Raw genomic sequence first — 45,853 nt, 5'->3', positions numbered from 1 at the left:
GCAGAAGAAGAAGGCGGGACTGCTCAGCGGGAGCGTCTCTCCCGCGAAGTGAGACCTGGAGTCGATGCGCAGGGAGGGGGTCAGTTTTACTGTCGTTAGGGGGTCAGAAGTTACTGTCGCTTGACAGCACGTGCTGCGAAAGGAAGTTCAGGCCGCCTCGCCCGTTCTTCCAGCGGAAGTGGAGCCCCTCGGCATCGACCCAGGCGGCAAGGTCATCGTGCCCGGAAAGCGCCTCGCCCGCGTTCCACAGCGTGTGGCGCAGCATGCGGACCTCGAAGGCTCGTCCGCCGTGAAACGCGATGAACTTGTGCCCCACATCCGCAAGAATGGCACCGAATAGAATGCTCGGGTCGAGATGCGCCCGCCCCTCGTGCCACACGGCGGTGCGAGCAAGGTGCTCGGCGGCTGAGCCGGCGATCTGAGCCGCCCGCTCCGCGCGCCTTGCTTCCTGCGCTTCTGCTCGCCTGTGAAGCAGGGCCTCGAGCTGCGGCCCCACTTCACGGTCGGGTTTGCCGACGAGCTGCTCGAGAGCCTCGCGCTCGACCCCGAGGAGAACGGCCACATGCTCGGACGTCTCCTCGAGGTATCGGCTGAGGCTCTTTGTATTCGGCTCCGCGATCCTGAGCGCGCACCGCAGCTCTTCGAGGCTGCTACGCTGCGGCATGCAGCGGCTCGTGCGGCTCCGGCAGCACGGGCTCGGGCCGATCGAAGTCCGGCGACGGCCCCGGCGCCTGGTCAGGCGCCCGCTTCGCCTGCGTGACGAGGCTCTTGAAGAGCTCCATGTCGGGCGTGTTGTTTTTGGCCGCCCGAGCGATTCGCCGAGCGACCGTGTACGGGTTCATGGAACGCGGCACACGCAGCTCCGTGATGCCGAGCGAGAGGAACATGCGCCGCTCGGCGAGCGTGGAGTAGCGAAGCGTGCGGCCATTGACGCGCATGGGAATCTCCTTTCCGGAAAACAGAAGGGCGCCCCGGAGCACGTCACTACGTGCCAGCGGGACACCCTGGTCGACGGACGATGAACGCTTTCAGCGATCCCACAACCTGCTGGGCCTCCAGGCCGGCGGCGGCTCCTCCTCGTCTCCGTCGAAGAGGTGGCGCTGATGGGGAGGCGGGTACTGGTTGGGGTATTGGGGCGGACCGTATCGAGGCGCCTGCCGCGTCGGCGCATGCCGGAACGCCAGCATGGCCACGGGCCGGTTTCGCTCGACGAACACGACACCGGTGAACATGGCCCCGTCCTCGCTGACGAGCTCGACGCCCGGTGGCGGACGTGCCGCTTCACGGAGCCATTCGAGCGTCTCATCGGCGACGGGGGCGATGTCCTTGAGGCGGCGCCGCAGCTCGTCGAACAGCGCCTCGCCGAGGATGTCCGCTACGAGTTGGAGGGCCAGATGGCCTCGGTCACGACCGCGAGCACGACGCCGGCCACGAGGGCGGCGGCGCCTTTCTTCGCCGAATCATTGGCCATGACGCGCTTGATGAACGAGGCGCCGGGGTTCTCGGGGTTCGTCGGGGCGGCGTTGGGCGTGGTGGGCATGGTTTCTCCTGTATACCTTTCGGGATCAACTGGGACGAGGTGGCTCCTCAGCCCAGGCAGATGGTGATGATCTGCGCGGCCATCATGATGACCGCGGCTGCGATGCGGAGCGCCTTGCTGACCGCCTTGGGGTCGCGGAGGAAGCTTGCGAGACGAGACATCACGGTGACCTCCTGGGCTGTGAGGGGGTTCCTCATGATCCTTATCTCCGCAATTTAGCGGTTATTGCGAGCCCGATTGACTCGTCCATTGGTTCGCGACGAACGAACAGAATCGTCCGGATGCAACCACGATGACGTGGTCGACGAGCGGCATGCCGAGCAGGTCTGCGGATTCCTGCACGCGCCGGGTGAGAGCGATGTCCTCGGGCGAGGGGTCCGGATTCCCGCTCGGGTGGTTGTGGACCAGGACGAACCCGGACGCGGCGAGCTCGAGGCCGGCTCGAAGGATGTCGGAAGGCCGAACGGCGAGCGCGTGGAGGCCGCCTCGTGCGATGAGGCGAGCTCCGCGGAGGGCGCCCTGACCGCTGAGCGCGAGGAGGTGCATCTCCTCGTGCACGAGGTGGCCAAGCCGCGGGTGGGCCCAAGCGACGACCTCCTGACAGGAGAGAATGCGGGGGGCGTCTGTACCTTCGATGAGTCGGCGGTGGCCGAGCTCGAAGGCGGCGAGGATGCGGGTGGCTTCGTCGGGGGTGAGGGCGAAGCGCTCGGTCAGCGCTTCGGGGGAGAGGCGGGCGAGCGCGGCGAGGTTGCCGAGAGATTCGAGGAGATGGGCTGCGACGCCGGGGCGTCCGAGCACGTGATCGAGGAGGGTTTCGCTGCGGGCGTGTTGGATGTCCGAAGGGAACCGTGAAGAATTGGCTGTCATGGGTTGGCGCTACGGAGGCAATCGTTCACCTCGAACCGTGAGGCGATGTGCCCATGACTTTTATCTCCGCGTATCTGTGGTTTTTCCGGGGCGCGCCTTCACCAGTGCTGCACCGTCTGTCCTCGCCAGGTCCCCCTTGACGCCGCCGAACGCTCCGCCTAGCGTGCACCCCCACACGACCTTCCGCGACGGAGCGCACCAGTCTGCAACCTGCACGTTCGAGCAGTGCGATGTCGTTCACCCTGGAGGGAGTCACCTACTACACAGCCGCCGACGTCGCTCGTGACGTCGGAGTGTCCAGGCAAACGCTGTGGAGGTGGCGTCAGGATCACAAAATTCCTCTGGGTCGACGCTACCGGGATCGGCAGGTAGTGTTCACCGCGGAGGAGCTGAGAGCCGTGCGCGCGTTTGCGCATCGTCTCGAGCCGATCGATGGTCCGAGCCCCGATCAGCTCAAGCTGTTCGGAGGACGACGCACATGATGGGAGATGGGACCATGAATGACAAACCCAAGGCAGTCGTGCTTCTCAGCGGAGGGCTCGATTCCACGACGGCACTCGCAATCGCTTTGAGCGAGGGCTTCGACGCCCATGCGCTCACGTTCCGCTATGGCCAGCGCCACGAGCACGAACTCGATGCGGCCAAACGCGTCGCCGAGCGTTTCGGCCTCAAGCAGCATGTCATCGCTCACCTTGACTTGCGCCTCTTTGGTGGCTCGGCGCTGACGGACGACATCGACGTCCCGAAGGGGCGTTCTTTGGAAGAGATGGGCGACGGCATTCCCGTGACTTATGTGCCCGCGCGCAATACGATCTTTCTGTCCTATGCTCTCGCTTGGGCCGAGGTGCTGGGCTCGAGTGATGTATTCATTGGCGTCAATGCGCTCGACTATTCAGGGTATCCCGATTGCCGACCGGAGTACATTCAGGCGTACCAGACCATGGCAAACCTCGCCACCAAGGCCGGCGTCGAGGGTCGCCAGCGGCTTCACATCCACACGCCTCTCATTGACCTCACCAAGGCGCAGATCATCCAGCGTGGACTAGCGCTCGGGGTGGAGTACGGCTTGACGCTCACTTGCTACGACCCCTCTCCCGAGGGTGAGGCGTGTGGCCTCTGCGATGCTTGTCTCCTTCGCCTCAAGGGGTTCGCGGAGAGCGGTCTTTCCGATCCGGCACGGTACCGCGTGCGGCCAGCAGCGATCGCATGACGTACGCTGTAAAGGAGATCTTCTACACCCTTCAAGGTGAAGGCGCCCGTGCGGGGCGTCCTGCGGTCTTTTGTCGCTTCACCGGCTGTAACCTCTGGACGGGACGCGAGGAGGATCGCGCGAGCGCCGTCTGTCGTTTCTGCGACACGGACTTCGTGGGGATGAATGGTCCTGGGGGCGGACGCTTCGAGACACCCCGAGACCTTGCGCAGGCGGTCGCTAGAAAATGGCCGACCCACACCTCACGTCACGCCAAGCCGTATGTCGTTTGTACGGGGGGCGAACCGCTGCTACAGCTCGACGAGCCACTCATCGAGGCTCTTCATGCCGAGGGCTTCGAGATCGCAGTCGAGACGAACGGCACACGTCCCAGCCCGGTCGGCATCGACTGGGTTTGCGTGAGCCCGAAGGCAGGATCCGATCTCATCCTCAAACACGGGGACGAGTTGAAGCTGGTGTACCCGCAGGAAGGCGCATCTCCCCATCTCTACGAGCCTTTTTCGTTCGCCCATTTCTACTTACAACCGATGGATGGGATTCTGAGGCAGCGGAACACCGAACTTGTCACACGCTATTGTCTCGAGCACCCACAGTGGCGCCTCAGCTTGCAGACCCACAAGTTGATTGGTATCCCGTAAGACGAGGATTCATGGAAATCTACAAGGAATTTACATTCGAGGCGGCGCATCGCCTTCCGAACGTTCCGCCCGGGCACAAGTGCGAGAGGCTCCACGGCCATTCCTTCCGCTGCGAAATTCGCGTGCGCGGCGAGGTGGATCCGCACCGGGGATGGCTCATCGACTTCGCTGACATCGCAAAGGCCTTCGAGCCTATCCGTGCGCGCCTCGATCACTACTACCTGAACGAGGTCGAGGGTCTCTCGAACCCGACGAGCGAGAACATCGCTCGCTGGATCTGGCAGCAACTCGCGCCCACGCTACCGAACCTGTCCGCGGTCGTCCTCCGTGAGACCTGCACCTGTGGCGCGATCTACCGGGGCGAGAAGGACTGAGAAGACGTACGCCAGAGCGTCGGGCAGAAGTGCGGTACTTTCCGCGGACAAACGCCGCCGCAGTTTCTTCTTCTTGGACCCCGCGCAGTTTTGTTGTACGGGGAGCGGCCGGTGTTCCGGACGCACGAGCAGGGGCTCCCCAGGTGAAGCGGATCGTACACATCATCGCGAGCTGCACCGACCGCAAGCGGCTTCCCGTCCCCGAGAAGCTCGCCATGCGGAACGTGCGCGCGGACAGCGGCGAGCGCTTCGAGCAGTGGTGGCGTGCTCTTGCTCAGGATCGGTCCCCGACCCTACCGGCGGTCGAGCTGTACGTGGGCGATCACTGGTCGGTCGTCCGAGAACTTCCAGCCGTGGCGAAGGCGTCGGGCCTCCAGGCCCACCTGTGGGTCGCTTCGGCGGGGTACGGCCTCGTGCCTGCGGAGGCATCGCTGCACGCGTACGCAGCGACGTTCTCGTCCGGCCATGCCGACTCCGTCCTCGTCGGCGGCAGCGACACGCGCTCCACGGCTGCGCGTGCATGGTGGAAGCGACTCGCAGAAGCGCCCGCGCCGCCCGGCAGCGGACCACGCACCCTTGCTGCCCTTGCGCGCTCCGCGCCGAACGCGATGCTTCTAGTGGTCGCATCGCCGCGGTACCTCGCTGCGCTGGAGGACGATCTCATCGAGGCGCAAGCTCATCTGCGAGCGCCGGATGACCTGTTGATCGTCTCCGGCTCCCCAGGCCCGACGTCCGACGCCTTGAAGCCGTGCTGGCTCCCTTCCACCGCGGCCCTCCAAGCCGAGCTCGGCGGTGCCCTTGGCTCCCTGCATGCTCGTGTTGCGCGGCGCATCCTGCAGGAAGCCGCGGACCATGGGCTCAAGACTTCTGAGGTCCGCCGTCGGCTCGCCGAACTCGAACGCCAGCAGGCTCCCGCGGCCCGGCCTGACCGCGAGCCGATGACAGACGACCAGGTCGTGTCGTTCATCCAGGAGCAGCTGGCGAAAGACGCCGGGGCGACGCACACACGGCTCTTACGCTCTCTACGCGACGGCGGCCGTGCCTGCGAGCAGAGCCGCTTCCGCCGGCTTTTTCTCCAGACGCGAGGGAGCTGATGGTAATCATCCGCAGAAACGCCATCCGGCGCCGCGCCCTGCGTATCTTTCAGGACAAGGACCGGCCCGTCTACATGTTTACATTGCGGGCCGATGAGCTCTTGAAGGTGGCCGATATTTCCCGCGTGGCACGCGACAACACGGGGGACCTCATTGGCTACCAGCGGCCCGAAGTTCGCAAGCACGTCCAAAACATTCTCGACTACCTCGATCAAGATGGTGGTCAGGTTCTTCTGCCCAATGCGATCATCCTGTCGCTCTCGTCGACAGCGGTATTCCAGCAAGTGCGAGGCCCGAAAGTGGACGATGGCCTATGCGAGGCTGGTACACTTCTGATTCCGCTTCCGAAAGCGGGATACCCGAAGCCTGCGTGGATCGTCGACGGGCAACAGCGAGCGATGGCCTTGTCTCGCTGCAAGCGGCAGGATTACCCGATTCCTGTCTGCGCCTTCATCGCGGACGACGTGGACACGCAGCGCGAGCAGTTCCTCCGGATCAACAGCACCAAGCCACTGCCCAGGGGCCTTATTACTGAGCTCTTGCCCAAGGTGGACACCCTGCTGCCCGCAAACCTCGCGGCACGCAGAGCTCCGGCTGCCATGTGCGAGCTCCTTAGCAGCGATCCAGAATCTCCGTTCCATGGGCTTATCCGGCGTTCGTCTGCGAAGCGGGCGCCGAAGACCAGCGTCGTCGCGGATACGGTCGTGATCCAGGTGCTCCAGGAGAGTTTCGGAAACCCGTCGGGGTGCCTGTTCTCCTACCGGAACATCGCGACCGGGGAAACGGATTTCGAAAGTATCCGCAAGCTCCTGTTCATGTACTGGCAAGCGGTAAAAGACGCGTTTCCGCACGCGTGGGGAGTTCCAGCCACGCAAAGCCGGTTGATGCACGGGGCCGGCTTGCGTGCCATGGGCAAGCTGATGGATCGTGTCATGGCCTCGGTGAACGTGGACGCCCACAACACGCCCCAAGTCGTACGGCGCGAACTCGCGCGTATAGCCCCGATCTGCAGATGGACTTCCGGCACATGGGAAGACCTGGGGGGCTTGAAGTGGAACGAGCTTCAAACCGTTCCCAACCACATTCGCATGCTCTCCAACTACCTCGTCCGGGCCTACCTCGACGGCCGTCGGGAGGTTCGATGAAGTACTTCCTTCCGGATAGCCAGGATCTCGTCGATCCGAGCTTCGATTTCGACCGTGAGCGGCGCTCGACGACGCGTCTCCGCCAGCGGGACGACTTGTACGCGCACGAGATCTTCAAGGATGGCGTGTGTGATGGACTTCTGGTCTCGAAAGGGATCGTCGACGGCTTTGGCGCCACGGGAGGACGGTACACCCTCGCGCAGCGGCAAAGGCTCCTGCGCACGGGAGCCCCAGACTTCTTCCGCATCGAGAACGCCCCTGGAGCCAAGCTCCCCATCATGGGCGATTGCGGGGCGTTCACCTATGTCAACGAGGAAGTCCCACCCTATAGCGTCGACGAAGTAACCGAGTTTTATCTCGATTGTCGATTCGATTTCGGCATTTCGGTCGATCACGTCATCCTCGCGTACCGACCAGAGTTCGATGAGCCGGGCGCCAGCATCCCGGAGGAGCTCCGGAAGCGACAGGACGTCACCCTGGAACTCGCTCGGCAGTTCCTCGCGAAGCAGCAAGGCGAACGTCTGCCCTTCACCCCTCTCGGCGTCGCGCAGGGCTGGAGTCCCAAGTCCTACGCACACTCGACGCGCGAACTGCAGAAGATGGGGTACCGGTACATCGCTGTCGGCGGGATGGTTCCCCTCAAGACGCCCGACATTCTTGCGAGCTTGGAGGCCATCGACAGCATCCGCGGGAAGGACACGCGGCTCCACCTCCTGGGCGTCACACGGACCGAGCAGCTTGGGGCCTTCGCACGGATGGGCGTGGCGAGCTTCGACAGCACCTCGCCGCTCCGGCAAGCCTTCAAGGACGACAAGGACAACTACTACACGCCGACGCGCACCTACACGGCCATCCGCATCCCGCAGGTCGAGGGCAACCCCAAGCTCCAGAAGCGCATCATGGCGGGCAAGGTCTCGCAGGAGAAAGCGCGCGAGCTCGAGAAGGGCTGCATGGTGGCCATGCGCCGGTTCGATGCGGGAGAGGTCGACCTCGAGAGTACGCTCGACGTGCTGCAACGGTACGACGAGCTCTGCGACGTCGCCGAACGCCGAGAAGTGTACCGGGAGGTGCTCGCGGATCGGCCCTGGAAGAGCTGTCCGTGCGACGTGTGCCGAACCATCGGCCACCATGTGATCTTGTTCCGCGGCGCGGAGCGCAACCGCCGCCGGGGCTTCCACAACACCTGGGTCTTCTACAAAGAGCTTCAACGAGATGTCGAAGCCGCGGCCATCGCTGCGCCGCGCGGAGCATCATCGCGCAACGCGCGCACGCGTCTTCCGGAGGTTGGAACATGAAGTACGAGCTGCGTCTACCGGCTGTCGAGGTGCGCCAGTCGGACAACCGAGTCCTCTACACGTTCGCGGTCGATGCCAAGCTCGTGCCGTCGTTCGCCGCTGTCTCACGCATCCGTCGCGACGAAGGGAGCCTGCAAGGCTACCAGCGCCCTGAGGTGCTCTCGCACATCGAAGAGATCAAGACGTACGTCGAGAGCGAGTCTCCGATGATCCCGAACGCGATCGTGCTCGCATTCGACTCGCGCGTGCGCTTCGAGCCGGCCGCGGGGACGAGCGTGGGCTACGCGCGTCCCGGGACGATCATCATCCCGGTCGACGATGAAGCGCCGCCGGAGACGCGCCCCGGCTTCATCGTGGACGGGCAGCAGCGCCTCGCCGCGATTCGAGACGCAGAGGTGCCGTCCTTCCCGATGTGCGTGAGTGCGTTCGTTACCGACGACGTTCGCGAGCAGACCGAGCAGTTCATCCTCGTGAACTCGACGAAGCCCCTGCCGAAGGGGCTGATCTACGAGCTGTTGCCGAACACGGAGGCATCGCTGCCGTCGATGCTCATGCGTCGGCGTCTTCCGTCGCTCCTGCTCACGAGGTTGAACCAGGACGAGGGCTCGCCCCTGCGCGGCATGATTCACACGCCCACGAACCCGACGGGTCTCATCAAGGACAACTCGATCCTGAAGATGCTCGAGAACAGTCTGAACGAGGGCGTGCTCTACCGGCTGCGCGAGGGCACGGGCGATGTGGATCTGGAGCCGATGCTCGGGGTGTTGTTCTCCTTCTGGAGAGCCGTGAGCGAGGTGTTCGGCGAGGCGTGGAAACGGAAGCCAAAGCAGTCCCGGTTGATGCACGGAGCGGGCATCGTGAGCCTGGGGCTGCTGATGGACAGGATCGCGGACCGTCACCGGAGCAAGGGGCTTCCGACAAAGAGGACATTTGTCAAGGAGCTCGAGCTTCTCAAGCCAGTGTGCAGGTGGACCGAGGGCACGTGGGACTTCGGGCCCGGTCAGCAGAGGAAGTGGAACGAGATCCAGAACACGTCGAAGGACATCCAGTTGCTCACGAACTACCTGATGGTGCAGTACAAGGCGCTCGTGTGGAACAAGGCACCGCAGAGGGCGGGGAGGCAGTTGAGTTGGACCGAGGCGTAAGGGCAGATGCGGTGATTCGGCCAGATAGCTGAACAGCAATGCCCAATCTGGGGCCTACCGCTCACGAGGCCGCTCCAGCTGCAAGCACTGCTGGAGAGGAACACACTCGTGACCCCGCCTATGCCGCCGGCTGACCGAGCGGCGCTCCCGAAACCCTGAAGCGCAAGTCCCCCCGCACGATCCCCCGACCGCGACCTCGTGTGGCAGCGCGATCCGTTCCCCGCGCAGCCCCGCCATGAGGGCTGCCCTCGTCCCGCTTCCGTGGACAACCCCACTCTGACGAACCGCCTCTGCCTCGAACTCCACGCTGAACCACCTTCGCTTCCGCTTCGCCCTCGAACTCTCCTCGTGCATCTTCGCGTCTTTGGCGGTGTCCATCGAAGCGGGGGCTCGGCCCTCGCCGCACTCGCTGACAAGTCGAGACCTTCAGACAAGTCGAGACCTTCAGCTATGTAGGGCGCGGATCCCTATTTATGGACGTCATCCGACGGCCGTTTGGCCAACCAACGACGAACCGCATCCAGGAGCGCGGTGCTGCTCTTGCTGCGCGCGTACTCGGTCGCTTTACCCGCACGCCGGTGCTGCATGATGGCGCCCGTGGCTGCGTGCGTCGCCGACTTCGTGGCGATCACGAAGAGTTCTGCCGTTTTTGCGGCCTCGCGCATGGGCTCCGTGCCCCCTAATTCGCTGAACGTCTTCAGCTTGGCGTTGGGGCAAGCACGCCCGAGTGCGTTGACGACGCGCTGTAGCGCGTCGGTCTCGAGCGAGTAAAAGGCGATGTACCGCCCGGCGAGCGCCGCCCACTCGTTTCCCGCTTCTCCGGGCGGCCGAGCCTCGGTCTGCACCGGGAGCACCTCGGCGACGCCGAGTTCGACACAGAGTTGGCGGACGAGATCTTTATCGACCTCGTCGATGCGCACCCAACGACGCGACGCCATGCTCGCGAGGCGCGTCGCCGCCGCGGTGCGCTCACCCTTCGACGCGCACGGCGTCATGATGAGCATTTCGAGCGTATCTGCGATAGGTCGAACCGTCCCCGGCGTGTCGGCAACGTCGATGGCTCTCGCGATGACGTCGAGGGTTGTGGCGTATTCCGACGGCGTGGTCGAGAGCCTCGCCTGACCCAGCCGGACGAGCGCCGAAATGGCCGAGAGCGTCAGCGCATCATCGGTCGCGAGGACGTCGAAAAGCGACGTGAAGATCGGTGACAAGCGGGGGTCCGGTGGGTCGCGGAGAAAGGCCTCGAGCACGTATGGAAGTGCTTGACGGAGCGCTTCGGCGGCCCATTTCTCGAGAGTGCCTTCGATTACCCCGATGATGATCGCGATGGCATCGGGGTTGCCTGCGATCGCCTCGACGTCCCACGCGGCGACACCCTTTTCGGCGCGCGACACTGCCCCCGGCCAGTCGGCCTTCGAGTGCAAACGCTCGAACCATTCGAGCCACGAGGACGTCGGTTGTGGAGCAGCGGTCAGTTTCCCGACGACCGCCGCGAGATGCCCGAGGTGCGCCTTGCACCAGCCGTATTCGAGAAGCGAGCTTCGCTCGGTTGGCGCGAGCTGCTCCCAGGCGGCGAGCGTCTCAACCACGGCGCTCTCGTCATCGAGGAGACGGGCGCACTGGAGGAGCACCTTCACACGCTGCGGAGACGCCGGCGCTTCGAGCGCGAGCGCAAAGGCGCGGTCGAGATCGCCGCCGCCGAGCGCGCGCTGAGCGAGCTCGAGCACGGACACTGGCGGCGCCGCGTCGACCTCGGGCGAGGCCGCGGCGTCGGCGTCGCGACGACCGACCGTACGTCGAGCGAGCTCCGCTCGAAGCGCATCGGCAAACGCGACGTGTCCGTTCTCAGCGATGCGCGTGAGCGCACCGTCGGTCGCGACGTCACCTTGCCCGCGAACCGCGTCCGCGAGCGTGAAGCAGACATCGACCTCCAGACCTCCGAGGTTCTTTCGCGACGAGAACGCGACGTCGAAATCCGGGAACACGGCTTGGAAGCGCGCGAGCGCCGCGTCGACGGCTCCTGCGCCGACGAATGACGCCAGATCGCGATGATAGATGGCTTCGACGAGGAGCTGGCGCACCCGCCAGGGGAGACTCCGCAGCTCGAGCACGCTCGGCAGCGCCGAATGCGCGAAAATGCCTGCCCAGTCGCGCTTGGCGGCGAGGCGCCGCAGTTCCAGGAACGCGAGGTTGACCTCGTCGAGGTGGCCGCCGCCGCGTAGCACGTTGATCTCCTCGGCGACGGCGGCGTCGTCTCCGACCTGCATCGCGAACTCAAGATCGCGCAGGATACGTCCCACCGGGCGCACCTTGCCGGCGCGCCGGTGCGGGCGCGAAAGCAAGCAGCTCGCGAGCGCCTCGAGCCGCGCGCGCGCCTCTTTACGATGATCGGGGTGGACCGCGACGCGGAACGCTCGCCCTTCGAACTCTTCAGCGAATGCCGCTTCCGCCTCGTCGGCGGGCTCGAGGGGCCGAAGCGGCGCGCTTATCTCGGCGTAAGTGCGCCCCAGGAATGCGGCGAGGAGGTCGGCCGCGAAGCGCGCGTCAGACTCGCTTCGCCATCCGACGTACCAGTCGACACGATCAGGGGACGTACGGACGCGCGGCAGGGCGGCGATCGGCGCGCCTCGTTCGATCAGATCGATGAACCGCTGGAGCGCCTTCCGCGTCGGGCTTCGCGCGTCCGACAGCGCTTTCCACTGAAGCTCGGGAACGTTGTCCTCACCGAAGAAGGTGTCCCATCGCACAATCGACTACCTCCCGTAGGTGCCCGAGAACTCGAGACGCAGCGTCGCGACGAGCTCGGGGTCGGTGACGAATTGCAGCAGTTCGGTGTGCACGTCCACGCCGGCGTACGTGACGTTCATCGAGCCAGTGACGGCCGCTCGGTCACCGAGGAGCCCCTTCGTGTGGAGAGTGTGACTCTCGACGATCGACAGCTGGGCGAGGCAATTGAGCGTCGTTGCGATCCTCGTGAGCTCGTCGCAAACGCCGCCGTCATCGCGTGGTGTCCGAAGGACGACGACGAGCCGCGTCCCCGCGAGGAGGACTGCACGAAGCACGTCCGTGAGCCGGAGGACACGCTTTGGGGTGTCGGGGACCAGCGCAGCGAACGCGCCGGTCGTGCTGTCGAACAGCTCGATGTTTCGAAGCCAAGGCGACACGATCCAGAGACACTTGCTCGGACGGATGAGCTCGGATGCAAAGAAGAACTGCAGCAGCTCTCTTGCTTCGTTCCGAGCCCGATCGCGCGACTTCTGGAGCACGCGTGCGTTCATTGGAGCGCCTCCGGCATCTCGATGGTCAACGCCGCGCCCGCCATGTCGCGCGCGTAGCCCGCGAGGCGCGCGAAAACGTGCAACGCGCCGGTGTCGATGGGATGCGTCGCGAGGTGTCGCACAGCGTCCGCGAGTCGCTCCTTTTGCTCGTGCGTGGCGACGAGCCGGGCGACGCCGTTCCGGTTCAGTGCATCGGTCAGCTCGTCGAACCAGGACGCGGAATCGACGCGGACGATCGGCGAAACGTCGCCGGAGAGCGGGACCATCAGCCGATCGCAGATGGGTGCGTCGATGAACGGATTGCCGAAGTCGAGTGACTCGCGACGGATGCTGCTCGGTCTCCGCCAGAGAAGTCCGAGCAGGGTCGCGTAAGTCCAACGCTGGCGGTCGCCCTCGTCCGTGCTCGGCGAGGTCGTGAGGAACTCGGCGAGCCCCCCGTGGTGCGAGCGAACGAGCGCGAAGGTCCGCGCCTCGACGACGATGCCGGCGTGCTCCTCGAGATCACGCCAGCGAGCCAGCGTCTCCGCCAGATAGACGTCGAGATCCGGCGAACTCCCGGGGCGCAGGACGCGCGCGAAGAGGATGGTCAACGTCGCGTGCTCGACGTAGAGCCCGAGCAATGTCAGCGTCTCTCGCAGTTGCTGGACGGCCTGGAGCGCTTCTGCATGGTTCATTGCATCGCGGACACGGGCGACTGCAGCGACGAGTCGTGCGGATGGAGCCGCGCCCCCGAGCGCGTCGAGGATCTGCTCAATGGAGGCGGCTACACGCTCCGAGTCTGACGGCTCTAGGCAACCGTGCCACAGGCGAGAGAACTGACGCGGATCTTTCGCATACGCCGAGTAAAATGCCTCGAGCGCGCCGGAGCCCCCGATCGCCGACTCCGTCACCCACACGGTATCGTCTTCGCCGGGGTGCACCCCGGGGCCTTCGACGACGAGGTCCTCCTCGTCGACCTGGGGGCAGAGCGCCGTGATCGCGTCGCGGAAGCTTGCTCCGAGGGTGGCCTTGAAGATGCTCTGCAACCACGGGAACCATGTCTCGTCGATCTCGCGCCAGAGCGCCTCGCCGTGCGTTCGAAGGCTCGTGAAGACGATCGGGTTCTCGACGAGCATCTTCAACTCCTTCACACGCCGCGGAACCGTTCCCTCCGACGCGTCATCGTCGTCTCCGTCGCTCACGAGCGCTACGGTTCGAGCGACGCATTCTGGCTCGATCGATTGACTCACGGACGCGAGCGTCGCGCCGGGCGCCGCGTCGAACGCAAGCAGAACCGCCGCAAGAAAGGCGTCGACGAGCGCATCTCGCTGGAATCCGTCGGCGAGCCCATTCAGCGACGCATCGCCGCGGACCAGCGCGCGGAGACACAGCGGCCGGAGCGATCGCACGAGCGCAGGCGATTCCTTCACCCATGAGAGCAGATCGCGAGGCACGGTGAACTTGATCGCGACGGCGTCGACCTCCGAAGCCCAACCTACTGCGGCGTTCGCGCCGTTCTCGTCGACGAGATCGACCCGCCGCTCTGGGCCGCGCTTGCCGTTCCTGTAGGCGGTGACGACGTCGGCGCCGACGACGAAACGTCGGATCTCCACGGGGCTGCCGAGGTGGTGCGTGTGGAAGGTCATCCCGGCGACAAGCGGCGCGAGGAGCGAGCCCTGCGGCAGCTCAACCCAGTGCCCCGGCGTTGGCGCGACGAGCTGAGATCGCCAGCAGGGGCGCGCATTCGACGTCGGAAGGATCGTCTGCGGCGGCGCCGACACCCGGAGCGCGACGGGCCGATACACGTCTACCTCGCTCGTCACGCCTTGCTCCGAATACGAGAAACGCCCCACGGGGATCCGGTCGTCTCGCGTCGAAAACGAGTCGATCGAGAGCGTGGCGCCTTCGCCCGGATCGATCCAGTGACTGACGTCGCCTTCGAGGTCGAACCGCTTCGAAACCCGGCCCGGGGCGAACTCACGAAGTGCCTCGGCGAGGACCATCCCGTGTTCGTCGACCTCCGGCTCGTCGTTCTCGTCGTCGCTTCGGGGGCGCCCGTCACCCTTCGGCACCAGGAGCTTCACCTCCGGGACGAGGAGCTTCGTGAAGAGCGACCGCTGAACAAACTCGGGCAGCGGTGGGCCCCAACGCTCGGTGGGTTCGAGCGAGGTCTCGAACGCGCGCTTCCACGACGTCGCGAGACGCCGCAGGAGCGTCGGGACGGCTTCGAGCATGACGGAGCGGGGTGGCTCCCAGAGCAGCGCCTGGACCTCGTCTTCGGAGATCGCGAGCGCTCCCTGCAAGAACCTCGCGAACGCGTGGCGTGCGTCGTCGCTCTCGAGCAACTGGCGAAGGCACATCTCGTAGAACCGTTGCCGCGCGCGTCGCTCGTCGCCCCGGGATCCGCGTTCGCACGGGCTGGCGAGATCGATCCACGGCTCGGGAGACAAACCGGCCTTTTGGGCTTCGAATCCGAGAAAATCGAAGAGCGCGTAGGTCGCCTGCATGCGCAGGAGCGCGCGGTTGTTTGTCGGCAGGTGGCGCGGCTTCAGCGTCGGCGAGAAGATGTGCTCGTAGTCCTGATACACTACGCGGTCTCTGCCGAAGTCCGACAGCACGACGACAGTCCACGGGCGCATGCTAATGGATGTGCCGTCCGTCCGCTGCGTGCGGAAACGCCCGGCGCGCCCCTTTCGTTGCAAGAACGCGGCGGCGCTCTTCGGCGCCTTGTGTTGAACGACCGCGCCCACGGACGGGTCGTCGTAGCCGACCTCGAGCGACGCGGTCGCGACCACCACGTCCGCGTTCGGATCGACGCCCTTGTCCTGCGCCGTCGTGCGACCGATGATAAGCGAGTTTGCCCTCGTCGGGTTCAACTCGAGCCGGTGACCGAGATCCACCGCGAGATCCCATGCCTGCCCGTCGGCGTAGCGCGCGTCGTGATCGGGCGCGTCGACGCGACGCAGCCCCGCGAGCACCGTTCCCCGCGGGCGCGGATGGTTGGAGTCGGGGTAGCGCCCCTCGGCGTCACGCGCGTTCTCGAGCAGCCGATTGATGCCGTCGAGGCGGTCGGTGAACGCGAAAACGCGGCGGCCAGCGAGGGAGAGCGGCTCTTCGCGGGGCGCGAGCACGCGGCGCATCAACATGAGCGTCTGGATCGTCGTCGAGAGCAGGCTCGTCCCCCAGCTCGGGTCGCCGCGGAGCGCGACTTGGTAGTCGGCGCCTTCCGCTTCGAACTCCGAGGCGAGGGGAGAGACCTCTGCGACGGATCCGGGGCGGAGCCCCGTGAGGTCCGCGAAAAAGCGCGCGGCGTCCTCGAGCGTCGCCGACAGCCCCACGACGTGCGGCCTCGCCTTCGACAAGAATTTCCAGCGGCGGAGGAGGAGCGCGACGTGCGCTCCCGTGGTGCCTTCATAGGTGTGGACCTCGTCGAGAAGCAGGAGCCGCGGCCTCCGTGCTGCCGATAGCCCGATGCCAAAGGGCTTCGCGTAATCGCTCGCCGACATATTCCGGTTGAGCATCTCGGTGGAGACCAGGAGAATGTCCGGCGGGCTTGCGCAGAGCGACGCGCGGGTGAGGCGCACGATCTCCGGCCCTAACGTGACGTCGCAGTCCGGCGAGGAGCACCTCAGCCGCTCGCTCGGATCTCGGCGCCGCCGGTCTTCGTCGGCCCAGAACAGCGGAGCATTGCAATCGGGGCACCGGAGGAACGGGCAGGTGCGGCCCCGCTTGCCTCCGAACGTCTGCTCGGGCCAGCCCCACTTGGGCGCAGCGACGTGGTCGGCGTCGTTCTTCACCTCGCCGAAGAGGGCGCCGAACGTGAGGCCGCGCCGGCCGGATTTGCGGAGCGCCGGGGCGATCCGCCGAGCGGCGGCGATCGCCTCGCGGAGCTGATCCTTGAGTAACTCGTTGCGCGGGTAGATGGCCACGCACTTCGTCCACGCGTCGTCGTCGAGCAGCGGCGCGAGCGTGATGAACGCGGGGAGGTAAAACGCGAGCGTCTTGCCGCTGCCCGTGCCCGAACATACGACCGTGCCAGCATCGGCGCGCTCAGCGAGGATCCGCTCGGTCGCGCGCACTTGAAAGCCGGACAGCTTCCGCTCGCCCCGCGAGCCGGCACTCGTGAACGCGTGCAAGATGGCGCGTTCTAGCGGCGCGCTCTGCATGCGCAGCATCGATTCGGCGGCGGCGACCGTGATGTCGCGCCGAGGGAACGTGCGTGGCGGCGCGAGGAAGCGGTAGTCCGCGACGAGCGGCGGCGCCGAGCGCCACAACCCGCCGACGTCCGCCGGCCGGGTGCTAGGGTAGACGCGGATCTGACGAAGCTTCGAGAGTAGGCGGATCGTTTCCGCTGAGCGCGTTCGGTAGCGCCGCTCGTTCGGGACCCGGAACAGCCATTTGAAGCGCAGGAGCTCTTTGATGAGCTCCGCCGGATCGCCGCCGTTCGCGTTCTTTGCAATGACGGCGCCGGCGTGATCTTCGAGTTCGTGCTTGTCGAATGCGCCGTCGACATAGCCCCAGCAGAGGAGCCTCTGCTCCTCGCGCTCGAGGCGATCGAGCAGCGCCACCGCGAGCGCCGACGGGAGCTGGACCTGGCTCATGCTGGTGCCCAGCTTACCCGGTCGCGAGCCGTCGGTGCCTCGATTTCGGCGTTTACCGGCTGCCTCACCGGAGGACCAGGCGCAGGCGGTCGATGAGTTTGCGGGACGCGAGCTCGGCGCGCAGCGTATTGGTCAATGCGTCGACGTGCGCGCCGTCCTTCCTGGCGAGGGCGAGGAATTTCAGGAGCTCCTCCGAGGCCCCGGTCTCGCGCAGGCGAACGACGTTCTCGCGCAGGGTGGCCGCCTCGTGCAGGGCCGCGCCGAGCTCGGCGCCGGACAGCGCTTCCCAGCGCCTCGCTCGGAGCGACTCGAGGCTCTTCAGCAGGTCCTGCGCGAGGCGCTCCGTCGAGGGATCATCGAGGTAGCTGCGAAGGTCTTCCGGCGAGATCCCCTCGAGTGCGTTCTGCTTCGCTTGCTTGACGTCCTGCGCGACGGCCTCGTCCGCCTTCTTCACGAACTTGCCCAGCAAGAGCACGAACTTCTCCCACTCGTTCTGGCGGTCCGCCTCAATGGTGATGGACGTACCGCCCTTCGGATCGTATGCGTCGAAAGCGGAGATGGGTGGGGCCGGCCACGACGTACGCGCGTGCCCCGCGCCGTCGAGCGACGCTGCACGCTCGCGTGCAGCGTCGAGTTGTTCGAGGAGATGTTCGAGGTTCCTGGTCCTCGCGCGGACCTTCTTCGCGACCTCTTCGCGCTTCTCCTGCTCGCGTCGTTGCTTCGCGCGCGCCGCCAGCGACTGCGTCCGTTCGAGCAGCGTCATAAAGCCTCCTCCGTCGCCGCGGTCGCTGGGGCGACGCCGCCGAGGAGGCGGCGCGCTTCGGCGAGCTGCGTCTCGTGCGTAGCCATGGCTTCGTCCAGTGGATCGATCTTGGTGGATGCGGCGACGTGCCGTTCGTGGTCCCGGAGGAACGCGTCGACCTTGACGAGAATACGCTCGGTGTTGGCCAGCCGGGCGATGTCCGGCTCGTTGCGCCCGAGCGACACGAGGCGCTGCCAGAGGGACGCGTCGTTCGCCACCAGGCGATCAGTCGACTCGAGCGGCTCAACGACGGCCGCTTTCTTGAGTTGCGTCACGACCGTCCTCATCTCGCTCGCGCGCTCCTCGGTCAACACGTCGAGTTGCTTGAGCTCATTGAGGAGCGCGCCGAGCGCCTTGACCAGCGCCTCCTTGTCGAGATCGGGGCCGAGGTACGCGCGCACGCGGGCGGCGAGTTTTCTGCGCTCGTCGAGTTCTGCGCGCGACGCGGTGTCGAGGGCGCGGTCGCGGAGGAGGCTGACGGCAGTCGTGATCGTCTTGGCGTCCGCGTCGGTGGCATGCAGCGGAAATGCCGGGTCGGCGAGCGCCGGCGCGGGTTCGCGCCTCGGGGCAGGCACGAACGGGAGCAGGCGCGCGACGTCGAGGCCATGGACCGTGTCAGCGTCTCCTTGGAAAGCGCCGATCTCCTGCTCGAGGAGCCTTCGCAGCGACGCGCGTGCCTCGCGCAGCGGTTTCAAGCGCTTCTCGGACCAGTCGCCGTCGTGGAACGAGCCGTCGGGTGGATCGGCGAACAGCGCGTCGATGAACTCGTCGGGCGCCGACGATCCGCAGTTGGGCACGCCGAGCATCGCGCCCGTCAGCGTCAGCGCGTCGACGAGAAACGGGAGCACATCCCAGCGGCGAAGGCAGAAAAGGCCGAGCAGATGCCGTTCGACGGCCGGGCGGTGGCGCTCAACGAAGGCGAGGTAGCCCGCGAGCGACTTTTCGATTCCTTCGACGTCCCACGACTTGAGCGTGTGCGCTCCTCGGACCGCCGCCAGTTCGCGCGCGACCGCACCGTTCACGAGCGTGTCGTTACGCGCCTCGTGGCTCACGAGCGTGAGCGGCGCGTGGGCATCGCTCGCGAGGCGAAGACCGGCGACGTCGATCCACTCCTGCCAGCCCTGCCATCGCGTCGCGAAGACCGACTTGCTCAGGCGAGGGCGCCAAGCCCACCCGAGCGCAGGGCGGAGCGAGGCATCGATCGCCTTGCGAATCGTTTGCCTCTCCCCAGGTGCCGCAACATCCTTTCCGCGGCGCCATGCATCGAACTCTTCTCGCTCGGCCGCGAATGGCTCGACGACGGGAGGCGGCACGTCACCGCCAGCGCCACCCGTCCCCTTCTTCTCATCGTTGCCGTCGGCTTCATTCGAACCGCTCGATCCAGGGTCCTCGAAGGTGTCGACGACGTCATCGGGCTCTCCCGTTCCGTTGGAACCGTCGGGCGCGGGGAGCCCGAATACACGCGCGGCGCCCGCGTTCGAGCCCCAGTAGCGAAGGAACCTCTCGAGGCGACCGCGCGTGGCGCCGTCTGTCTTGATGTTTCCGACCCACTTGGCCTGTTCGTCCGTCAGTTGCGCTTGCCGGCTCTGTTGAAAGGCCTTCGGCGGGAACTCACCGCGCTCGAACGCTTCGCGATGATCGAGGACGCGCGGCATCACGTCGCGGATCACATCGCGCGGCACGTACAGCAGGGCCTTGCCAGCGTAGGTGTCGCGCACCAGGCGTTCGACCACGTTGCGGGTGAAAGGAAAGAGCGGCGCGTTGCCCGACTTTCCGAACGCCTCCAAGCGTATCGAATCGGCGTCGCTCAGCTCGGGCGGAGCCGGCATCCACCGCTCGACGTCGCTCGCCTCGCGCAGGGCCTTCTCCAGCGCCGCCGCGCCGAAGCGAGCGGCGTGCAGGTATGCTCCGACCAGACGAACGCTCTGCTCAACGACCTCGTCCTCGCGCAGCTGGTTCGGCACGTAGTAGACGTACTGCGCCCGCGACAGTACCGTATGTTCACTAACAAAACCGTCGGTGAAGGCGAGCACTGTTCGCAGGGTGCAGTAGGTTTTCACCCCGCCGGGCGCACCCGTCTGGATGGCGGCTTGAAGAACCTCGCGCTGGAGCCCGGAAAGATCCGCGAAGTCTTCGACGAGGAGAATGAGCTCCTTGCCCTGGCGAAGGAGCTCCCGGCGGATCGACTTGAAGACTTCCTGGACGACACCTGGATTCAGGTTGAGCAGGATGCGCTTGGCGTCGTCGAGCGCGTCGTTGAGCACGCGCACGGCTTCGCGGCGCTCGTCCGGATCCTCCAGGTGACGGAGGACCTGGCGCGCGCGCTTATCGAGCTCGTCCGGGAGCTCGTCGAACACCAGATCGGCGTCAACGAACTCCTGGTCGGTCCGCGGGGTGAGCGCGCCGGCCTTGGTATGAAGGTGTTCGACGAGCCGTCGCAGCGGCCGACCGTCATCCACCAAGAGCGGTCGCAGCGGGTTGTAGACCAGGAGGTGAGGCAATTGCTGCGGGTCGCCCCACTTCTTCTGGAGGCTCTCCAGCGCAGTGAGGGCGCGCCCCTCCGCTTGCTTTCGTTTCGCATCGCCCGCGCGCGTCTCGCACACGAAGGCCAGCTGCTGGCACAGGCGTGAAGCGGCGTCCTTGGGGTCGACGGGTTCCTGGGCGCGGCTCAGCTGTTGGCGCAGCGCCGCGTGCTCGTCGCCCGCAAGCTCGGGCCGGTCGCAGAGCTGCTTCACGATGTCGCGTAGGCGCGCCCCCTTGCTCACGGGCAGCACGACCGGCGGCGGCTCGTCCTCCCGTGGCTCGCGGCGCGCGCGGCGATCGAGCTGGATCTCCAGCCACCGCACCACGTGAGACTTGCCGGTGCCGGACTTGCCCTCGATGAGCACCACCTGGCACCCGTCTCCGACCGGCTCCTCAAGCTGGCGGAAAATGGCCCACTCGTCGACGGTCTCTGCGCGATCGGTGTCGATGGGCTCGTCGTAGTGGCGCCGGCGGATGCGCATGCGTTGGTGCACGGCCAGGGCGACCGCGGGGCTGTGGGCTTCGGCGTCACCGAGCAGCACCTCGTTGAGCCGACTGAGGGACGGCCACCACCAGGAGAGAGCGTTCATGCCTGCCCTCCTTCGACGTGCGTCGCGACGCCGTGCGCTAGGCGCGGCGTGCCGCGCCGGATGTGGCTCGCGGTTCGGACGACGGCGCGCGCGCGTCCGAGGAGGGAGAGTCGCGTCGCGACGTCACCGGGGCGATCCGAGAGGATGATCACCCCCTCGTGGTCGAGCTGGAGGAGTGCGAGCGCGAGAGCCGGCGAGAGTTGATGGGGCGCGAACGAATGGTTCTTCGCGCGAAACACGTCGTCGAGTCGAACGCGGTAGGCGCCGCCATCGACGACGGGAAGGGCCTTGGCGAGGTCGCTCAGGAAGGTCGTCAAAGGCACGTCTTCTTCGGCGGAGAGCGCGACGAGTGCGTGCCGGCCGGAAAGGACCTCGCGAACGGCGCGCGCGGGGTTCATGACGAGGCCCAAGCGCGTCATCACCCCGAGTCCGACGAAGTAGGCCCACTCCTGAAACGACACCCAGCGGCCATCGCCCTTGAAGAGCGCGATCCCCTGCGCACTCGCCTGCTCCAGCACGCGATCTTGATTCGACGACGCCAGCCGGTAAGGGTCTTGAGCGAGGGCCCAGGTCGCGACGCGCACGAAGTCGCTCGCGCGCGAAATCTCGTCGCTCGTGTCGGAGTCGAGCAGCGTCGGGCTGTTCTCCGGTCTCAGGAGCAGCTCGAGCACAGCGGTACGAAGCGCTTCTGTGTCGACCTGGTCGATTACGTCGAACGGGGACGCGAGGCGGACGTGCTCGTCGTCGCCTTCGAACAGGCCGAGCGCTCTCCAGGTCGCGAAGGTATAACTCATCATCCGCGAGTCGCCGGCGTTGGCCCGCGGTCGGCACAGGGTCTCGAGGCGCGCGCGCGACGTCGGACAGAAGACGCGTGCCGTGCGCCATAGCACCATCATCGACGGCACGTGGCCATTGTTCGCACGGTTGAGCAGAGTCATCGCGGTCGGATCCTCGTGAGGAAGGTCGGCATGTCCATATGGGTGCGCGCGTTGAAGGCGCGGTGCGGGGCGTGCGGATCGCGCAGGCCTTCCGGCACGAGCACGACGTGACGTGGCCGCACGAGCTGGAGCGTTCGTACGAGCTCCGCGGAATCGGGCGCGCGCAGCACGCTCAACCGCGGCACCTTCCACGGCCGGATCGAGGGGTCGTCGCTGTCAGCCGCGAAGACGTAACGTGCCGGAGCCCGCGCGCCGAGCCTCGCCCAGTCCAAGGGGCCGAAGCCGTCGGGCCAGGCGAACTCGACGAAGCCCAGCGCCGCGAGCCGACCCACGAGCTCGTTCAGATCGTCATCGAACGACCAGCTCGATATGGGCTCGTAGCGGACGAGGAGCGGGCCGTGATAGTCGCGCGGCAGCTCGCGAAAAAGCCGGACGACGATCTCGTCGACGTCGTTCACGGCCGCGTCGGCGGGGCGCACGAGGATGGGAAGCCCGTGCTCGTTCCGTCTGCGGCCCTCGCGGCGCGACTTCGGACAGTCGCCCGCGGTCTTCGGGACGGTCACCTTCGCTGCGGGGATCGCGTACGTCTCGCGCAACAGATCATGAACGGACCGTGTGCCCTCGATCAACGCGCGCAACCGTGTGACCTCCTGCTCGTCCGCGGCGACGCGCTGGGCGCGCGCGCGGGAGAAGCGCTCGCTGAAGCGGTCCTTGTCGAGGTGATCCGTGTGGGTGATGGTCACGTGCGCATATGGCATCCTCGCGGCGCCCTGCGCGTCCTCGCGTTCGGCGTCACCGCCGACGCCGGACGAAGGACGGTGCACGGCGTGCGAAAACCGCAGCATCCCTGCGTGGACCATCATCGTCAGCGTGCGGAAGCTCCAGTCTTCGTCGCGAGTCGTGGCGACGTCGTTGCCCTCGGCGAGGGTGTCGAGCGGCACGCTGATCGTGTGGCTCTCATTGGACGCGTTGTCGTTGAGCTCCGCCGGCCGGGGCGCCCTGCGCATCGTGCCCCAGCGAGACCACGCCTTCTCGGGCAAGAGGAGCCGGTCGTACGCCATCCGCTCTGCGGTCTGCTCGTCCTTCGCGTCGGCGACCAGGAGCGCGACGCTCGCGCACCCGTCGCGTCCCGCACGCCCGACCTCCTGGTACCACCGGTCGATGCTCTCGGGCACGCACGCGTGGAGCACCGAACGGACCTCCGATTGATCGACGCCGAGCCCGAACGCCGACGTGGCCACGATGACGTCGATCTCGCCGACGCTCCAGCCGCGCAGGATCTCCTCGCCCCTCGCGTCGGACATGTCGCCACCGCGCACGCAGCGAACGCGTCGAAAGCCGAGATACTGGGTCATCCGCGTGTACAACGCCTCGGCATCTCTCCGGAGCGTCGTGTAGACGATGAGCGGACGCGGCAAGCGATAGAGCGCCTCGTCGATCTTTGCGCACTTCTCGGCCTCGTCGGCGCAGCGCGCAATTAAGTACCCGGGCTCGGGCCGCAACGCGACCTCCGCGACGACGAGCAGGGATCCAAACACGTTCGTGAGGACGTGAAAGCCCTCTTTCGTGAGCGTCGCCGTCAGCAAGACGGTTCGGAACGGGTGGCCTTCGGGGCAGCGCGCGGCGAGGGCGTCGCGGAACCCCGAGATCGCCTGGAAGCGTGGCCGAAATTCCGCCCATTGCGCCACCATATGCGCCTCGTCGACGGCGAACACGGAGAGGAGACCTTTCTCGGCGGCCACAAGGAGCGGCGACTGGAGTGTTCCCAGCAGCGACTCCGGGGACGCGAAGAGGATCGGGAGCTCACCGCTGGCGACGGCGCGGCGCAGAACAATGCGCTCGTCGTCGGAGAGCCCGCTATGAAAAGCGAGCGGAACCCCGGCCGGGAGGTCCTGTCCGCGCTGCCGCACGAGCTCGCGGTAACGCCTCTCTTGGTCTCGGGCGAGCGCGATCGTCGGCACGACCACAACCACCATTCCAGCGCCGGTCGCGTGATTGTGGAGCGCAGCGAACTGAAACACCGCGGATTTGCCTGCACCCGTTGGCAGTACGACGAGCACGTTCGAGCCTGCCGGTGTGAGGTGGACGCTGCGGATCGCGTCGCGCTGGCCGGCGGATCGCGCGTGCTCAAGGCCCATGCGATGCGCGATGAGCGGATCGGCCGCGATGAGCGAGCGCGCCTGCCGACGTTGCGCCGTGATCGCGTCTTCGACGACACGCGCGTCCTGCTCAGAGAGCCACGCGGACTGCCACGGTCGGCATTGCAGGCGCAGTCGATCGGGAGCCACAGTGTCTGCTACGACGCCCGCTCGCTCCCACTGCTCACGGGATGGCCACGGACGCGTCGCGGACACGCGCACCACGGCACAAGCGCGGTTCCCTCGCTCCTCGGCGAGCGCCCAGCGCTCGAGGGCTTGCCGCACGAGGATCACGAGATCGGCCCACCCATCGCCTTCGTTCTCGAGCATGTGCCTGCGCGCGTCGGCGATCCGACGATCGAGGCTCGATGCGCCGTCGGACGCGCCGGTGTCGAGGAGCGTCTGCAGCTGTTCCGGCGTCATCCAAGCGGCCCCGGTGCGAGGATGATGACGCCGGCGTTATCGACGCAAAACTCGGGTTCTCGCACGCCGAGTTGGAATGCCTCCCCGAGCGAAAGCTCGAGCCGGATCGCGGCCTCGATAGCCTGCTTCTCGCGCGCGGGAGCGTGGGCAGCCCGAGAACGCAGGATGCGCACGGCCTGCTGCGTGGCGCGGCGGATCCGCTCTTCCGCGGCCTTGCATAAGCGCTGAAGGTTGGCTTCGGCGCGCACCCGCTCCTCGAGCTCTTCGCGCAGGCTCGCGATCCGCGCGCCCCAGTCCGCGACTGGAAGTTGCTGATTCGCGAGCGCCCAGCGGTCCCGATTCAGGTTCTGGTCGCCGGAGAACCTCGATGTCTCGCTGTCGTACGGGCGTGTGAGCACCTTCAAGATCGCCGCGTCGACGACGGGGCTGCCGTCGAGATCGACCCACGTCCGTCGGTGCTCGACCGGAAGCACCTCGTCCGCGCGCCTGCGTAGAGACGCGAGCGTCTTCCACGTGCGAGCCATCGGGGTGAGCCTCGCGAGGCTCGCCTCGATCGAAAAGTCGAAGCAAACGTAGACCTCGGGGGTGGACGCGCCCGGGTAGCATCGCCAAATTCCCCAACTCCGGCTCCGGTCGTCGACCTTCATGCGGGCGAAGATCGCGTCAAAGAACGGATGCCCGATGGCGAGCAGCGATGCGTACGGCGCGTCGTCGTTGGGATCGAAGGCGAACGGACCGAAGGCCGCGCGCATCGCATCACGCGTCCGCCTCGACATTTCTTTGTTCGACCATCGCAGGAGCGGTTCGTCCGCAGACTGAAGCGGAACGAGGGTGTTCTTGCCCCGCTCCCGCCGCACATGGATGTAGGAGGTGCCTCGCTCCGCGACATTCTCGACCTCGAACTGCATCCTCTCCAGCCAGCCCCCGATGGCGGCACGCGCATCGTCCGACGACGCGGCGCGCGCCTTCGAGACGGCCTCGCAAAAGGCCTGGAGATCGTCGTCCGCCCAGTCAGTCGTGTCGAGCATCTCCTGCCGTCGTAGTTGCTTGAGCGATGCTTCGAGTCCCGTCTTCGGGTCGGCAAACCGCGCACGCGCGGCCTCGAACGCCTCTTCCGCCCCTGCCTCGAGCAACTCGCGACGCAGGCGCTCCAGCGCCTCGGCGAGCACGTACTGCAATCGAGCCACCGACCGGTCGAAGATGGCGACTTGGTCGGCGAGCAGCTGCGTCCAGCCCCCCTCGTACGGACCGATCGGCGTCGCGACAAGGAACTTGAGTTCCCTCATCCCCTCGAGTCGATCGAAGCGTCCGATGCGCTGCTCGATGCGGCCGACGTCGAACGGCAAGTCGTAGAAGATGATGCTCGCCGGCTTTCTCTGTAGATTGAGCCCCTCCTCGGCGTCTCGATCGCACACGAGGATCGCGTTCGATTTCTCCTCGTACTGGGTGAGCACTCCGGATTGTCCGGGGACAAAGCGCAGGACGCGCCGACGCAGCTCGCCGTCGCCTTGCAACTGTTCGACTACGGCATCGGCCGCGTCGGGCGCGTCGACGAAGATCACGGCACGCCGTTTGGCGAGCGGCCCGCGAAGTTGCTCGACAAGCGCCGTCGCGCGGACGTCAACTTCGTCGTCGCGATGGACCTCGCGAGCGACGCTCTGGAGCCACGACGCCTCGCCGTCGAAGTACTCCTTCGCTTCGCCTTCGATGATCTCGGTCGCGCGTCGATCGAACGCCCGCGCAAACTCCCGCGGATGCGACTGCGCGCGAGAGAGGAGATGCCCGAACACGACAGAGCCCCCCCTCGTGTCGTCGAACTGCCCTTCGACGGCGCGCTTCCGCCACCCCTCAAGGGCCTCGAACGCGCGGAGGCGCGCGGAGTCTTCGGCAGGGCCGAAGTAGCGGATACCGCAGCGTTTCGGGAGCAGATGCGCGACGAGTTTCGACTCGCGATGCGTGCGGATGATGCGTCGATGCAGCCGATACCGCTCGAGCAGATAGGAGCGCAGCTCCTCGACGGCGGGCACTGCCGTCGAGGGATCGGACGCGAGCGCCGACGTCACCGCGGCGACTCGGAGGCCGAGTTGATCGTCAAAATCGATCTCGCGCGAGAGCCGTTCGAGTGCTTCGGAGAGGAAATCCGGCTGAAAATCGGGCGTCAACTCGGCTAGCGCGTCGGCCACGACCTTGCGTGCGGCGACGCGCTTACGAAACCCTTTCCGGTCCACCACATCGTACGCGTCCGGTTCGAGCAGGTGTAGCATGGCGAGGAAGCCGTCCTCGTGGTGCAGGACCGGCGTGCCGGACAGGAGCAGGAGCTTCGGGCAGCCGGCGAGCTCTTCGACCGCGCGATAGCGAGGGTCGGCCCCCGGCGAGCTCCGTTCGCTCGACCCGCTCTCGTGCGCGAAGGCCCATAGAGCCATCCGATGAGCCTCGTCGATCACCGCCAGCGTCGGCGCCGACGACGACAGACGCGCGCAGTCGGCGCTCTCGAGCGCCGAGAATGGGACGACGTGGATGCGGGGATCGTCTTTCAGCCCGAAAGACCTTGCGAGTTCCTCCCGCCATTGTTCGACGAGCGCGTCCGGCACGAGGAGAAGCACCGAAGCGCGCTCGCCCTCGTCGATCAGGTGCTGCGCGATGAGCAACCCTGCCTCCATCGTCTTACCAAGCCCGACCTCGTCTGCGAGCAAGTACCGATGCACGGGATCCGACAGCACGCGCCGTACTGCAGCGATCTGGTGCGCATAGAGCTCGATGCGCGCGCTGGCGAGCGCGGTGAGCCCCCGGTAGATCGCGCGCTGTGCGCTGACGAAGCCGGTGAAGCGATGACGCGCCTCCGCGAAATGTGGCGCACTCGTCACCTGCGCGGCGAGGAGCGATGTCGGGTCGTCGGGGAGCCGCGGCGAGCGTACGAAGAGCTCGCTTTTCGAGACGACGACGGGCTCGTTCTCGTTCGGGAACTTAACGGCAAAGTAGCCGTGCCCCTCCTCCGTCACCGTCCGGCCCATCACCCAGTGAGCGCCTCGCTGGTGGTAGACGAGCGTCTGACGTGGAAGATCAAACAGTTCGACCCTGTCGGCAGCGAGGGTTACGGTCTCGAACTCCGGCGTCATCAGCGAGCGAAAGATCTCAAGCGTGACCCCCGCGTCGGTGCGTGCACGGATCTTCCCGATCGTGACGCCGCCGTCCGGATCGACGATTCGACCATAGCCTCCCAGTGCTGGCGTGGTGCTGCGCGCAGCGCTCGCTTGGCGGATCCCCATGGACCTTCGTTCCCCCACGTGCCCGCGACGGGCGGAAGCCATCTGGCGATCCGCTGACGCGCAATATGTCCTCTACGTTTTTGTGGCCAGAAAGTACCTTCCCGGCCTGGGCGAAGCAACGAGTTTCCCCAGTTCCCGCGACCGCCGTACGGTGTCTCTCGACGGGCTGACGTCGCGCTCGCCTTGCCGCCGCAGACGACCCCGGCGATGTGCACCCGCACCGGTGGCAACAACATGCGCCCCCGGGCCAGACTCGCAGTACGCCAGCTTGAGCTCAACCGCAGCCTGTTGCACCGTGCGACATCGCCCGTAGGCAACCGCCTGGGCGACACTACGCCTCCCACGAGCGCCGGTCGATCTCGTCACGCAGCGGCGCGTCCCAGCGCAGCGCACCCATGGTGACGCTCAGCTGGCTCGAGTGAGGCGACGGTCGCGTTCCGTGCGGTCAAGGTGGATCGAGTTATGACAGTGAACACGCGCGCTCCGAAGCGGAGATAGAGCTCGCGGCGCCACTGCTCGGCCATGGAACCCGGCGCGACCACAAGCACCGGAGAGCGGGCGTACCGTGCCAGAGGGCCTGGAGGACGAGCCCTGCCTCGATCGTCTTTCCGAGCCCAACCTCATCGGTGAAGAGGTGATCCTCCCCCACTTCCGTGGACAAACCCAAAGGCGCGGAGATGCGCTAGGAGAGTTCCATGGCGAAGCGGAAGCGGAGGTCGTTCAGCGCGGAGTTCAAGGCAGAGGCGGTTCGTCTCTGCCAGGTTGGGGACCGGAGCATCACGAAAGTCGCTCAGGATCTTGATCTCACCGAAACGGCGCTACGGGAGTGGCTGAGAGCAGCCGAGGTCAGCGTCGGGGAAACACCCCCCGAGGCCCTCACGAGCGCCGAGCGCGACGAGCTCGTGCGGCTGCGGCGTGAAGTGAAGCGGCTCCAGATGGAGCGGGAGATTCTAAAAAAAGCGGCGGCCTTCTTCGCGAAGGAGAGCGAGTGAAATTCGCGTTCATCGCCGTGGAGAAGGCCTACTTTCCGGTCTCCGTTCTCTGCGATGTCCTCGGCGTTTCGCGCAGCGGCTTCTACGCCTGGTCCAAGCGCCCCGAGCCGCGGCGTAAGGCCTCCGATGCGCAGCTCGCCGCCGAGATCACCGCCGCGCATCGGCGCAGCCGCGGCACCTACGGCAGCCCGCGCGTGCACGCGGAGCTGCGCGCCAAAGGCCTCTGCGTGAGCCGCAAGCGCGTCGAGCGGCTCATGCGCGAGCGAGGCCTCGAAGCGCGAAGGAAACGCCGGTTCCGGCGCACCACGGACTCGAACCACACCATGCCGATCGCGCCCAACGTGCTCGGCCGCCGCTTCGACGCGAAGGCCCCGAACGAGGCATGGGTGACCGACGTGACGTACATCCCGACGGCCGAGGGCTGGCTCTACCTGGCTGCGATCCTCGATCTATTCTCGCGACGGGTCGTCGGCTTCGCGATGAGCGAGCAGAACGACCGCGCGCTCGCGCTCGCGGCGCTCGAGCGTGCGCTACGCGCGCGCAGGCCGGCGTCGGGCATGGTGCACCACTCCGACCGCGGCAGCCCCTACGCCAGCGAGGCCTACCGCGAGGCGCTGCGCGAGCGCGGCATCGTCGCGAGCATGAGCCGCACCGGCGACTGCTACGACAACGCCGTAGCCGAGAGCTTCTTCGCGACCCTCAAGGCCGAGCTGGTCGACGGGAAGAGCTCCCCGACACGCGATGCCGCGATGGCGTCGATCGGTGACTACCTCGAGCGGTTCTACAACCACGCCCGGCGGCACTCGTACCTCGGGTACCTGAGCCCAGTCGAGTTCGAATTGAGAGCACAAGTGGCCACGTTTGCGGCATAGTCGGTTTGTCCACGGAAGTGGGGGAAGATCAAGGAACCGCTGCTCGCGATCCCGCAGCCCCCGCGTCGCCGCGTACAGCTAGCTGGTGAGCGAGAGGCCGGACGCGCGCGCCGAGCAGCGACGGGAATCCGTCCGTGTCAATGCACCAGCCCAACGCAGCTTTGTTCTGCCTCCCTCGGAACGGGACAAACCTAGACGCCGTGTTACACACGGTCGAGGACAAGCCTGATTGCGCATAGCGGCTCTTGGCGAAAGCCTACACTCGGAAAGGCGGCAGCCGACTTGGTTCGTGCGGTGCATGCGGGCGCTCGTGTTCGCTACGATCCGGTCGTGCAGCAGGTCATCATCTTTTGCCCGCCGCCATCCTGATGCAGCCTGCGCCTGGCCCCCAGGCGCCGCTTGCACGGCGCCATCCCCACCCGCACGCCGTTTCCATGTCGAACAAGAGCTTTCCGAGATCGGCCTGTCCCCCTCGCGACGCGCTCCGGCAGCCTAACCACCCAACACCTAAAGGTGATTTGTGGGCGCAGAGGGTAGCCATCTACGAAGCCATGGATCACCGCATCCCTCGCACTGCATCGGCCTGCCGATTGTTCCCACCCTTCACCCCGGCGCCACCGGCGGCCCTGCCTTCTTGCCCGTCGTCCGCATCTGCGCCGGACTCGGGCACGTATGCTTGAAATCGCACGCTTCGCACGTCGCCGCATCCCCGCACGCCTTCCAGTGCTTCGGAATGCTCCCGGACTGAAATTCCGCCTGCGCCGACGCCTCGATCTCCGTCACCACGTCATCGATGGCCGCTACCGCGTCCTTAATCCGCGCATCGGTAACATCGATCACCCGGATCGCCCGCTTCATGCGGAACGCGAGCGATAGCGCAGGCACGGCAGCCCCAGGTTGCCAACGATGGATCGCGTAATAGTCTGCCGAACCGGGTTCCGGCACGACATCCGCGGCACCTTGCCTGATCTCGTGCACGTACTCCTCGAGCTCACTCGAGGAAGGGGCAAACTCGTTGACGTACACGATGATCCCCGCTCCCACGCGAGCCATCCCCGGCGCCTGATTGCGCAGCCACGCGTAGGTCTGCACCTGCCACGCGTGATGCGTCCAATATTCGGACTTCTGGTCCGGCCGACGTGCCGCCTTGTAGTCGACGATGAGGTCGAAGTTCTCGAGGCCCGGATCCACGACCGCACTGGCCAACTTGACCAGCTCGTTCCCTTCGTGCGCTCGTGCCCGGACGCTCGAGATGACGTCCACGACCCCCGTAAGCTCGTAGCGATCACCGCGCCCCACTCGTTGCGCGGTCGGTGGCATAGCCCGCGTGCCCGAGATCTTCTCCTCGGCTGCGGTCACCAGCGGGAAAAGGTGCGGTCCGAGCTCATTGACGGCCGCGGCCGCCCGTCGGTAGGCGGCCATGCGTGCCTTGTCGCTCCTGGATATCTTGCCGCCCGCTGCCAGGCGCGCCTCGACAAGGTCGCCAAGGGTCCCAATGTCGTTCTCGGGCCTCCCTGGGGGCGCCTGCTTTCCCCACGGTGTGATCTCACAGGACCAGGGGAAAGGAAGTTGGTCTCGCTTCAGGTCCCAGATCCTGTACGCCTCCTCCATCACGCCATGCACGAACTCTCCGGTCCACATCTGTACGGGCCGGGACGGCGGAAGCGAGCTGCCGTTGTAATAACGGTACTGCAGCCCGCAGCGTTGATACGAGAGGATATCGCCCGTCAGGCTGTAAGAGGGCACCTCGAAGGGGATCCCGCGTACGTTCAAGGGCATGGGGCACTCTCGGTCAAATCAAAGCGACGTGGGTCGCGGACATGCACGCTTCCCAGTCGCTGTGGTGGACGAAGTTCATATGACGCACGGGACCGGCACGGTTCACGTCGCCCAGGGCAATGCTGGGTACAGGCTTCTTCGTTCGGATGAGCGCCGTGTTCCCGACGAGCAGCAGAACATCCTGAGGTCGGCTGTAGGCCACGAAGTAGAGACGGCGAAGGTCGTCCCATGCGCGATCTACGGCTGAGCGCATGGTGCGCACGGGTCCTACGGGAGAGAAACTCGCCGTGAGATCCTCCATGACGTGAACGCTGTCACACTCCAAGGGGAAGCGGCCCCGACGTTGTGCATGGTGGTCTCGCGTGTAGTCGCTTCCCACGTCCACGATGACGAGAGGAAATTCCAAGCCCTTGGCCTGGTGAATCGTCATGATGGGGAAGACCTTGCGAGGCACCATGGGCATGATTTCCTCGTCAAGGTCCGTGTCATCATTCGCAAAGGCCAGGAAGACGTTCCAGTACAGTTGCTCGAGCGCGCTCTTGTCTGCTTTTCCTTGCCCGTTCAGAACCTTGCACCCGTAGCTATTCACCTGCCCGACCTCGGCCACGGTGCGAGCAATGGCCTCCATGTAGACCTGGCCTTCTGGAGTCTCCCCGAGCCTGGGGAACCATGTCGCCAGAGTGAAGACCAGCTCCAGAAAAGGCCACTCTTCCGGCCACTTGGGCATGGTGGCGGCTTTTCGAGCACGCCATCCGTCCACGAATTTCTGCAATCCCCCAGGGGCGGGGTTCGTGGAGATGAAGCCCCGTGCAGCGGTGACCCAGCGGTCGAGTGTCTGCCGTGCGTCCTGGGGGAACGTCGAGATCCCCTGAAGCACTGCCTGACCTGGATCGACGCACTCGATCGCGAGGCCCAGGAGGAGACTGACATCCGTCACGTCGCCCAGGGCTCGTCCACGGGGGTTGAAAACTTCAACGTGCCGCCGTCCGAGTTCGTCCCGGAGCATTTGGGGCAGTCGCGCCTCCCCCTTGTAATCTCGCTCAGCGACCTTGTGCGCGAGCAGGACCGCATCCCCCAAATCGCCGCCTGAGCCGGACTCGATGGCGAACGTCGTGTCCTTGCACTGAATTTTCCGGCCCTTGCCACGGAACACGTCCACGAGGAAACCGGCGAGATCGCGCGCGAGCTCCTCCCTCGTGTCGCGGAACATCCCGAGCACGGGGATGTTCGCGTCACTCACCGTGGCATGCGTCGAGCCTGCCACGATCGTCTTCTTCCCGGGGGCCCGTGCGGGCTGGTACGACGAGTCGATCGTCAGGAACGCATTGCAGAAGTCGACGAGCCGCTTCGTTGATCGGTAGTTTGTCGCGAGGTCGAAGCGTGATGGCGCCCGAGCACTTCCCAGGGCCTGCTCGATGCGCGTCGCGAAGCTCGCGAAGATCTCCACCGTGGCCCCGCGGAACCGGTAGATCGACTGATCATCGTCTCCGACGACGGTCAACGAGATATCGGGGCGGTTCTGGAGAAAGGCGAAGTAGATCTGCTCCTGGAGGTAGTTCGTGTCCTGAAACTCGTCGACCAGCAGAGCTTGGAGCGGCGCGGTGACTTTCGCGAGCGTGCCTTTGTTGAGTCGCTCGAGCAGGAGCGTCTCGAGGCGGGCGAAGTCCGCCATGTGCTGCTTCTCGAGGTGCTGGAAGTAGTCGAGCACGGCCTCGACCAGTTTCGCGTGACCGGGTCCCGCCTGCGTGTAGGCGTTGAGGTCGATCTCGTCGTGGCGGACGCGATCCGCGAAGGTGCGCACGACGCCGACCTTCGAAGGAAGCGCTTTGACCCCCGGGAACCCCGGCGAGAGCGTGCCGAGATGATCTTCCAGGGGCTTGTCCCGGAACCGGCCTGCCTGGAAGAGCGCGCGCTGCCGCACGAGCGCACTCGTGAGAAGAGCCTCGATCGTGACCGGCGTGATCGCCCCCGGCACACGCGCTTCGGTGAGGAACTCCTCCGCCAGCGAGTCGAGCGTGCCCACGCGAAGCTGGTTGAGGTCGAGCGCGTCGAGCTCCGCACGCTCGGCCGGGTTGGCGCGGCGCCGCGCTTCGTTGTGGACCGCGATGCCCCACGACAGCAGACGCGACCGGAGCTCCTTGGCCGCCTTGCGGGTGAACGTCGTGGCGATCACGCCTGCCGGCTTCATGCCGTCCACGAAGACGTGCTTCAGGACGCGAAGCGCGAGGACCGTCGTCTTCCCTGCTCCGGGGCCCGCCACGACGAGCGCAGGGGGCTCGGGGGGCGCGGAGACGACGCGCTCCTGCTCACGATCGAGCCACTTGGTCTTGAACTGGGGTACCGAGGACCGTACGACGTCGAAGAAGTCGGCCAGGGTCAGCATCCAACCCCGGAGACTACAAGATCTGGAACTGGCGTATGTACAAAAGAAGAAGACGCCAGGACAGACGCGCTCCGCGGTGACCGGCACGTCCGTTCATCGGACGATGACCTCAAAGCCCAACTTCTGCAGGATCCGCGCGGTGTACTGCCCCCCGCTGAACTCCTTGGCGTCGATCTGGCTCTGGTTCGCTCGGTGGTACGCCTCGCGGAGCACGCGCTTCGCCGGTAGATCATGGCCTTCGAAGCGGACGAAGTATGAGCCACCCCCGCCTGCTGAACCTGCCTTGGCGAGCGCGCGGCAGGCTTCCTCGACGTGCGCGCGCTCGATCTTCTCGAACCATTCTCTCGTCTTCGCCATGGCTACCTCGCCGGATGTAGGGCTACCGGCAGGATAGGCGGGCGCGGTTCGAGGGCCAAGCGGACACAGAGCGGACATGGTCAAGGGGATGCCGTAGCCGGCGGGAGTGGGGGACCAGGCCCGGTCCCGCCGCCGCCGATGATCCCGGTTCTGACCCTGCCGCATCTTCGCCTCACGTCGCACGCTGGTCTTCGGGTCGAGCGCAGAAGCCCGACCCTGCACAGAAGGCAACCGACGATGACCAAGCAGCACCCCACCCCGAACGACCAGCGTTCTCAGGTCAAGGACCCTTCGACGAAGGCGTACGAGGCGGACCGGAAGAACCGCATCGAGCTCGGCCACCCGAACGTGCCCCCGCCGCCCCCGCCGAAGGTGCAGAGCGGCGGGGCGAACTCCGGGGGCAAGAAGCGGTGAACGACGTGGGCGCCCCGGTCTCGTCACCGGGGCGCCTTCTCTCGCGGCATGGAGGACGTATGCTCACTGCTACCGTGGAGTCCGACCGCGTTTCGTCCGCTCTCCCCGAGGGGCCGCTGCCCATGCGGGGCGCCATTCTCAATGCCCTGGCGAGTGCGCTTCGGCTGGGTGACAAGACCCGCACGCCGTCCGACGGCTTTTCGGGGGTGACGGCAAAGCGTATTCTCAAGGACGACCCCGCGGTCACCCTCGAGAAGAGGACTGCGCTGACACGCTTGCTCGTCAAGCACCTGTTCACGCCGGAATACCTGCGCGCTCGCGGATTGGACGATGGGGAGGCGCACATCCACGATGAGGTGCTCGTCGAGGCCATCGAGGAGCTCTTGGATCGATGGGAGGTCTTGGTGAGGCAGTGCAATCACGTGACGGGGCCGCTGCCTACGAGCGAGACGCTATTGAAGGTCAGCGGCATCGAGCTCGACGCCGTGACGCGCGCCGCCGCGTACCTCTGCGTTTACGGCAGGCTCCACCCCGTGCTCGAATCGCTCGAAGCATGGATGTCAAAGCCTGGGCTCTCGGGGGTCTTCGAGGAGCTCGTGAATCGGGCTGGTAGAATCTCGCTCGATCGCCTCTGCAAGGACGCCCGCCTCCAGAAAAATACGATCAAGGCTCTCCGGGATGGAAAGGTTTCCGAACCGCAAGGCGAGACGATCGAGCAACTGGCGCACGCGCTCGCGAAGCACGGCGTGCCGCGGCGCAACGGCGAAGGCGACATGACGGCGGCGGAAATTTCGTTCGAGCTCCGCGTGGCCGCGGCGCTCGTGCGAGCACGAGAGGCGTTATCGAGCGAAGCGCGTCGAGGTTCGATCGGCCAGTGCTTCGTGCTCTTGCGACACCTGCGATCCGAGCTGCGGAGATACACGCCGGAAGAGCTCACCGGGCTCGTCGTGCGCGGACGCGCGTCACCGCTCTGGCCAGCGGTCGAAGCGATGGCCCTCGAGTATACGTTCGCCAGTACGGTGCAGCATTTCCGAGCCATTGCGGCGGGCGCTGCGCAGGACATGCAGCTCCTCCGAGCAGATCCCGCTGCAGGTGCGAGAAAACACGCCGAGGATACGGCGGCGCAGGCGGCGCATCTCCGAGAGGTCGCGGAGAAGCTGGGAGGTGAGGCCCACGAGCTCCTGGCTCCCCTCATCGAGTTCGAGGAATACTCTGCCGATTTCATGCGCCGGGCGTCCGACATCTTCGCTGGGAAGGCGCCCGGACCAGCGGCGCATGCTGCGAAGGACCATGCATCGAGGATCGAAGCCCTGGGCAAGATGATGAGCGCGATGAAGCCCTGGGACCCGCCGACCCCGGAGGAAAAACTGCAGTTGCTCCGCGAGGCCGTCGCGGCTTACCCGTCCTTCGTTCCACCCCGTGTCATGCTCGCGGGCGAGCTCGCCGCAAGGGGGCAGCACGACGAGGCCCTCGCCTATCTTCATGCGCTCGTCGGCGAACATCCCGAGAACCCACGCGTACGTTATGACCTCGCGCTACGCCTCGCCCACGTCCTCAGGTACGCCGAGGCGCTCACCGAGCTCGACGAGGTCGAGCGTCGAGGCGGATACGGGCCCGACGCCAAAGCCCTGCGCGGTGAATGCCTCCTGGGACTTGGGCGTGTCGAGGAAGCAGAGGTGGCCTTCGCCCAGGCGCTCGAGGACAACCCCAGGCTGGTGATGGCGCTCCAAGGCATGGCCCGATGCCGTCGGATGGCAGGGGACGAGCGCAAAGCCCGAGAATTCGAGCGGCACGCGACCTACTATGGGGAGGGGAGCCACGGGCGAGCGCAGCGCACTGGCTGGCGATCGGAACCGTGAACCGTGTAGCCTGGGAGTCGACCATGGGTGCCCTCGAAGTCCCGATCGCCTCGTCGAGCCGCGATGCGCCCACGATCGAGAACGTCGCGACGACGAGGATCCGAGAGCTGCTTCCCGAGATCGATGTTCTACTCGTGACGACGACGTCGGTCGAGCGGGATGCCGTTCTTCAGGTGCTTCGACCGCTTCCGCAGGAGAGCGCGCTGCTCGAAGGTAACGTGGGGCGCATCACGGTGCGAATCGGCCAGTTCGCACGTTATTACGCCGCGCACGTCGAGTGCACCATGGGTTCGGTCGGGCGTGATGCCTCGCAGCTCTCCGTCTTCGAAGCGATCGAGGAGGTCGATCCGAAGGCGGTCCTCGTCCTGGGCATCGCCTTCGGTTGCAACCCGGCGAAGCAGCAGTTGGGGGACGTCATCGTCGCGCAGTCCGTGGTCCCTTACGAGAGGGCGCGCGTCGGGGCACGCGTCGTACCCCGAGGAGCGCCGGAGCCCGCGGGACAGATCCTCTTCGATAGGTTTCGTGCGCGTAGCTTCGACTGGGTGGAGCGACGTGGAGACGAGCGGGTACAGGTCTTGTGCGGGCCGCTCCTTTCGGGTGAAAAACTCATCGATGACCAATCGTTTCGTGATGGTCTGCGGGAGGCATTTCCCGACGCCGTCGGAGGCGAAATGGAAGGTTCCGGCGCGTATGGGGCTGCTGCCCGGGCCAAGGTCGAGATCCTCCTCGTCAAGGCGATCAGTGATTTCGCCGACGGCGAGAAGGCGGCTACGAGGGACATGCAGCCGTTCGCAGCCTCGATGGCCGTATCCCTCGCGTGGCATGTGCTCGACAAACCAAACGTGCTTCTCGCGCTCGGCGCCCGCGATCGCGAGGTAACGAGAGAGCGCAACGGGAACACGGGAGGCAGCTCGTCGCCACGCCAGCGGTTGCTCGAGGGGATCGATCTCCTTGGGGTGGACTGGGCGAACCGGATTGGGGGATTCATCGACGCATACAGCGGTACGGCGGAACGTCCCAATGTCTTTTGCGGGCGCGAAGACGACGTCGATCGGGTAGAGGCCTGGCTCGATGCGAAGTGCGATCCGGCGAACCTGCTCGTGACGGCCCCCGCGGGGCGAGGCAAATCGGCCTTGCTCGTGCGTTTCGCTCTGCGGCTCGCGGAGCGCACCGATATCGACGTCGTGTTCATCCCTGCGAGCCTTCGTTTCAGGACGCACCGCCCGGACGTGCTTCTCGGCTGCCTTGTCGCACGGCTCGCCTGCCTCCGTGGGCGAAATCCGCCGGATCTGAAGCATTTGACCGTCGATATGCTCCAGAAGATGATGCTCGACGAGCTCTCGCAGGCTCCGGCGGAGAGGCGACGCACGGTCGTCATCCTGGACGGGTTCGATGAAGCAGGGAGCATGGGAGACATCCCTTGGCTACTCCCGCCACATCACCCGGACTCAACACGTATCCTCGTCTCTGCGCGAGAGCTACCCGATGATTCCAGCGGAGATCGATGGCTCCGGGCCCTCGGATGGGAGGGACCGGGGGTGGCAAAACGATTGACGCTGGCGCCGCTCGACGCAGGCGACGTGAAGGCCACGCTGAGGCGACTCCCCGCCCCGCTCGATCGACTGGCCCAGCGGCACGACCTCGTCGCCGAGCTGTTGCGTCTCTGCACGGGCGAGCCGCTGACGCTCTGGTTGATGATGGGCGAAATCGTGGGCCGCGGGGAAGCCGCCGTCGACTTGGATGTCTCGTCCCTGCGCGAGCGCGCGCCGGGGCTTGCGGGATGGTTCGAGCTCTGGTGGCAGCAGCAGCGCAAGCAATGGGGGGACGCCGCGCATCACAGGGAACGTGCCGTCCGTGCGCTCCTCGATGTGGTCTCCGTGGCCGAAGGTGGACTGACCCGAGACGACCTTCTATCGCTGCTACACCAGGAAATCCACGATGGGTCGTCGCTGGACGAGGCGCTCGAGAAGCTCTCCCGGTTGATCCATGGCGATGGTAAGCGCAGCGGATACGTGCCTGCGCATCCGGGGTTCGGGCAGTACATACGCGAGCAACTCGGCAAGACCGCCGTGAAGCAGTGGAGGCGGCGCATCGCAAAGTGGGCCCAGTCCTTTGTCGACGATCTCCTCGCGGGCCGGGCGTCGGGGGACGAGGTCCCTCGATACGTGGTGCAGCACTTCCCAGCCCATTTGCAGCAGGAACGCGCAGCGCCCGAACGGTGGATGTCGCTCGTGACGCGGGCATGGTACGATGCGTGGCGAGCGCCCGAGGAGGGGCCGAGCGGGTTCCTCGAGGGGGTGGCGCGGAGCTGGAAGGCTGTGGCAGCAGATGGGGAGCACCTCGCCGAGGAGGCCCAGTGCGCGCTGGTGAAGGGAAGCGTCGGCAGCACGCTCGCGCAGGTGACGCCGGGTCTCCTGAAGATGCTCCTCGACGAGCGAATCTGGCCGCCGGAGCAAGCCTTCGCCTACGCACGGACGGCGCCGGTCGTGGAGCATTCGGATGGTAAACGCGCCAAGCTTCTGGAAGTGCTCGCTCCGCGTATCCCGGATGCGTTGCTTCCACAGTTCTTCGAGATCGCGTGCGGTCTCGAGGGAATCCACTTCGCGAGCTTGGCCAGAGGCGTGTTCGAGGACCTCCTACGGCGGATGGCGGTCGTGGCCCCCATGGAGGCCCGGATCGCGCTGGAGAAGATCGAGTCCCCGGGCACGCGCGCTCTCCATCTGTGCACGCTCGCCCGATATCTGCCGATGGACGAGCAGAGTCCCGTACTCTCGTATGCGCTATCACTCGCCAGAAGAATCGAGCGCCCGGAGAGCCGAGCTTATGTCCTGAAGCGCGTGGGCGAGTCCATGACGGGCTCAGCGCGGGAGCAGGCACTGCGCGATGCGTTCGACGCCGCTCGCGAGGTGACGGAGACGAAACAGCGCTGTTATACGCTCGCCGATATTGCCGCCGCGCTCCCCGTGAAAATCCTGGACCACGCCTGCGCCGAGGCGCTGGACGCAGCATCACGGCTGGCCATGAACGATCGCGTCTACGCGCTGAACTCCCTCGTCGACGACCTCCCCTCCCCCCATTGCATGGATGCACGGCGGGCGTTCGAGGCCGCGATCGATGCAAACGAAGATCTCGCGGGAGCCGCGCACATGTACCTCGGGCGATTGTCGTCCCTGCCAGAGGACGAGCGCGGGGGCTGCATCGACAAGGTGTTCGAGCTCATCGACCGCATTCCGGACGAGATGACGCGCGCGAGGGCCACGATGGCCATCCTCATGAACGAGGCCGTTCGGAAAGAAACGCCAAGCATTCGGCAGGCCATTGCAGAACGGGCCCTTCGCGTGGCCCGCCGCATCGAGCAGCCGTGGACGCGCCTGCACATCGTGGATCAGCTCCACCGCGACGTTCCGGCGGAGCTGTGCTGGCAGTGCGTGGAGCCGACATGGCCCGTGATCGTCGCGTCGCTACGCGCGAACGAGCCACGCGACGACCTCTACGCAACCTTCCGCATTGCTCCGCTCGCCATGGCCCTCGATGCAGCGAGGCAGACCCTGTTTCCTTGGTCGAGGGCCCAGCTCCTGGTGACGGTCGCGTATCGAATCCCGGACGAAGCAGAACGGTGGCCTGTCCTCGAAGATGCGATCGAGGCGACCCAGCAGGTGGTCCTCCCGCGAAATCGCGCCGATCTGTACATGCAGATCTTCTGCGCAGCTCCCGAGCATGTACAGAACGCCGTATTCGAGGCTTTGATCTTGGCCATCGACGAGATCACGGACCCGTACTGGCAGACACGAACGCTCGTGGACCTCGCGCACATGCTCGCCGAGCCCTGGCGAACGAGAGCGTTCGAAGCGGCGCACGAAGCGGCGCTCGCCATCGAGATGCCTCACGCGCGGTTCGACGAGTTGCTTCGCATCGCCAAGCACGTCGGCAAGGAACGGCGCGAGGTAGTCCTGAACGACGCCCTGGAAACCGTCAGGAGGGAGTTGGCGACGGCCATGCGGCTCCGCCACCTTACGCACCTCGCGGCCGAGGTAGACGGGCCACGTCGTCGCGAGCTGCTACGCATGGCGCTCGAGTGGTCGCAGACGATCGGGGACGAGAGCCGCTGCGTCCAGACGATGATCGCCTATGCCGCGCATCTCCCCCCCGACGAGATCGACGCGATTGCCCGCTGCATCGACCGGATCGAGGAGCCCGGCGCCAAGGTGGACGCGTATGTCGAGTTGCTCTCGCGTTGCCCCGCCGAACGTACGTCACGCTTCGGTGCCGCGCTCGCGGCCGCGCGTGTGTTCTCTCGTGCTCCAGGCTTACACACGCGAACTCTTCAGCTCGCCAAGCTCGTCCGCGTGGCTCCCGACCCCCTCCTGAGCGAGCTGCTGCGTGAGACACTCGACGCGGCGGCGACGGACCTCGAATCGATCGAGCGCCCGCCCTCCGGGGCGCTCCTCGAAGACTATTATGCAGACACGTCCGGCTCGATGTTCGATCGGGAGATCGAGCAGGCGTTCCTGCAGCTGATTCCTTTCTTGCCCGGCGCATGGATCCCCGAGGCGCTGGCGATCGCCGAGCGCATCGCGACCATTTACGTCCGGGCGAACGTCCTTGTCTGGCTCGCCTGGAGGCTCGGCGATGCCGAGCGAATGCAGATCGCCGAGAGAATCCTGGCGGCTGAGCTTCCGCGCATTCGCCACCTCGATCCCACCGAAATGCGCAGCCAAATCGCTCGCACCGTGGCGCCTCTCTTGCCCGAGCCGCGTCGAAGTGAGGTGCTCGCCGCCTTCCCATCCCCGTCGACAGCATCGCCGGAGGTTGAAGGCATGATGGGTCGTGGGAAAGCGGGCCTCGATCGATTCCCGAGGATCGCCCCCGAGCTGAGCACCCAGGAGCTCGATGAAGCGCTCGCCCAGGTCGAGGCCGATCGCTCGCACGGAAGCCCCCACGACGCGCGGCTCGAGGCGTTGGCCGCTCTTGCCTCGGAGCGGCTACGACGCCCTCATCCACCGCGCCAAAGGCTTCAGAAGATCCTGCACGACACGCTCCATGGGCGCGCAGAGACACGCGCCGAGGTACTGCTCGTCCTGTCCGCGATGGCGCCACTCGTCGTCGGTCTCGGGGGGACGCCGGCGGCGGTCGGTGTCGTGCGTGCGATTCGTCGCGTGGGCGAATGGTGGCCGTAGGCATCGACGAGGTGCTGCCCTATCGCGCCCTCGTTCGCTCGGTGTGCCGCTCGCTTCAAGCTCCACAGCATCGCTTGTACTTCTTCCCGCTCCCGCACGGACACGGACCTTTCCGCGAGACGACCTGCGGGGCTTGCTGGATTGGCCTTGCCCAGAGGAATGGCTCGCGTGCCGATAGAAGCACCGGCTTTGCCCATGCTGCGCCCCAAACGCCCCGCGCTGCGGTGAGAAAGTCCGCCGGCAAGTGGACGTCCTCGAGCCCGGCCCGCGAGACCCAGGGCACCGCCGCACCGAGCGATCCGAGCATCTCCGGGCTCTCCATCCATTCGAGCGGGCTGTTCGCGGCTATGCAATATGCGAGAGCATCCGGCACGTCGACCATCCTCTCGAACCGATACGGCGATCCCGGAGATGCCATGCGGCTCGCGAGGAGGGCGAGATCCGCGCCGTTTTCCCGGTGTATCACGGCGAGCGTATCCGGCTCTTCCGTGAACATCGTCCACTGGCCTGCGATGGTTCCAGCGGCATCGCGTACCAGGTCGCTCACGAGATCCTCGCCGGACAGCCTCGGCCCCGTCTCGAGCACCTTCCCCACCTCGGCACGCAGCCGTGCATGACGGTGGCCTATCGCCACGAGCGACAGGCCCGAGCTCGCCACGTCGATGTAGCGCTCCGCTTCTTGATATCGTCGCTTCTGATGCGGCAGCGCGAGCTTGCCGAGGCGCGCCGTCGCCCATACGCCGCGCAGCGTGATGCCGATGATGCCCGTCTCCAGCGCGATCCGAGTGCAGTCGAGCAGCGCGATCTTCTCGATGTCCTCCTCGGACAGCCCCTCGAACTGCGTAGGCCCGCCGGCCATGGCGAGCGCGACGAGATGCCCCGTTGCCCAGGAGAGCTTCCAGTACACCTCCACGAGCTCGTCGTGGCGCCGCGCGAGTTTGTCCGTCCGCCGAAGCTCTCGAAGGAGAGCCTGACGCAGGTCGACGAGGGCGGGCTGGAGTTCCACCAGCCAATGGAAGAACTGCACCCATAGGAACGGTTGTATCGCGACGAGACGGGTCATCTCCTCGCGCGAGAGCAGTGAACCAGCATCGTAGATGCGCCGGAGCAGCGCAGCCCGGCCCCCGGGTTGACGAGCAACCGCCTCGGCCTGGGCCAAGCGCTCGCGCATGACTTCCGTCTTGCGGATGACGGAGTCGAGCTTCTCCCGGGTGATCAGGAAAAGATCCTTCGTGGGCTTCATGCCTTCGCCGAGGCACGTGACGAAGTGCCCCTCGCGCGTGACGACGAGGAAGGGGCCCTCCTCCGGGTCGGCGAGCGAGATGGCAACGCGCTCGCAACGCTCAGGGACGCGCCCAGACGCGAGGATGTGCCGCAAGAGGGCCTCGTCGCGGTAGAGCGAAAGGGAGAGCTCGACGTGCTCGAAGGACACGCGATCGAGGCGGGAGAGGAAGTGGTGGGCGTGGCCCATGAGATCCTCTGGGATCATAGCGAACATTGACCCGCGTCATGCTTTTTTTGGCGGCGTTCGCAACGCTACCTCCCACCTCGCTGACCACCACGAAGCTCGAGCACACGACGGGATACGCGCGTAGCCTGGGCCTCGGCTGGCGCGAAGTTCCATGGGCCTGTCCGATTCCGGTCCGCCGCCTCTTCAGACCTTGCCGGTCATCGAAAAGCGACCCTCCGCCAATTTCATGGCCTGCTGAAGCGCGCCTGGCGGCGTTCTTGCAAGCAATGTCATGGCCGTCGATAGCACGCCCGCATCTGGGATCAAGCTCCGAGGTGGCATCGACGCTGGAAGCGGCGGGGATGCAATCGTCTCCAGTGGCACAGCAGCCTGAGCGGCGGAGTCCGGCTGCGGTAAATCCGATGGCATGGTTGTACGCCCAGCGATCAGTAATTTCCCACGTCGCCCGAAGAACGAATTGAGCGCCTTGTCCTTCTCGGGCTGGGGCCAGTTCTTCTGCCGGATTGCTTGCTCGGCCTGGAACGAATGACGGAGCCGTCCGCTCTGCAAGTCATCGATGAGCTGTGACACCTCCTGCTCGATCTGTGCCTCCGTGGGGTGCTCACGCAACCGGTTTGGCTCCACGTGGATGGTCTTCGCGACCGTGACCGACGGGTGCACCACCTGCATATCGACGGCAGCCGCGGATGCTCGGGCCGGCACATCTCGAGGGCTCGGAACTGGCGGAGCAGCGCCTTCGGGCTGCTTGGGAGGCTGCGTGAAAGGAATGCTTAACGTGCCGCCCGTCGCTACCGCGGGCGGCGAAGATTGCTCCGTGGTGGGATGCCGCCTGCCCTGGAGGATCTGGGCCGAGGATCGATTCAGCGTCCGGAGGTACGCGAGGATCTCTTGGCCCATCACTCGTAAGGCGTCCTGATACGCCTGTCGATCGGCGCAGAGTGCCCCGAGGTAATCAGTGTACGAGAAGCTGTCGTCGATGATTTGGGGACCAACGCTCTCGAGAAACCGGTCGATCTTCTCGCAGATCCGCGCGTCCGCCGGGTTCTCCGTGCGCGTCTTTCCGCAAGCATTGTAGATGCGCTCCATTGTCGGCTGCTGCCGTGCAAGATACCACTGGAGCGTGTTGAACGTCTTCCAGGACAGGAGCCTGCCGCCGCTCGTGGTCACGACGTCGTTCGCTGGCCTCGCACTGCGCCCGAGGCTCGAGCCGCTCGAAGCCCCTCCTGTGCGCCCGGCGCTCATCCTCTTTACTTCCGCGAGTTGCCTGCGAAGCGCCTGCCGATCCGCGGGATCCGCGAGCACGGCATCTGCCCCCGTCATCAGCGGCGGCTTCAAGATCCCCTCGCTCTCGAGTTCGAACACCGCCTGAGCGGCCTCGAAAACATCCACGCGCGACGTCTCCAGACGCTGCAGCGCGACCCGATGCCGCTCGATCTCCTTCGAGAGGACCTGCACCTCGTCGAGCCGCTTGAGGATCTCCTCGGAGCCTGACGCCGCTTCCAAGCCGCGGAGGATCCCCACCGCCTTCTCCAGGTGCTCGAGCGCAGCGCTCATGCCGCCCGCCGCATCCTCGAACTTCCTGCGCTTTCGCTGCGTCTCCTCTCCACCGCCGCGCTCGATCTCGCGGAGCAGCACCGACGCCTTGGCGCCCCCTCGAACACCGGCGACCACCTGCTCGCGCGACGCCTTCTCCAGCGCGATCAACCGAGGCACATCCTTGCGCGTGATCCGCGCTTCCCGCGCCAACACCTCGTTCTTGATCTGCGCCCCGCACGCCTCAGCGAACTGATCGAGTTCCTCCGCGAACCGCGCATCTCGCCGGATCGTCTTCTCGTCGACCTTGTATTGCACGGCGATCAACTCAGCCGTCGTCGACCTCTGGACACTCTGCCCAGAAGTCAGATCCGTTCGCGCCCCCTGGCGCTTGGCGGAGAGGTACATCCGCCCCCGCAGGTAGCTCATCGCCTCCCGCGTCAGGTTCCGGCGCCCGAGCTGATGTTTCAGCATCCACTGGATCGCCGCTTCACGATCCGGCAACGAGATGTACTCGACCTCGTACGCCAGCCCATGCCGCTTGCAGATCGCGAGCCGGTTGTGCCCATCGAGCAGGCGCTTCTGCCGCCCGTCGTCCCAGGCGATGAGCTTCTCGCGGCATCCTTCGGCGAGGAGGTTCTGCTCGAGCTGCGCGAGCTCCTCCGCCGAGAGGCGCGGAATCAACGCCTGAAGCTCCCCGTCGATGATGAGCGCCTCGCGCCCGCTACTGATCCCGCCCTCGCCTCGCCGCGTGCCCTGCTTGCGTTGCGCGCTCATCCGCCACCGCCCTTCCTGCTGTTGAATCTCCTCGACAGATCCCCCCGAACCCGCCCTCGACCTGTTCCAAACCTGTTCCAAAACTGTTCCACGACGCCGGTCGACTCCCGGGGACACGCGCGACGCACGCGGCCTCCCCGCCTGCCACAATCGCCAAGGATCTCGAACCCTTGCGCCAGAAAGACGAGCACCATCGCCGACTTGGATGATTGCTGCGCAAAGGGTTCGAGTCCCTGTCGACCCACCCCAATTCCTCAACAATCCCGCTAGTGTCCTGAGTTAGAAGAACGCGAACATTTTTTGGACGATCCCCTCCCTCAACACATGGAGGTGAGTGGGAAGATGCGACTTCGAACTGGCCGCCCACTCGAACCTCTGGTCCTGACTGCTGAA

29 protein-coding genes are annotated in these 45,853 nt (G+C 66.0%); 12 read left to right on the top strand and 17 right to left on the bottom strand.

The window, feature by feature from the left end; translation table 11 throughout:
* Nucleotides 1-103 precede the first annotated feature (103 nt).
* The 4 genes from QHF85_RS42745 to QHF85_RS42730 all read right to left on the bottom strand — a co-directional run bounded on the left by QHF85_RS42745 (nucleotide 104) and on the right by QHF85_RS42730 (nucleotide 1,540).
* Complete coding sequence (locus QHF85_RS42745) at nucleotides 104-664, bottom strand: hypothetical protein (RefSeq protein WP_281333233.1); 561 nt, start codon at nucleotides 662-664, stop codon at nucleotides 104-106.
* Nucleotides 651-938, bottom strand: a complete 288-nt coding sequence (locus tag QHF85_RS42740; protein WP_281333232.1) for a hypothetical protein — start codon at nucleotides 936-938, stop codon at nucleotides 651-653. The genes QHF85_RS42745 and QHF85_RS42740 overlap by 14 nt, the downstream gene beginning before the upstream one ends.
* Nucleotides 939-1,028: 90 nt before the next feature.
* The gene (locus QHF85_RS42735; RefSeq protein WP_281333231.1) at nucleotides 1,029-1,232 is read right to left on the bottom strand and encodes a hypothetical protein; all 204 of its coding nucleotides are present in this window, start codon (nucleotides 1,230-1,232) and stop codon (nucleotides 1,029-1,031) included.
* Nucleotides 1,233-1,375: 143 nt separating this feature from the next.
* Nucleotides 1,376-1,540, bottom strand: coding sequence for a hypothetical protein (locus tag QHF85_RS42730; protein WP_281333230.1), 165 nt, complete (start codon nucleotides 1,538-1,540; stop codon nucleotides 1,376-1,378).
* 297 nt (nucleotides 1,541-1,837) lie between these two features.
* Between QHF85_RS42730 and QHF85_RS42725 the strand changes: the two genes are divergently transcribed.
* From QHF85_RS42725 to dbpB (QHF85_RS42690), 8 genes are all read left to right on the top strand, one after another.
* Nucleotides 1,838-2,392: a hypothetical protein gene (locus QHF85_RS42725; protein WP_281333229.1), complete on the top strand. Its 555-nt coding sequence runs from the start codon at nucleotides 1,838-1,840 to the stop codon at nucleotides 2,390-2,392.
* Between the two features lie 511 nt (nucleotides 2,393-2,903).
* Nucleotides 2,904-3,617, top strand: a complete 714-nt coding sequence (gene queC, locus QHF85_RS42720; RefSeq protein ID WP_281333228.1) for a 7-cyano-7-deazaguanine synthase QueC — start codon at nucleotides 2,904-2,906, stop codon at nucleotides 3,615-3,617.
* Nucleotides 3,614-4,255: a 7-carboxy-7-deazaguanine synthase gene (queE, locus tag QHF85_RS42715; RefSeq protein ID WP_281333227.1), complete on the top strand. Its 642-nt coding sequence runs from the start codon at nucleotides 3,614-3,616 to the stop codon at nucleotides 4,253-4,255. The genes queC and queE overlap by 4 nt, the downstream gene beginning before the upstream one ends.
* Nucleotides 4,256-4,266: 11 nt before the next feature.
* Nucleotides 4,267-4,629, top strand: coding sequence for a 6-carboxytetrahydropterin synthase QueD (queD, locus tag QHF85_RS42710; protein WP_281333226.1), 363 nt, complete (start codon nucleotides 4,267-4,269; stop codon nucleotides 4,627-4,629).
* A gap of 143 nt (nucleotides 4,630-4,772) precedes the next feature.
* Nucleotides 4,773-5,723 carry a hypothetical protein gene (locus QHF85_RS42705; protein ID WP_281333225.1) on the top strand — a complete coding sequence of 317 codons (951 nt, stop codon included), beginning with the start codon at nucleotides 4,773-4,775 and terminating at the stop codon, nucleotides 5,721-5,723.
* On the top strand, nucleotides 5,723-6,868 hold the full coding sequence (gene dbpB / locus QHF85_RS42700) for a DGQHR domain-containing protein DpdB (RefSeq protein WP_281333224.1): 1,146 nt from the start codon (nucleotides 5,723-5,725) through the stop codon (nucleotides 6,866-6,868). The genes QHF85_RS42705 and dbpB (QHF85_RS42700) overlap by 1 nt, the downstream gene beginning before the upstream one ends.
* Nucleotides 6,751-8,163 carry a tRNA-guanine transglycosylase DpdA gene (gene dpdA / locus QHF85_RS42695; RefSeq protein WP_348652805.1) on the top strand — a complete coding sequence of 471 codons (1,413 nt, stop codon included), beginning with the start codon at nucleotides 6,751-6,753 and terminating at the stop codon, nucleotides 8,161-8,163. Before dbpB (QHF85_RS42700) ends, dpdA begins: the two co-directional genes overlap by 118 nt.
* Complete coding sequence (gene dbpB, locus QHF85_RS42690) at nucleotides 8,160-9,308, top strand: DGQHR domain-containing protein DpdB (RefSeq protein WP_281333223.1); 1,149 nt, start codon at nucleotides 8,160-8,162, stop codon at nucleotides 9,306-9,308. Before dpdA ends, dbpB (QHF85_RS42690) begins: the two co-directional genes overlap by 4 nt.
* Before the next feature lie 467 nt (nucleotides 9,309-9,775).
* On the opposite strand, the gene dpdD is transcribed toward dbpB (QHF85_RS42690), so the two are convergent.
* The 8 genes from dpdD to dpdE all read right to left on the bottom strand — a co-directional run bounded on the left by dpdD (nucleotide 9,776) and on the right by dpdE (nucleotide 27,846).
* A complete protein-coding gene (gene dpdD, locus QHF85_RS42685; RefSeq protein ID WP_281333222.1) occupies nucleotides 9,776-12,055 on the bottom strand; it encodes a protein DpdD in 2,280 nt (759 codons plus the stop codon).
* 6 nt (nucleotides 12,056-12,061) lie between these two features.
* Nucleotides 12,062-12,586, bottom strand: a complete 525-nt coding sequence (gene dpdK, locus QHF85_RS42680; RefSeq protein WP_281333221.1) for a phospholipase D-like domain-containing protein DpdK — start codon at nucleotides 12,584-12,586, stop codon at nucleotides 12,062-12,064.
* Nucleotides 12,583-17,166 carry a protein DpdJ gene (gene dpdJ / locus QHF85_RS42675; RefSeq protein WP_281333220.1) on the bottom strand — a complete coding sequence of 1,528 codons (4,584 nt, stop codon included), beginning with the start codon at nucleotides 17,164-17,166 and terminating at the stop codon, nucleotides 12,583-12,585. The genes dpdK and dpdJ overlap by 4 nt, the downstream gene beginning before the upstream one ends.
* 64 nt (nucleotides 17,167-17,230) lie before the next feature.
* Entirely contained in the window at nucleotides 17,231-17,929 is a 699-nt protein-coding gene (locus tag QHF85_RS42670; RefSeq protein ID WP_281333219.1) for a hypothetical protein, read from the bottom strand.
* On the bottom strand, nucleotides 17,926-21,081 hold the full coding sequence (gene dpdH / locus QHF85_RS42665) for a protein DpdH (RefSeq protein WP_281333218.1): 3,156 nt from the start codon (nucleotides 21,079-21,081) through the stop codon (nucleotides 17,926-17,928). The genes QHF85_RS42670 and dpdH overlap by 4 nt, the downstream gene beginning before the upstream one ends.
* Nucleotides 21,078-22,019, bottom strand: a complete 942-nt coding sequence (gene dpdG, locus QHF85_RS42660) for a protein DpdG (RefSeq protein ID WP_281333217.1) — start codon at nucleotides 22,017-22,019, stop codon at nucleotides 21,078-21,080. The genes dpdH and dpdG overlap by 4 nt, the downstream gene beginning before the upstream one ends.
* Nucleotides 22,016-24,580, bottom strand: a complete 2,565-nt coding sequence (gene dpdF, locus QHF85_RS42655; protein ID WP_281333216.1) for a protein DpdF — start codon at nucleotides 24,578-24,580, stop codon at nucleotides 22,016-22,018. Before dpdF ends, dpdG begins: the two co-directional genes overlap by 4 nt.
* Nucleotides 24,577-27,846, bottom strand: a complete 3,270-nt coding sequence (gene dpdE / locus QHF85_RS42650) for a protein DpdE (RefSeq protein WP_281333215.1) — start codon at nucleotides 27,844-27,846, stop codon at nucleotides 24,577-24,579. The genes dpdF and dpdE overlap by 4 nt, the downstream gene beginning before the upstream one ends.
* Nucleotides 27,847-28,541: 695 nt before the next feature.
* Here dpdE and QHF85_RS42645 point away from each other — a divergent pair.
* A protein-coding gene (locus QHF85_RS42645; RefSeq protein WP_281333214.1) for an IS3 family transposase occupies nucleotides 28,542-29,710 on the top strand; the annotation gives its coding sequence in 2 pieces (ribosomal slippage) (nucleotides 28,542-28,815 and nucleotides 28,815-29,710; 1,170 coding nt in all).
* Nucleotides 29,711-30,313: 603 nt separating this feature from the next.
* Here QHF85_RS42645 and QHF85_RS42640 read toward each other — a convergent pair.
* The 3 genes from QHF85_RS42640 to QHF85_RS42630 form a co-directional block, all read right to left on the bottom strand.
* Nucleotides 30,314-31,489: a PD-(D/E)XK nuclease family protein gene (locus QHF85_RS42640; protein WP_281333213.1), complete on the bottom strand. Its 1,176-nt coding sequence runs from the start codon at nucleotides 31,487-31,489 to the stop codon at nucleotides 30,314-30,316.
* A gap of 13 nt (nucleotides 31,490-31,502) precedes the next feature.
* Nucleotides 31,503-33,872, bottom strand: a complete 2,370-nt coding sequence (locus tag QHF85_RS42635) for a DEAD/DEAH box helicase (RefSeq protein ID WP_281333212.1) — start codon at nucleotides 33,870-33,872, stop codon at nucleotides 31,503-31,505.
* A gap of 93 nt (nucleotides 33,873-33,965) precedes the next feature.
* Nucleotides 33,966-34,229 carry a hypothetical protein gene (locus QHF85_RS42630; protein ID WP_281333211.1) on the bottom strand — a complete coding sequence of 88 codons (264 nt, stop codon included), beginning with the start codon at nucleotides 34,227-34,229 and terminating at the stop codon, nucleotides 33,966-33,968.
* Between the two features lie 237 nt (nucleotides 34,230-34,466).
* On the opposite strand from QHF85_RS42630, the gene QHF85_RS42625 reads away from it, so the two are divergent.
* Genes QHF85_RS42625 through QHF85_RS42615 form a run of 3 tightly spaced genes read left to right on the top strand, consistent with a single transcriptional unit; the run spans nucleotide 34,467 to nucleotide 41,679 of the window.
* Complete coding sequence (locus tag QHF85_RS42625) at nucleotides 34,467-34,643, top strand: hypothetical protein (protein WP_281333210.1); 177 nt, start codon at nucleotides 34,467-34,469, stop codon at nucleotides 34,641-34,643.
* Nucleotides 34,644-34,702: 59 nt separating this feature from the next.
* Complete coding sequence (locus QHF85_RS42620) at nucleotides 34,703-36,502, top strand: tetratricopeptide repeat protein (protein ID WP_281333209.1); 1,800 nt, start codon at nucleotides 34,703-34,705, stop codon at nucleotides 36,500-36,502.
* Nucleotides 36,385-41,679 carry a hypothetical protein gene (locus QHF85_RS42615; RefSeq protein WP_281333208.1) on the top strand — a complete coding sequence of 1,765 codons (5,295 nt, stop codon included), beginning with the start codon at nucleotides 36,385-36,387 and terminating at the stop codon, nucleotides 41,677-41,679. Before QHF85_RS42620 ends, QHF85_RS42615 begins: the two co-directional genes overlap by 118 nt.
* Before the next feature lie 55 nt (nucleotides 41,680-41,734).
* Here the strand turns inward: QHF85_RS42615 and QHF85_RS42610 are convergent, their stop codons facing one another.
* Both QHF85_RS42610 and QHF85_RS42605 read right to left on the bottom strand, forming a co-directional pair.
* The gene (locus tag QHF85_RS42610; RefSeq protein WP_281333207.1) at nucleotides 41,735-43,150 is read right to left on the bottom strand and encodes an SEC-C metal-binding domain-containing protein; all 1,416 of its coding nucleotides are present in this window, start codon (nucleotides 43,148-43,150) and stop codon (nucleotides 41,735-41,737) included.
* A gap of 183 nt (nucleotides 43,151-43,333) precedes the next feature.
* The gene (locus tag QHF85_RS42605; RefSeq protein ID WP_281333206.1) at nucleotides 43,334-45,460 is read right to left on the bottom strand and encodes a hypothetical protein; all 2,127 of its coding nucleotides are present in this window, start codon (nucleotides 45,458-45,460) and stop codon (nucleotides 43,334-43,336) included.
* Nucleotides 45,461-45,853: the final 393 nt, after the last annotated feature.

Source organism: Polyangium sp. 6x1, from assembly GCF_029946515.1.
In the GTDB taxonomy this organism is placed as follows: domain Bacteria; phylum Myxococcota_A; class Polyangia; order Polyangiales; family Polyangiaceae; genus Polyangium.
The sequence above is the reverse complement of the archived record's forward strand: the minus strand, read 5'-3'. Positions and strand labels throughout refer to the sequence as shown.

Excerpts from the sequence above, each read along its gene's own strand:
- QHF85_RS42745 (WP_281333233.1), bottom strand. The coding sequence starts at position 664 with ATGCCGCAGCGTAGCAGCCTCGAAGAGCTGCGGTGCGCGCTCAGGATC.
- QHF85_RS42740 (WP_281333232.1), bottom strand. The coding sequence starts at position 938 with ATGCGCGTCAATGGCCGCACGCTTCGCTACTCCACGCTCGCCGAGCGG.
- QHF85_RS42735 (WP_281333231.1), bottom strand. The coding sequence starts at position 1,232 with ATGTTCACCGGTGTCGTGTTCGTCGAGCGAAACCGGCCCGTGGCCATG.
- QHF85_RS42730 (WP_281333230.1), bottom strand. The coding sequence starts at position 1,540 with ATGCCCACCACGCCCAACGCCGCCCCGACGAACCCCGAGAACCCCGGC.
- queC (WP_281333228.1), top strand. The coding sequence starts at position 2,904 with ATGAATGACAAACCCAAGGCAGTCGTGCTTCTCAGCGGAGGGCTCGAT.
- queE (WP_281333227.1), top strand. The coding sequence starts at position 3,614 with ATGACGTACGCTGTAAAGGAGATCTTCTACACCCTTCAAGGTGAAGGC.
- queD (WP_281333226.1), top strand. The coding sequence starts at position 4,267 with ATGGAAATCTACAAGGAATTTACATTCGAGGCGGCGCATCGCCTTCCG.
- dbpB (WP_281333224.1), top strand. The coding sequence starts at position 5,723 with ATGGTAATCATCCGCAGAAACGCCATCCGGCGCCGCGCCCTGCGTATC.
- dpdA (WP_348652805.1), top strand. The coding sequence starts at position 6,751 with ATGGGAAGACCTGGGGGGCTTGAAGTGGAACGAGCTTCAAACCGTTCC.
- dbpB (WP_281333223.1), top strand. The coding sequence starts at position 8,160 with ATGAAGTACGAGCTGCGTCTACCGGCTGTCGAGGTGCGCCAGTCGGAC.
- dpdK (WP_281333221.1), bottom strand. The coding sequence starts at position 12,586 with ATGAACGCACGCGTGCTCCAGAAGTCGCGCGATCGGGCTCGGAACGAA.
- dpdJ (WP_281333220.1), bottom strand. The coding sequence starts at position 17,166 with ATGAGCCAGGTCCAGCTCCCGTCGGCGCTCGCGGTGGCGCTGCTCGAT.
- QHF85_RS42670 (WP_281333219.1), bottom strand. The coding sequence starts at position 17,929 with ATGACGCTGCTCGAACGGACGCAGTCGCTGGCGGCGCGCGCGAAGCAA.
- dpdH (WP_281333218.1), bottom strand. The coding sequence starts at position 21,081 with ATGAACGCTCTCTCCTGGTGGTGGCCGTCCCTCAGTCGGCTCAACGAG.
- dpdG (WP_281333217.1), bottom strand. The coding sequence starts at position 22,019 with ATGACTCTGCTCAACCGTGCGAACAATGGCCACGTGCCGTCGATGATG.
- dpdF (WP_281333216.1), bottom strand. The coding sequence starts at position 24,580 with ATGACGCCGGAACAGCTGCAGACGCTCCTCGACACCGGCGCGTCCGAC.
- dpdE (WP_281333215.1), bottom strand. The coding sequence starts at position 27,846 with ATGGGGATCCGCCAAGCGAGCGCTGCGCGCAGCACCACGCCAGCACTG.
- QHF85_RS42640 (WP_281333213.1), bottom strand. The coding sequence starts at position 31,489 with ATGCCCTTGAACGTACGCGGGATCCCCTTCGAGGTGCCCTCTTACAGC.
- QHF85_RS42635 (WP_281333212.1), bottom strand. The coding sequence starts at position 33,872 with ATGCTGACCCTGGCCGACTTCTTCGACGTCGTACGGTCCTCGGTACCC.
- QHF85_RS42630 (WP_281333211.1), bottom strand. The coding sequence starts at position 34,229 with ATGGCGAAGACGAGAGAATGGTTCGAGAAGATCGAGCGCGCGCACGTC.
- QHF85_RS42625 (WP_281333210.1), top strand. The coding sequence starts at position 34,467 with ATGACCAAGCAGCACCCCACCCCGAACGACCAGCGTTCTCAGGTCAAG.
- QHF85_RS42620 (WP_281333209.1), top strand. The coding sequence starts at position 34,703 with ATGCTCACTGCTACCGTGGAGTCCGACCGCGTTTCGTCCGCTCTCCCC.
- QHF85_RS42615 (WP_281333208.1), top strand. The coding sequence starts at position 36,385 with ATGCCGTCGGATGGCAGGGGACGAGCGCAAAGCCCGAGAATTCGAGCG.
- QHF85_RS42610 (WP_281333207.1), bottom strand. The coding sequence starts at position 43,150 with ATGGGCCACGCCCACCACTTCCTCTCCCGCCTCGATCGCGTGTCCTTC.
- QHF85_RS42605 (WP_281333206.1), bottom strand. The coding sequence starts at position 45,460 with ATGAGCGCGCAACGCAAGCAGGGCACGCGGCGAGGCGAGGGCGGGATC.